Consider the following 57,671-nt stretch of genomic DNA (forward strand, 5'->3'; position numbering starts at 1 on the left):
CATCTACGAATATGTAAAGGATGAAAGTCAGACCAAGACTCTGAAAGCAACGGTGTATCATAAGGTAGCTGGAGAGATCAGAGCGCAAAATGAAATAACCAAAAAAGTCTGGGTTAATAGTACGGATAACATGCTGAGTACGGCAGGAGTGACAGAGAACAGTTATGAGGGATATAAACTGGGCCAGATCACAGTAGCCGGTGCAGTAGTAACCAGCCTGCCAGGAAGCGTAGCCAATGAAACAGAAATCATCTACGAATATGTAAAGGATGAAAGTCAGACCAAGACTCTGAAAGCAACGGTGGATTATCAGGTAAATGGAATTGTTCAGATCTTAGATCAGGTGAACTTGGCAAGAGATATCTGGATTAATGATACAGATAATACTTTAAGCACAAGTAAAGTAATTGAAAATCATTATGAGGGTTATGAACTAGAGAAGATTACAGTTAATGGTGAAGAAGTGGAGGTTCTTCCTGCAACTGTAAATCATGGTGATAAGGTGTTATATATCTATACTGAGAAAGCACCAATAACTATTTCTTATATTGTTGCAGACGGACAGAATTCCATGGGTAGTGTTACCAGAGCTGAAGAATCGGTTAAACCTGTATCTGGAGAGGCAAAAGGTTCAGAGGCTGTTCCTAATGAAGGATATAAGTTTGTTGGTTGGACCAAGGCAGCTTCTGAGGATATAGTATCAACTGATGAATTATATACACCTTCTAGAAATACGAATGGAATTTATGAAAGTACCACATATATTGCTCATTTTGCAATTCGTGGAGATTTGAGTTATGAAGTTAATTATTACTATGATGGTTTAAAGGACAATAGTGTACAAAAGCAAGATGCGGTATTTGATGAAAAAATTCCTTATGTCAGCGAGTCACCTCATATTCATAAAGGCAAAAATTATGTACTGGAATATGTGGATGGAAGCGGAAAAAAGGTAACTATGAATGCAGACCAGAATATCGTGAATGTATACTATGTACTGGATGAAATTGGCGAAGAAGATCCTGAGAAGCCGGATGGAATCCCGGATAAGTATCAGGTGACATTTACCTATGTTGCTAATAGTAACGGAAGCGTAAGTGGAGCTGTGAAAGAAGTTGTAACAAGGCCAATGAAATCTGACGAAACTTATGATATGGAAGCAGCAGTTCATCCAAGGGTCAATGTGTCAGCTAACGCAAATAATAGATATGCATTTGATAACTGGAATGTAAGCGGAAGTACTGAATTGGTATTCCAGAACTCAGACCAGTTAAGAGCAGCTTCTTTTGTACGTGACACTACCTTTGTTGCCAATTTCAAATTCGTTGGCGGTGGATCAACGGGTGGAAGTGGTGGCAACTCCGGAGGAGGAGGTACCTCACCTAATCCAGGCACGCCATTCGTACCGGGAGGCCCTGGCGCATTGGTAACCATAGATCCAGGACAGATCCCATTGGCTAATTTACCAGAAGAAAATGCAGCAGATCAGCTCGTTTTAATTGAAGACGATCAGATCCCGCTGGCAGGACTTCCAAAGACTGGTGACAGAAATGTGATACCAAATCTTGCCGCAATTATATCCGGAGTTTTATTAGCAGCATACGCTATGATTACTGGAAAGAAAAAAGAAGAGAACTAATGATTTGACAAAGAAAGGCTCTGCGGAAATTGTCTCCGCGGGGCATTTCCTTTTGCTCAGGTTTACATTTGAGTCAATGTTACACATATACCTCACAATCATCAATTTTTGGGAAATTATAACGAGATTTTATGGTAAAATAAGGCGAAAATTTGAAATTTATGTGATATAATAGCTAAAAACAAGCTTCTGTCAGAGAAGCCAGAGTCAGGGGGTAATACAGTTGGAACACATCACAATCCACATGTTCCGCAAGTTTGCTATTTATTATCAGGGAAGGGAAATAACCCGTCCGCTTTCCAAGTCACCGAAAAGCATTTCTCTGCTTAAATATTTGATTTTAAACAAGGATACGCCTGTATCCATCAGCAAGCTGATTGAGGTATTTTGGAATGAAGAAAGCGGTTCCAATCCGGAAAGTGCCTTAAAAACCCTGATCAGCCGCACCCGGAAGGTTCTTTCCAAGGAAGATCCCAAGCTGAGAGACTGCATTGTTACAGATAAGGGCACTTATCAGTGGAAACCTCCCATTTCCTGCGAGATTGATGTATTTGCTTTTGAAGAGCTGTGCCAGAGGATTCTGACATACTCCTGCGAGGGGCCGGGGTGCAGAGATCAGTTCGGACAGATTCTTCAGCTGTACAGGGGTAATCTGGAGACATCCTCTTCAGAAGAATGGCTCAGAGGATGGAGCATATATTATCAGGAGATGTATTTGAAGCTGGTATTCCGTTTTATTGATTATCTCAAAGAGGGGAAAGATTATGAAGGGGTTATTAACATCTGCCGGAGCGCCTTAAATATTGATCCTTTTGATGAAACCCTCAATCTGGAGCTGATGTATGCTTTAAAGGAGACCAGGCAGAATAATGCTGCTATGATCCATTACCGTCATGCCACCAATATGTACGATAAGTATTTAGGACTTGGACCTACTGAAAAGATGCTGGAATTCTACACCCTTTTAACCAAGTCTGATGCAGGCATTAAGGACAATATGGATACCATAAAAAGCAACCTGCTGTCCCAAAATCCGGATGACAGGGCCTTTGTCTGCGATTATTACATATTTAAGGATATTTATCAGATCCAGATACGGAATGCAGAGCGCTGGGGTGTGCAGATGTTTCTGGCTATGGCAATGGTGGAACATGTGGAACCGGGAGAGGAGTTTACTCCTTTAGTCCTGGACCATATCATGCAGGATTTGCTCAAAGTTCTTATCTCCAACTTAAGAAAAGGTGACATTATCACCCGTTACAGCCCTTCCCAATTTGCTGTCCTTCTGCAAATGTCTTCCCAACTGGATGGAGATATGGTCACAGAACGCCTAAGGGAGAGGTTCCAGGAGATTAATTCCAATCTCTGTGCCAGGCTGGTTTTCCAGGTTGACCCTGTTATAGAAGAAAGGCTGATGCAGTCTCATTGGGCTTAAATGATTGGAAATAAAACATCAATACAAACACTGGAATAATAGTAAAATAAATTGACAAATTATTCCAAATAAGATAAATTTATAGTATATAAACCAGCTTGTGATCTGATTGTTTCTCATATCCAGGCACCCTTTTAGCCGGAAAAATAACTACTTGAGGTGATTGACATGAATATTCGTACAATTCTGCTGACTGGGGCAGGCCTGCTTTTGCTGGCTTTGGGAGCTATCGGCGTTTTTTTGCCTGTACTGCCTACCACCCCTTTTGTGCTGGCCGGTGTAGGCTGTCTTAGCGGTACGCCCAAGCTTCGGGCCAAGGTCCTGCAAATTTCCTTTTTTCGTGAATATTTTGAAAACTATCAGAACCGGAATGGATTATCTACAAGGATCGTGATAAAAAGTCTGGTCTATCTGTGGGGAATGCTGATTATCTCCATGGTTTTGTCCGGAAAGATCTGGGTGATCTGTCTGCTTCCCGTCATCGGTATTTGCGTGACTTGGCATATTCTGTATATGGCAAAGCCCAGAAAAAAGGAGAAAAAATAGGCTCTGGATAAGATCGTGTGTCTGTACCCGTAAACGGTTTACATATGAAAATATGAAGCCCGCAAATTAAATAAAGAAGGGAGAGTAACGATGGAAGAGTACAAAAAATTGACAAATGAGGTTGGGGCTCCTGTTGCTGATAATGAGAATGCCATTACTGCCGGTCCCCGGGGTCCGGTGGTGATGCAGGATGTATGGATGATGGAAAAGATGGCTCATTTTAACCGTGAAGTCATTCCGGAGCGCCGTATGCATGCCAAAGGCTGGGGAGCCTATGGAAACTTTACTGTTACCGGAGATATTTCACAGTATACCAGGGCAAAGGTGCTACAGCCCGGCAACAAGACGGATGTGTTTGTCCGCTTCTCCACAGTTGCGGGGGAGAGGGGAGCAGCTGACTGTGAACGTGATATCCGCGGATTTGCCTGCAAGTTCTACACCGAGGAAGGAAACTGGGATCTGGTAGGCAACAACACTCCCACATTTTTCATTCGTGACGTACATAACTTCGCTGATTTAAACCGTGCCGTTAAGAGAGATCCCCGGACCGGACGCCGCAGCGCTCAGAATAACTGGGATTTCTGGACCTTGCTGCCTGAGACCTTCCACCAGCGGACCATCGTTATGTCTGACCGTGGAATTCCTGCTTCTTTCCGCCATATGCACGTTTTTGGAGAGCATACATTCAGCTTTTACAATGATAAAAATGAAAGAGTATGGTGTAAATTCCATTTCCATACCCAGCAGGGAATCAAGTGCTTTACAAATGAAGAGGCTGCCAAGATTAATGGAATGGACCGTGAGTATCATGGAAAGGATTTATTTGAGGCTATTGAGAAGGGAGATTACCCCCGCTGGACCATGTATGTGCAGATCATGACTGAGGAACAGGCTAAGAATCATTATGAGAACCCCTTTGACATCACCAAGATCTGGCGCCACAAGGAGTTCCCGCTGATTGAGGTGGGCGTTCTGGAGCTTAACCGCAATCCGGAGAATTATTTTGCAGAAGTGGAGCAGTCAGCCTTTACGCCTGCCCATGTAGTTCCCGGCATCGGATTTTCACCTGACCGCTTCCTTCAGGGAAGGCTCTTTTCCTACGGCGATGCACAGCGCTATCGTCTGGGAGTAAACCACAACCATATCCCCGTAAACCGCGCCCGTGTGGAGGTCAACGAGTATCATCGTGACGGCGCCATGCGTACAGATGGAAACTACGGCGGTGCACCGGCTTATTCTCCTAACAGCTACGGCTACTGGACGGCACAGCCTGAAGTGTCCGAACCTCCCTTAGAGATTGAAGGCGCTATGTGGCGCTATGATCCAAAGGATGATCCAACTGATGACAATTTCCGGGCAGGGGGAGACTTGTGGAGGATTCTGACTGAGGATAAGAAAGAGCTTCTCGTCGGAAACACAGCGGCAGATATTGCTCCGGTTACGGACAACATCAAGTACCGTCATGCAGTACACTGCTATCTGGCAGACCCGGAGTATGGAGAGAGAATTACAGAAGCTATAGGGCTTGATATGGAAAAGGTAAAAGAGCTTTCCAAGCTGGATAACAGAGGATTGATTGAGGCGACTCTTTCCGAGACAATGTAATCAGAGAACAATGAAATAAATTTATGAAAAAAAGGGCCGCAATTCATCAGATCAAATATTCCTGATGAGCTGCGGCCCGCCTTTGTTTCCTAATATCCCACTTACGGGTAAATTTATGATTTACATTTATGCGATTAGGTGATTGATAGATTCCAGTTCATAAAGTGTGAATGGATCAATGTCTATGCATTCACTTGGATTTCTATCTCCGGATATATCCCACGCCAGAGTATCATTTAATATGGTACACGAGTCTTTAAATATTCGGATATCTTGCAATTGCTTAAATATTCCGCCCTGTAAATCTTTTGCTGCATCATATTCCACTATCTTACCATCATCAAAAAACACTTGTACATGGTAGTTGTCTAATGGTATTACCTGAACAACTATGGGGAAATAATCTTGCATATTCACACCTCCTAAATTAATGGATTAATTCTATTCAGTGGCTTTTGGTCCTTTGTGAGTTCCCAGTTTTGCATTAATTCATCCTGATGGATTGTACACCACGCAAGTATTAAACGCAACTGCTTATTGGGTAATGAATAATGTCAACCAATGCCTTATTGCCGTTGTACTCGGCGTGAAAATGTGGCGGCATATGATCGTTATAGTACATGGTTATGCGTATACCATAAAATAACGATATCTCAGGCATTTTATAATCACCGTCCTTTTAGATACTATATCATGAGTGTATAACGATATGCAAGATTGAGTAAAGTAAAGAATATTGGCTAAATCATTTTAACATATGAAGCTTTATAGGCTTCCAAATGATTTTTTTTATCAGGAAGAAGCGAAATAATGTTGTATTTACAACGTAAGTTTTAATGAAAATTGTGTAAAATAAAGATTACAAGAAGTAAAACGATTCCTTTGACCTACAAAGAAAAGGCGGTGAATAATATGAATGAATCAATCAACCATAAAGTGACCCAGCTCACAGATTTGCTGGAAGCCCATATCACGGGAAATCTATCCGTAGAAGAGGCCCAAAAGAAGGTGCAGCAGGAATATACAAAGGTGACGGCAGACGAGCTGGCTTTGGCTGAACAGGAACTGACAAAGAGGGGGATTAAGGATTCCGTTGTTTACGACAATATGGAATCATTTCTGCTCATATTCCAGGATGTGTTAAAGGCTCCTGATCTGCATTTGGCGGACTGGCACCCTATCCGCACCTATCAGAGAGAAAATGAGGCGGTGGAAGGGCTCCTTAAAAAAGCGGAAGGCCTTTCCCGCAGCCGGTTTGTATTAAACCAGTGGGCAGAGATCATAGAAGGTCTGATGCAGTATGAAATCCACCTGTCCCGTAAGCAGAACCAGCTGTACCCGGCTTTTGAACGGCAGGGCTTTGACAGGCCATCTAAAATCATGTGGACTTTGGATGATGCAGTTCGCAGCGCTTTCCGTGAAGCAGCAGGCTTGTTACATGACGGGAAGGAGGAAGCATTTTTATCCCAGTATGACAAGGCTGTAACCTTGCTGAAAGAACTGATCGAAAAGGAAAATGTGGTACTGTTCCCTGCGGCAATGGAAATGATCCGGACCAAAGAGTTTCTTGCCATCAGGCAGGGAGATGACGAAATCGGTTACTGCCTCATCGATCCACCGCCCCAGGCTCCGGTGGCCCCGGAAACGAAAAATACAGACAAGGCTGGGTCCGGGGAAGCCGGATTTATGAAAGACTTGCAGCAATTGCTTCAAAAGCATGGAATGGGTGCTGCATCAGAGGAAATGGATGTGCGCCAGGGAAAGCTGACCCTGGAACAGATTAATCTGATTTTCCGCCATTTGCCCATAGATCTTTCCTATGTGGATGAAAATGAGCTGGTGAGGTTTTACAGCGATACCAAGCACAGGGTATTTCCCCGCAGTCCGGGAGTCATCGGACGGGACGTGAAAAACTGCCATCCCCGTGAAAGCGTTCATACGGTGGAAGAAATCATCAGGGCATTCCGGGAGGGACGCGAGGATGAGGCGGAATTCTGGCTGGAGATCAACGGAAAGTTTATCTACATCTATTATACGGCAGTCCGGGATGATGCGGGTAACTTTAAGGGAGTGCTGGAAATGATGCAGGATGCCACTCATATCCGGAGCCTGGAGGGAAGCCAGCGGCTTCTGACCTGGGATTCTAAGGGCCATGGAAAAGTAAAAGCTGATACCGGTTCTGAAGCTCCTTATGAGAGCTCTCACGGATTTAATCCTGGGACAACCATTGGAGAAGCCATAAAGAGGTATCCGGCTCTCCGCAACTGGCTTCCTACCTTATCTCCTCAGTATAAAAAGCTGACAAATCCTCTTGCTTTTAAGGCAATGGCCAATATCGCAACTTTGGATATGGTGGCACAGAGGGGCGGATTTACTGTCAATGAGTTGATACGGGAACTGGACCAGTGGGCGGATTCTCAGACGGAAGAAGAAAAGTGAAGTTTTAGAAAGATGCTGTAACATTCTGATCATAAAAGATCAGGGGCTGCTGCAAAATGCAAAAGTTCAACAAGATACGGTTCCTGGCTGCTTAGTCAACGTCAATATCCTGTATGAAACATTCATTTTGTAACAGCCCCAATTTTTTATCTGGATTTTCTATGTATTTATGCCTTACTCTTAATAAATACAAAATTATTCTCAGTGGAATGCTTCTCTGAAAAGCTATACCCAAGTTGATTAAAGGACTTTATTTTCTCCGGAACCGTGATACCATGTTCCGCCAGGAAACGCACCATCTGTCCCCTTGCCATCTTGCACAGCGTTCCTTTTTCCACTACCTTCCCTTCCTTCAATTCCCCGAAGGTGCAGGTGAGAAAACGGGTGGTTCCCGGCAAGTAGGGAGTTATTGTCTTGCTGTATTCCTTGGAGGCTAAGTTGAGGATGAAATCAGTTTCTTCCAAAAGCTGCCTGGCCGGTTTATCTCCCCAATAGGTATACAAATCTTTACAGCCGTTTATGGACAGTCTGGCCTGCATTTCCAGCCGGTAGGGAGTCACGCCGTCAAAGGGACGGAGGAGTCCGTAGAATCCGGACAGAATGCGCAGATGGCGGCTGATGAAATCAAAGTGGCCATCCTCAAATACGCCGGGGGCCATGTACTGGTACTGAATGCCCTCGTAAGCCAGAAGGGCGGGAGTTAAGCTGTTATGTAAGTCCATTTCTTTCAGACGGTTTACATTCTGTGAGGTGATGGAATCGTTACATCCCCATAAAGCCTTCAGAGCCTGAGAGTCCATTCCCTGAAGGCGTTGTTTGATTATCTCCGTTTCCGGCAGGAACTGAGGCAGGCTGTCAGCCTCCAGGATGTCGGTGTCTTGGTTCATTTTCTTTGCGGGAGATATGATAATTCTCATGGTATCCTCCTGTTTTTCTGTCAGGCGTAAAAAAGAGCCTGCTGCGGATTGTGACCGTAGACAGGCTTTCAAATCAATACTGTTAAGAATTCTTCATGACAATGGTTTCCATTGCATCAGCCACGTCCTCACAGGCATCGCAGCAATCCTCCAGGCGGTCAAATAATTCGCTCCAGACAGCAACTCTTATGGGATCGCTTTCTTCCTCGTAAAGCTTGCGGACAGCGCTTATATAGATAGAATCGCCTTCTTCTTCCATGGTGTTCACTCCGATAATATTCTGAATCAGAGTGGTGGATTTGTGGAAGTTAGGGAATTCTTCAACTGTCTTTTGCAGCGCCTGGCAGCAGCGGAGAATTACATCGGAAAATGCCAGGGTTTCCGGGCGGATTTCCTTGATGTTATACATGTACATACGGATCAGGATATCGTCGATTTTATCGGTCACATTGTCAAGCTGGTTGGCAATGAGAATGATATCCTCTCTGTCAATGGGAGTTACGAATTCCTTGGACAAACGCTGCATCATTTTGTGCTTTAATTCATCCTCTGCATGCTCGATGTTGTGCATTGCCATTCTCTGGTCAGACAGTGTTTCCGGGTTGTAGCTTTTTAATACTGCCTGCAAATGCTCTGCTGCCTGGCAGGAAAAGCTTACCATGTCAATGAAATCATTGAAATAAGGGTTCTGTTTCTTCTTCATATCGTTTTCGTCCTTTACAAATTCGTTGTTACAGCACTGCTATGAAAAGCTTTGCCATAATAAATCCGATGAAACCGCAGCCCGGGAAGGTCAGCACCCAGGTAAGAATCATCTCGCCAACCACACTCCAGTCTACGCTGCGCAAACGGTGAGCTGCGCCCACGCCCATGATAGCAGTGGTTTTTGTATGTGTGGTAGATACAGGTACGCCGGAAAGAGAGGAAATTAAAAGACAGCCTGCTCCGGCAATGTCAGCAGAAAATCCCTGGTAGGTTTCCAGCTTCACCATATCCATGCCAACGGCTTTGATAATGCGGTAGCCGCCGATGGAGGTGCCAAGTCCCATGGTGACGGAACACAGCAGAATGAGCCAGAAGGGGATTTCAAAGGAAGTGGTGTTGGCTTGTCCTTTGGCAAGAGCCATACCCAGCAAAAACACTCCCATAAATTTCTGTCCGTCCTGGGCGCCGTGCATGAAAGCCATGGCAGCCGCTCCCCCTATCTGAGCCTTTTGGAAAAAAGAGGTGCTTTTTCTCCGGTCTTTTTTGCGGAAAATGGCTTCAATCAGTCTGACTACTGCAAAGCCCATACCAAAGCCGAGGAAAGTGGAAAGCACTAGTCCGTACAGAACCTTGATCCATTCGCCGCCGTTGACGCCGGAAAGTCCGCCGTGCATGGCAATGGCAGCACCCGTAAGTCCGGCAATTAAGGCATGGCTTTCGCTGGTGGGAATGCCAAAGAGCCAGGCAGCCACAGCCCAGAGCACAATAGCCACCATGGCAGCGCACAGAGCAATGAGGGCATCGTGGGCATTGCTTCCAAAGTCAACCATATTGTATATGGTTTGTGCTACCGTTTTGTTGACGGCAGTCATGACTAGAATTCCAAGGAAATTAAAAACCGCAGCCATAAGAATGGCGGGGCGGGGTTTCATGGCCCTTGTGGAAATGGCTGTCGCTATGGCGTTTGGAGCATCTGTCCAGCCGTTTACCAGAACAACTGCCAGGGTCAGAATTACTGTAATCAGCAGAGCCGGATTTTCCATGAGTTGGGATATAAAACTTGTAAAGTCGATCATCCATCGTTCTCCTCTGTATTTTATTGAGTTCGACAAATAGCATTGTGTTCAATGCATATTCTATAGCATTATACATGATTTACAAAACAAATTCAACACTTGACTTTTTTTAAAAATGTTTTGCATTTTGCACTGGTAAAAGCTATACTTAAACTAAGAAAGCAAAGGCGTTTTTCCACAGGGGGAGAATGCCTTTTTATATAGGAAGAAGGAGGATCAATATGCCTATTAACAATCGTGCAAGTACGGGGATTTCCGGTCTGGACCAGGTGATTGACATGCTGCGGCTGGGGGATAACGTGGTCTGGCAGGTGAGCACTTTGTCTGAATATCAAAGAGTTGTAACTCCCTATGTCCGCCAGGCCAGACAGGAAAACAGGCGTCTGATCTATATTCGGTTCGGCAGTCATCTGCCTCTGTTAGAGGAAGAAGAAACGGACCGTTTGTATGTTCTCGATGCGTCGAAAGGATTCGAGGATTTTGCCACAAGGGTGCATCAGATTATTGAGGAGGAGGGAACCCAGGTCTTTTATGTGTTCGACTGTCTCAGCGACTTGCTGGAGCACTGGTATTCTGACTTAATGGTTGGCAATTTCTTCCGCGTTACCTGCCCCCTTCTTTATAAGCTCAATACAGTGGCATATTTTGCCTTGATGCGGGGGACCCACACCTACAACACCATTGCCCGGATCAGGGAGACAACCCAGCTTTTGCTGGATCTATACCGCATTTCAGGAAAGTCCTATATCCATCCCCTAAAGGTGTGGGAACGGTATTCGCCCACCATGTTTTTTCCCCATTTAATCGACGGGGACAGGGCGGTTTCGGTTACGGCCAGTGCTGAGGCAGCCACCTTATTTTCCGGTCAATGGAGGCCCAAGCAGGCCCGGGATTTCTGGGAAAGCACTTTGGACCGGGCAAGAGCCGCTTTAATGGGAGGGCCCAGGGAGCAGGAGCAGATGAAAAACCTGCTCATCAGCCTGATCATGGGAAGGGAAAATGCCATTGCAAAGCTGGCAATCCGGTATTTCACCCTGACAGACCTTTTGTATGTGGCTTCCAGGGAAATCGGAACCGGTTACATTGGCGGAAAGAGCGTGGGATTTCTTCTGGCCCGCCGCATCCTGGAACACGATGCGTTCGATACGCTCCATGAACAGATGGAGCCTCATGATTCCTATTATCTGGGCTCAGATGTTTTTTATACTTATATTGTGCAGAATAAGTGCTGGAATCTCCGCATGAAGCAGAAAACTCCCGAGGGCTATTTCTCCCTGGCCGGGGCTCTTCAGGAAAAGCTGCTCCAGGGGAAATTTCCGGAAAATATACGGGAACAGTTTATGCAGATGCTGGAGTATTTCGGCCAATCGCCTATTATTGTGCGTTCCAGTTCCTTGCAGGAGGACAATTACGGCAACGCCTTTGCGGGAAAATACGAGAGCGTTTTTTGTGCCAACCAGGGCTCCCCTGAGGAGCGGTGCCGGGAATTTGAGCAGGCGGTACGCCGGGTTTATGCCAGCACCATGAATGAAAATGCCCTCCGCTATCGTCTGGACCGGGGGCTGGAGAATAAGGATGAGCAGATGGCTGTTTTGGTACAGAGAGTTTCCGGGGACCACTACGGAGACTTATTCTTCCCTCATGTTGCAGGGGTTGCCAATTCTGTCAACTTATATCTTTGGGAGCAGGGGATGGACCCTTCTGCCGGTATGATGCGGCTGGTGTTCGGTTTAGGCACCCGTGCGGTGGAACGGGTTTCCGGGGATTATGCCAGAATTGTGGCCCTGGACAGACCTGAAAAGAATCCGCCGGTCAATTACGGGGAAGAGGCAAAGTTTTCCCAGCATAAGGCTGATGTGCTGAATTTAAGAGAAAACCGGATGCAGGTGGTTCCTGTCAACCGGATTGCGGCGGGAGATTTAAAAACGGACAAGACCTTGTTTTTCAGCCCGGACCGGGAGCTTATAGGCCGCATGAGGGAGATGGGGCAGACTCTTTCCGCCCCTCCGGTGATCACCGATTTTCCGGGACTCCTTGGAAAAAGCACCTTTCCTCAGATTATGCGCCGGATTTTATCTAAGCTGCAGCAGGCTTATGCCTATCCGGTGGATGTGGAATTTGCTGTTAATTTTACGAAAGACGGGCAGTATAAGATCAATCTTTTGCAGTGCCGTCCCCTTCAGGCAAAAGGCCTTGGCGCGGCAGTGTCCTTATCCTCGCCGAATGATGAACGGATTCTTTTGCAGACATCGGGGAATTTTATGGGCGGGAATATTCATGTTTCCATTGACTATGTGATCTGGGTTAAGCCAAAGGAATACCTGGCTTTGACGGAAAGGGAGAAATACCAGGCCGCCAGAACCATCGGCTGCCTCAACCGGAAGCTGGGCGGGCATCAAGTGCTTCTCATCGGCCCCGGGCGTTGGGGGACTACCACTCCTTCTCTGGGAGTTCCTGTTCATTTTACGGAACTGAGCCGTATGACAGCCATCTGCGAGGTGGCTTACCATGATATGACGCCGGAGCTGTCCTTTGGAAGCCATTTCTTTCAGGACCTGGTGGAATCCGGCATCTTTTATGCGGCTGTCCACGGGGGAAGTGAGGAAGGAGAGTTCCATCCGCAGCGGCTTCCTGCCGGGCAGGAGGAGGGCGAGCTGTGGGAAGGATGTGATTCCACGGTGCGCCAGGCCCTGTATCTGGCAGCTACGCCGGGGCTGTGTCTCCATTCTGACATTGTAAGCCAGTCGGTGCTCTGCTATTTTGAGGATGAGCAGAAAAAATAGACTTGTGGTGATAAATGTGGTATATTATGAAAACAAGAAGACATAAGCTATATTATGTCATATGATGCAGTATTTTACAGAAAAAAAGCGCTTACTGTAACCGCGAGTCAGCAAGAGCTTGGGAAAGTGCGGCAAAAAGAAAAACGGAGAAATCAGGAGGAACATATTAAAATGTTCAGGGAAATGCGTAGAAAAAAGCAGGAATTGGCCCAGGAGGAATGCGTAAAAATTCTGAATAAGGGAACTTCAGGAGTGCTGGCTGTATCAGGAGATGAGGATTACCCTTATGCTGTTCCTCTCAGCTATGTGTATCATGACTTGAAAATTTATTTTCACTGTGCCAAAGAGGGTCACAAGCTGGATGCCATTGAACGAAATGAAAAGGTGTCTTTTTGTGTGATCGATCAGGACCGTGTGATTCCGGAGGAATACACCACATATTTCAGGAGTGTAATCGCCTTTGGGAAGGCCCGTAAAATTGAGGATGAGGAAGAAAAGAGAAAAACTCTTGAAATACTGGCTGTTAAATATTCCCCTGACCAGGAGGGGCTCTCAAAGGAAATCGACGGACAGCTTAAACGGGTCACTATGGTGGAGTTATCCATAGAGCATATGACCGGAAAAGAGGCCATTGAACTGGTGAGAGAGCACGCCCGGGAAAAGTAATACGGGTTTTTTACAGTCAGATACAGAAGGAGAATACAATGGATAAACAGGATTTGAATTATAAGGAGTATGTGGAAATCGCGGAAGGGGTCTATTGGGTGGGCTTTTTTGATGAACGCGCAGGTCTTCACTGCAATCCTTATTTGATTGTTGACGGCGGGGAAGCGGTTCTCATCGACAGCGGAAGCCGGGAAGATTTCAGTACAGTCATGTTAAAGGTCATGCGGACAGGAACGATTCCGGGACAGATCAAACGCCTGATTTACCAGCATTATGATCCGGATTTATGCGGGAACATCCCTCATATAGAAACCCTTATTAACAGCAGGGACTTAAAAATCATTTCCCATTATGAAAATAATATTTTTATCAATTATTATTCCATGCAATCTCCTAAGCTGTGCATTGAACAAATGGGCTTTCACTATGAGTTTGGAAATGGCAGGCGTCTGGAGTTTATCCGGACTCCTCATTCCCACTCTCCGGGCAGCTTTGTTACATACGACACAAAGACGAAAATATTATTCAGCAGCGATATTTTTGGAAGCTATGACCATGACTGGGATTTGTATACCTTGATCGGAAGCCAGTGCATGGATTGTGAGCCTGAGATGATCTGCCCTGTGACACATCGGTTATGCCAGATCAAAGGGATCATGAATTTTCACAAGAGGACTATGCCGTCCAAGAGAGCACTGCGGTATGCGCTGGAACGGATTGAAGAACTGGATATTTCCATGATCGCCCCCCAGCACGGCAGCCTTCTTGACACTCCTGAAGCTCAGAAGGCCGTAATCAAGAGGCTGAAGGAACTGGAAAACGTGGGAATCGACTATTTTCTCAAGGAGGAAAGACCATGAGACGGGCGGATGCCATTATGCTGGGAAGCCAGATCATAGTGGAGGATTCGGGTACAGATGAACACGTCAAGCTTTTGCTTGAAAATTTTGCAAAACAGGTGGATAACCATATTCAGGCTGCACTGGTTTCAGAGATCATGGAGCGGTATGTGGAAGTGTCAAGAGAGCTGGAGGTAAAGAGCCGGGAGCTGGAAAAACGTGATGCAAAGCTGAAGGAATATAACCATCACTTAGAAGACCTGGTCCGGAAAAAGGTGAAGGAGGTGTCTGCTTCCCAGATGGCTACCATTCATGCTCTTGTAAAGCTTTCGGAATCCAGGGATGATGAGACGGGAGAGCATATTGTCAGAACCTCCAGCTACTGCCGGTTTATGGCGGAAAGGCTTTTGGAAATGGGAGTCCATGAGGAGGAAATTGATTCGGGATTTGTTGAGAGCATTGCTCAGGCCAGCCCTCTTCATGATATTGGAAAGGTGGGAATCCCCGATGCCATTCTCTTAAAGCCGGGCAAGCTGACTCCTGAGGAATTTGAGATCATGAAAACCCATACCACAATCGGGTACCAGACTCTTTCCAGCATTGATAAAAAGGATTCCGGCAGTGCCTTTATTAAGGTAGGGATGGAAATTACACTCGGTCATCATGAAAAGTGGGATGGAAGCGGGTATCCAAGAGGCTTGAAAGGGGAGGAGATTCCCATATCAGCCAGAATTATGGCCTTATCGGATGTGTATGATGCCTTGCGGTCAAAGCGGGTGTATAAGGAAGGCTACAGTCATGAAAAGAGCATAGAGATCATCTCTCAGGGCAGAGGCAGTCACTTTGATCCTCTTTTGGTGGATGTCTTTTTGAAGAATAATTGTGATTTCCGGGATATATTTGATGAAACGTAAAAAAACGTGTTTTCTGGTTTGTTCCGGAAAACACGTTTTTTTATGTAAGTGTGATTATAAAATGCCAAGGAATTTCAGGATAATGGTAATGACCATCATGCTGACAATAATAAGGGCCGCATGGCTGCCGTTTGTTTTTTTAAGGACACGGTAAACTACGATTGTGACCAGAAGACTTAAGAATGAAGGCATGATGATATCCAGCATTTCCTGAAGCTTGATGACATTTCCTCCGATTTCACCGGTAACCGTGGAGCTTACGGCGATTTCCAGGGGCGTTTTGACCTTGATTACCGTGGCGATCAAAGAACCCACAACCATCAGTCCCACCACGTTTGCCATGGTTGAGATCCGCTGGATCATGTTGTTTTCTTTGTTGTTATTTAAGAACTCAATCCCCTTTTTGTAGCCGTAGATCACAGCGTAATACCGGCCGATCATGTTGACAATGTTGTATAATATGAACATTAAAACCGGTCCAAGGACGCTTCCGCTGAGGGCTAAGGAGGCTCCGATACTTCCTACAATGGGAACCCAGGTAAACTTTACAAGGCTGTCGCCCAATCCGGCCAGGGGACCCATAAGTCCTGTCTTTAAGGGATTGATGCCTTCTTTTTCATCGGGGCCTGTGGATTCTTCCATGGCGGCTGCCAGTCCTAAGATGGCTGCGTCTCCGTTTACATGGGAGTTGTAGAAAACAGCATGGCGTTTCATGGCTTCGGATAAGTCCTGTTTATCAGGATAAATCTTTTCCAGGGCAGGGGCGATAGCGCGCATGAACCCGACTCCCTGCAAGGTTTCGTAATTTAAGGTGATTCTCATGGTATTTAGGCGCATAAACATGATCCATAAGTCTTTTTTTGTCAATTTCTGTTCCATTATAAATCATATCCCCCTTCCTCTGAGCTTTGAGGTGCTTCGACTGCGGCTGTATTTTTCTGGGTAGCCAGATCGTATAAGTAAGCAATGACAAGAGCGATCAAGGTGATGGGCAGGATTGCCAGACCTAAATAGGAAGCCAGCACAAAACCAAAAATCAGGAACATCCAAAACTCAGCTTTTTTGATCATGGCCATCATCAACAGGGCAATGCCGACAGCGGGAATGATCTTGCCGGAGGTGGCTAATCCGTCAATGATGACCTTTGGAAGAGAATCCACCAGGGACTGAATGGCGCCTGCGCCAAAACGAAGTGCGATAAAGGTGGGGACGGAACGGGCTAAACCTGTCAGGATGGCAGGAGGATATATCAGCCATACAGTACCTTTTACATCGGCGTTTTCAGCCAGACGTGCGGCCCATGCGTTTAAGGAGCAGTTGACCGTCTCAATAAGCACCAGAAGCTGCTGTGCTAAGAGAGCGGTGGGAACTGCCAGTGTGACGGCTGTTGCAACCGTGGTTTCCAAATCAGCTCCGCCCCGGCTTGCGATAGCGAGAGAGGTGCTGATCAAGGTTCCGGTAATGATGTCCGGGGCCATGTAAGCGCCTACGTTTCCGATTCCCATCCACATGATTTCAAGAGTGGCTCCGATTGCCAGACCTGCCTGGACATCTCCCATAATAAATCCGATGATGGTGGCAATTAATAAGGGCCTGCGGAAAAACTTTGTGCTGACATCATCAATACCGATGAAAAATGCCACTATGGTTATTAGAAATGTGGTCATATTACAGTACCTCCCTCATCTTGACTGCGGCATCGCTGGGAACCATCTGAATCTCTACGTCCATGCCGCCTGCAATCAGTTTTTCGAATGTTTTTCTTTCTTCCGGTGTTAAAAAAACAGCTCTTGTCACCTGGGCACGGTCTGCATTTCCCCTCATACCTCCTACGTTCAGCTTTGGAATGGAATAACCTGCATCCACCAGCTTTTCTACATCAAAGGGAGATGCAAACAGCAGCATGGTGTTTCTGGTAATGGGGTTTTTCTGAATAATCTCCAGGAATTTCTCCGGCGCGAAGATGTGGAGCTTGATGTTGCTGGGGGCGCTCATTTTCAGGACGTTTGACTGGATTTTATCCTGCTCCACTGCTGCGTTCAAAATAATGATCTGTTCAATTTTATGGACATTTACCCAGGTGGTAACCACCTGTCCGTGGATCAAACGATCATCGATTCTACAAAATTTCACACTCATCTTCATCTTTCCTTTCTTTGAATAATTCCGTCACGTTGGTAAATCCGTTGTGGTAGGTTTCCTCTAAGGATTTTGCGATTTCTTCCAGACTCCGCTCCCGGTTCATCAAAAGATCAACCAGCAAGGGGAGATTGAGGCCGCTGACCACCAGCACATTTTCCTCAGTCAAAGCCAGGCGTCCGCTGACATTAGAGGGGGTTCCTCCCAGAATGTCTACCAGAATAACAGTTCCTGCGCTGCGGTCCAGACTGTTGAAGATTTCTTCCATCTGCTTAATTGCATCTTCTAAGGTGAAATCCATGGACACGGTCAGAATGCCGCAGTTTTCCTGTTTGCCTACTACCATTTCCGCGCTGTCAAGAGCATACTTTGCAAGCTGTCCATGACTGGCGACGATAAAAGCTACCTGTCCCATCCGGCACTTCCCTCCTCTAAATAAATTTCTTTCATTGCATCAATTCGTTCCTTTGTCAATTCAAAATGTCGGATCATATAATCTTCAACAGAATCATAGAGCTCATAAATGCAGTCCATGCTGGCCTCAATGTATTCTCTTCTGGTTTCGATCATTGCCATGAGATAATCCAGATAATTCTGATTGGAGGTGAGTTCCCGGTACTGCTCATATTTTAACTGGTTCCGGTCTTCTCTTATGATTCCTGTAAGGATATAGTCTTCAATGATCTGCTCTCTTTTCACTCCCAGCAGCAGCAGGATCAGCATGGAACCAAATCCGGTCCGGTCCTTTCCGCCCCGGCAGTGGTGCAGCAGGGGAAGTTTATCAGGGTCTGCGCAGGCGTGGAGGAATTGGCCGTAAGCCTTTTTTGCAATCTCAGCAGTTACCAGATCCCGGTAGCTGAGAATTACCTTTTCCCCTTTTCCGTTTAAGTATTTTTCCTCTACCTCCCCGTTTTCTAAGGAGGTTACCAGCTTGACATTTTCGCTGTGCAGGTCAATGGCATTGGCCGCAGCTTCGGAAAAGCTTGACTGGGGATCGCAGTGAAGGAGATTTTTCACCGTTCCGATCTTTTTGTTGGGATTTATGGTGCATTCGTGGTCAGAGCGGTAATCGACAAGAGTGGTGATTCCTATGCGCTCCAGCATGGTGATATCCTCCGGCACTAATTTTGACAACTGGTCTCCCCGGTAAAGGAGTCCCCATTTGACGAATTTACCATCCTCGGTTTCATATCCTCCCATGTCCCGGACATTGATGGCCTCCTTTAGCTGAAGGACACGTTCTGAAAAGATATTTGTCTGGAAGTTCTCCGCCTTTATCATAAAATAATAGGGACCGTTTTCTGCAGGAAGGGTCAGGTGAAACACTCCGTTCCTGCTTTTTGCAGCAAGCTGGCTGATGGACTTTGCATCGGGCTTGCCGCCTATATATAACTGATAATCTGATGGGGCCACAGCTTCCAGAACAATCCTTAATTCATCACCTTCCCTTCGGACTGAAATGCCTGGAATTGTGTATGGTTGTTCATAAACTTTCACATCAAGCTCCTTTCTTTTGCTTTTAAATTGACTTTGTAACACCATCATATATCATGGTAATTATTTTTTCAATAATAATTTTCGGTAATAATTTTCATAATAAATCATTTTCATAATGAGAGGAGGGGAAGAAGAATGGAAGTTGTTTACAGTACACAAGAATATAGCTGAAAATTATTTTCTGATCTGAAATAATCTACAAAAAAAGTGTAAAAAAAATATTTATTTAGGAAGTATTAAACATAAAGGACTGAGGTTTTGAAGAAATAATAAAAACATCCGAAATCTTCTTGATAAAAGGAGAACCGGATGTTTTTTGGGGATTCATATGTCGTTGATGATCTCTCTGGTAGTCAGGAGAGAGGTACGGAACTGTTCATCCTGAAGCAGATAGGTGGTGATTACGTCAATTAAGTAGATGTTGGAAAACTGCGAATTTGCAAATTTTTCATTGTGGACGAACCTGGTATTGTATACGTGGAAAATCAGATCGCTTAACTTAGAAATGGGATTTTCCGAATAGCTGGTAATGGACACAATGGTGGCTCCCCTGGACTTTGCCTGTTCCAGAGTTTCAATGACGGAGCTGGTGACACCACTGTTTGAAATGGCAATGAAAAGATCCTCCTCTGAGCAAATGCTGGCCTGCATCAGCATCCATAGCGGATCGGAATAGCTCTTTACGGAAAGTCCCATTCTCATCAGACGGATGCCGAAGATTTCGGCGGTGATGCCGGAGCTGCTGGCTCCAATGAGGATAATGTTTCTGGCCGCTTTGATCAGCCTGGCAAATTCTTCGATTTTTTCCGTTTCGATCAGGTGCTGTGTGTTTTTGATCACGTTCTGGTAGTACACGAAGACCTCGTCGGCAATTCCGTTGGATTTTTTGTATTCTACGGGGGCGGACTGGGCGTTGATATGAAATTTCATGTCCGAATAGCTTTTACAGCCTATTTTTTTGACAAAGCGGGTAACTGAGGAATTGGAGGTTCCTATTTTTTGTGACAGCTCGGTGATGTTCATGTTTTGAAGCTGATGGCTGAAACGCAGGATATAGTCTGCTATTTTTTTCTCCTGTTTGGAAAAGCTTAAATAGTCCTTTTGGATATTGTTCAATATATTCATTATTTTACAGCCTTTCTTTTGTTTTTTCGATCAGAGTATGATGTAGATATTATACACATTTTTGAAAGTCATTACAAATTATTCTTGAAGGCAGTAATTATTTTCAGTGGGGGAGAGGGGCTGATTTGATTTTTCGTTCAACTGGAAGAAATAAAAAGAAAACATGGTTGCCAAACGTATGTTCTGGTGGTAAAATGAAATCAGGAAAGCACTCACGACAGGAGTGGAAGCCTCCCGAAGGTGTAATACCGGCTCGCCGGAATACATAGGAAAGGAGGCGGCGCCCATGACAGCATATGAAGTCATTACGATTTTTATCGAGATATTAGCTCTGTTAATATCTTTTGGCAGCTTGATTGTAGCGTTTCTTGCCTTTCTCGATAAGAGAAACAAGAGGAAATAAAAATGCCCACCCTGTCGGCAAACAGGGTGAGCGGTGTCCGTAAGGACATTTAGCACTTAACCTTGGGAGCATCCACTTTTGGAGTGGGTGCTTTCTTTTATATTTCTATTATAACCAATTTTCTTCTCCAATTCAAGTCATTTCTGTAAAATATCCGGCAATCATTATTTCTCAGGCCGGCCAGGGCTGATCCGGTCTTGACAAAGATGGGCGTTGGACGTAAGATGTACACATACCCCTATTGGTATGGAGGTGGAAACATGAAGCAATGTATGGATTCAGAAAATCTGCACCGCAGATTAAAAAAGATTGTGGGTCAGGTGCAGGCCATTGACCGGATGGTCGATGAAGACGTTCCCTGCGAGGATATTCTTTCCCAGATCAATGCCGCTAAATCTGCACTGCACAAGGCAGGACAGGTGGTGCTGGAGGGACATATCAGACACTGTGTGAGGGATGGGATTGAACACGGTGATGCGGACAGGACAATTGAAAATTTCACAAAAGCAGTGGAGCGATTTGCCAATCTTACTTAGTGCCAATGCATGAACAGCCATTTTTTCAATGGCTGTTTTTCTTTATTCTTCTTGACAAACCCATACCCCCTATGGTATCAATGTACATATACCCCTATGGGTATAAAAAGGGAGGTTTCTATGGATAAGATAATAGAAAAAATAGAAAGTTTTATGGAAGCAGGCGGTACAAAAAAGGACATTATTCTCCTGGCAGTTTCCGGGGCTGCGCTGCTGGTCAGCATTTTTGACTTGGTTCCTCTGCCCTTTGATGCAGCCTGGGTGGCTATTGTGCTGTGCGGAATTCCTATTATTCTGGAGGCGGTCATAGGGCTTATTACTGCCTTTGATATTAAGGCCGATGTTCTTGTTTCTTTGGCTCTGATTGCGGCAGTTTGTATTGGAGAGGACTTTGCAGCAGGAGAGGTGGCTTTTATTATGCAGCTTGGGGCCTTGCTTGAAGATTTGACCGTTGCAAAGGCCAGGGCTGGGATTGAAAAGCTGGTACGGCTGACGCCTCAGACGGCAAGGCTTATAAGGGATGGGCAGGAACAGATTATTCCGGCACAGAATGTACAAGTCGGGGATATTCTCCGTGTGCTTCCGGGAGAGACCATTCCGGTGGATGGGATTCTGTTGTCCGGTCAGACCTCTGTAAACCAGGCTGTTATGACAGGAGAGTCCCTTCCCGTAGATAAGGGGGCCGGAGATGAGGTGTCCAGCGGAACTTCCAATCAATTCGGGCATTTGAAATGAAAGCCTCCAGGGTAGGGGAGGACAGTTCTATTCAGCGTATGATTCGGCTTGTTCAGTCGGCAGATGCAGGAAAGGCAAAGATTGTGGGCATCGCAGACCGGTGGGCCACCTGGATCGTGGTGACTGCCCTTACAGTTGCTGCCCTTACATGGCTGATGACAGGGGAAGTAATCCGGGCTGTCACCATTATGGTTGTGTTCTGCCCCTGCGCCTTGGTTCTGGCTACGCCTACGGCAATTATGGCAGCCATAGGAAATGCTACGGGACACGGATTTCTGGTCAGGGAAGGAGATGCCCTGGAAAGGCTGGCTCTTGTTTCTAAAATAGCATTTGATAAAACGGGAACTCTCACCTATGGAAATCCTCAGGTCATAAAGGTGAAAAGCATTTCGCCCCAGTATGGAGAACGGGATTTATACGGACTTATTGCCTCGGCAGAGCTGTTATCAGAGCATCCCTTGGGCAAGGCGGTGGTTCGCTGTTATAAGCAGGAGACCGGAAACTCTGTTTTGCCTGCGGAAGAATTCCAGATGATGCCGGGAGAGGGAGTGTCTGCTGTTATTGACGGAAAAAGACTTCTTGCCGGAAATGAAAAGATGATTTCTGCCAATGAGATGGTGCTTTCCGGGGAGTTGAAGAAAGAGGCGCAGGAGTATTTTTCACAGGGATGTACGGTCATTTATATTGCCGTTGATCAAGATATTGTCGGTTTTGTGGTTCTGTCGGATACGGTCCGGAAGGAAAGCCGGCAGATGATAGAGCAGTTGAAAAAATTAAAGCTGCAGCCGGTTTTGCTGACAGGGGATAACGAAAATGCTGCCAAGTCCATTGCAGGAGAGCTGTACATAGAAGAGGTATACGCAAACTGTCTGCCGGAGGATAAGTTGAAACAGATTGATGCCTTTCAAAAGGGCGGGGAGAAAATCTGCATGATCGGTGATGGGGTCAATGATGCTCCTGCCCTGAAAATGGCTGATGTGGGCATTGCCATGGGCGGGATAGGAAGCGATATTGCGGTAGATGCCGCAGATATTGCCCTTGTGGATGATGAGGTGAAGGAGCTGCCTCATCTGCTGGCCCTTTCCAGGAAGATGATGTCAACCATCAAATACAACATGGTGTTTTCCATGGGGCTGAATTTCCTTGCCATTGCCCTGGCTGTTTCCGGGACGCTGAATCCCGTTGCAGGGGCACTGGTGCACAATGCAGGCTCTGTTGCGGTGATTATTAATTCATCATTATTATTAAAGTGGAGGAAAAAAGTATGATTTTTAACGCAATCGGTATTATTATCGGGGCAATGATTTTGATAGGCGGTATTTATTATCTGATTAAGGAAAAGGAAGATGGGGAATCGAAAAAGATATATTCCATCGTATCGGCAGCAGGGGCTGTTATTGTGATTGGTATGGTATTGAAAATTTTAATTGCAGGCTGATGAATGATAGAGAGAATCGGCGCCCAAAAACTGATTTGAGGATTGGTAAAACTATGGTATACTATCTGGCAGAAGTACGCTGTTATTGTGTACAACATAAGATTATTTAAGAGAGGAAGTACCATATCATGAGCATGGCAGGCGGCAAACGGCCCCAGGCATATTTCAAATATCTTTTATCCCTTTTGTTTTTCGGTTCCAATGGAGTTGTGGCAAGCAGGATTTCCCTTAACAGCTATGAAATCGTCTTTTTCAGAACTTTGCTGGGAAGTTTATTTCTCATTGCAGTGTTCCTGTTTTCTAAAGGTAAAATACAAGGTTTTCAGAATAAAAAGCACCTGATGTTTTTAAGCATTTCGGGCGTGGCTATGGGAGTGAGCTGGATGCTGCTCTTTGAAGCTTATACCAAGATTGGGGTCAGCATGGCAACACTGGTATATTATTGCGGCCCTGTTATTGTAATGGCCCTGTCCCCTCTGATTTTCCATGAACGGCTGGGCATCGGCAGGATTGCAGGATTTGGAGTTGTTTTAGGCGGAATGCTTTTGATCAATGGAGAGGCCCTGCAGCAAAATGAATTTTCCTGGGGCCTCCTTTACGGAATACTTTCCGCAGTCATGTATGCTTTTATGGTTATTTTCAACAAAAAGGCCAAGAGCATCACCGGGCTGGAAAATGCCATGCTCCAGCTGATTGTCAGCTTTGTGACCTTGTCAGTGTTTATGGTGGCTAAGCAGGGATTTCCCATGGCTTCCCTGTCACAGAATTTGCTGCCTGTTTTGTTTTTGGGAATTGTCAATACGGGAATCGGGTGTTATCTCTACTTTTCCTCCATTGAGAAGCTGCCCGCCGGGACCATTGCAATTTTCGGCTATTTAGAGCCATTGTCAGCCGTGGTGTTTGCAGTGGCCTTTTTGCAGGAGAGATTATCGGTTGTTCAGATTCTTGGAGGAATCTTCATCATCGGCGGAGCAGCCGTTGGGGAATTGTCAAGCCTGAAAGGTTCCCGCTGAGATCCTGGTTACTATATAAAGTCCTTGCAGGAAACCAGCAAATCGATTTTTTTCCATTGGGTTTCTTCATCAATGCAGTTGCCTTCTTCCACGGAGGCAAATCCGCATTGGGGAGAAAGTGCGATCTTGTCTCCCACAACAGCCTTCGCTTCTGAATATCTTCTTTTAATGTCTTCCAGACTCTCTAATTCAGGATTCTTGGTAGAAATCAGACCGGCCACAAAGGTGGCGTCACTGCCCTTTAGCACAGTCCAGGGCTCAAAGGAGCCGGAACGCTCATCGTCATATTCCACGAAAAATCCGTCATAGGGAATCTGGCTGATGATGGGTGCTACCGTATCGTAAAAGCCTGAGAAAAGAGGATTTCCCTTAAAGTTGCCCTTGCAGAAATGAGTGGCAATTACCATGTCATCAGGTCTGCCTTCCAATGCCTTAGTGGATACGCGCTGGAACCAATCCAACACTTCATCTTTTTTATATCCCAGAGAAGCCACCTTCTGCAAAAATCTCTCATCAATCATATAAGTCCAGGAAGTATCGTCAATCTGAAGGTATCTGCACCCATGGGCATATAAATCCTTAATTGCGTTCTGATATGCGATGGCAATATCCTCAATCAGCTTCTCCACATCACTTCCATAGTAGGGAACTTCTTTAATACCAAGCTGAAGATAGTTGTCTACCAGAATCATATTGGGTCCGGAAATGCATTTCTTTGCTGTAATGCCGGGGTATTTCTGTGCTTCCCGGTGAAGAAAGTCATAGGCTTCAATCTCCGGGTGGGAGCGGTCCGGATTGTAGGAAATCTTTCCGGTTATGTAGCCCAGCTCAATGTGGTTGAGAACACCGTTGTGCTCTTTGGTTAAATGCTCTGTTGTAAAACCGTCAAATTCCTTGAGCCAGTCTAAGTGCCACCACCTGCGGCGGAATTCCCCGTCAGTCACAAATTTCAAGCCGTGGGCCACTTCTTTTTCAACCAAATCTGAAATTGCTTCATCCTCAATGGTTCTCAATTCTGCCAGTGATATTTCCCCGTTTGCGTATTGAGCTCTTGCTGTCTTTATCTGTGACGGTCTTAAAAAAGAACCGACAATATCGTATTTAATATTTAACATATCTTAATCTCCTTTTATCCGGAATTGTTTTGATCAATGCTTCTGCAGTGAATTATAAATCATCTTATCTGGTATGTGTTAATATATAAAAATTATAGTTTGCAATAACTTAAATCTATTGCCGGATTAGAGGCAGTTATAGATAATTCCTTGACAATCTGCATATGGCCTGATAAACTGATAACTAAAGTACCGATAATTGAGTTATCGGTTGTGCAAGGAGGTGAAATAATACATGTCAAAGCCAGATCGTTCCATTGACCCGCGGATTATGGAGAGTGCAAAAAAGGAGTTTCTCGCCAATGGATTTGAAAAGGCATCCTTAAAAACAATCTGCCAGGAGGCAGGGGTTACGACAGGGGCTCTTTACAAGCGGTATAAGGGGAAAGAAGATTTGTTCTGTGCAGTGGTAGCCGATACGGTTGCAGCGTTGGATGCTTTTGTGGAAATGCGAAGCTCCGCCCAGGCCAGGGACCTCTCCGATGAGGAACTGGTCAGTGCGTGGGATATGGAAGAAAGCATGACGGAATGGTTCCGGTTCCTGTATGAATACCATGAGGGTTTTACCCTGCTTATTTCCTGCGCAGGAGGGACCCGGTATGCAAATTTTCAGCACGACCTGGCAGAGAAAATGACGGCTAAGACCTACGAATATTTTCAGGAAGCCAAAACTCGGGGGCTTGCCCATGGGGATATCTCCCAGGAGGAAATGCACATCCTGCTTTCCGCATTCTGGACGGCTGTCTGCGAACCTTTTATCCACGGATATACGTGGGATCAGATGGAGGCTCACAGTCACCTCATATGCAGCCTGTTTAACTGGAGCCGGGCTTTAGGGTTTGACACACCCGTTATTTAACCTGCGATCAGCAATCCCTTTGTAGAGGGATTTCTGTTTGCCGATGGGTTAGTTTTATCTAACCAAAATCGATTGATAAGAAGGAGGGATTTGTTTTGTTCAAAAAAGTACTGGAATATACCGGTGAGCACCGCAAGACAACTTACTGCGCCGTAGCTGCCATGCTGGCCGGCATGGTAATGCAGGTGCTGCCGTTCTGGTTCATTTACCAGATTATCAGGCCTCTGCTGATGGGGGAAACAGTTACAGCAGAGTATATGATCTGGCGCATTACAGCTATTGCAATCTGCACGGTGCTGTATGCCGTGCTCTATATCTGGGGACTTTCCCTGTCCCATAATTCTGCCTATAACACTTTAAAAAACCTGAGGATTTCCCTGCAGGCAAAGCTGGAGAGCCTGCCTCTGGGCATGATTCAGGAAAAGGGCGTGGGAGCTGTCAAAAAGATGTTCATTGATGACATTGAAAAAATTGAGCTTCCCCTTGCCCATGCTCTTCCGGAGGGAATTGCCAATGTGACCATCCCTGTTCTGGTATTTCTGGGGATGTTTCTGGTGGACTGGAGGATGGCCCTTCTGGCCTTGGCCTCCCTGCCCTTTGGAATAGTCGCTATGATGATGATGTACCAGAGCGGCACCAGCAAAATGGGAGATTATTATGGATCGGCCCGGAAGATGAACAATACCATCGTGGAGTATATCAACGGCATGGAGGTAGTCAAGGTATTTAACCGGGACGGCGAATCCTATCACAGATATGAGCAGGATATTAAAAGCTACCGGGATTTCACCCTGGCCTGGTATAAGGCATGCTGGCCTTGGATGGCCATTTATAACAGCCTGGTACCCTGCGTGGCCCTCTTTGTTCTTCCGGTGGGCTCCTGGTTTGTTATGAAGGGGTATTCCACTCTTCCAAGTCTGGCTCTTGGGCTGTGCATGTCCTTTGGAATCAGCGGCCCTCTTCTCAGGGCGATAAGCTTTCTGCCCACCATGGCACGGATTGACTATACCATATCCAGCCTGGAGCAGATGATGAACGAGCCGCCTCTTATCCAGTCGGCAGAACCATTTTCCGGCAAGGATCATGGAGTGAAGTTTGAGAACGTGCGCTTTGCGTACAAGGAAGCAGAGGTACTTCATGGCGTCACTCTTGAGGTGCCAGAGGGGAGTCTGACCGCACTGGTGGGTGAGTCGGGAAGCGGAAAAAGCACCCTTGCCAGACTGCTGGTTCATTTCTATGATGTAACGGAAGGCTCTGTCAGAATCGGAGGTCAGGACGTGCAAAACATGAGTTTGGAGGCCCTTAACAATCAGATATCCTATGTGGCTCAGGAACAGTTTTTATTCAACATAAGTCTTCTGGAGAACATACGCCTGGGCAGACCGGAGGCAACGGATGAAGAGGTGCTGGAAGCTGCCAAAAAGGCACAGTGCGGTGAATTCTTAGACCGGCTGGAAAACGGCATTCATACCATGGCAGGGGACGGAGGCAAGCAGCTTTCCGGAGGAGAGCGGCAGCGGATATCTTTAGCCAGGGCCATTTTGAAAAATGCGCCTATTGTAGTTTTAGATGAGGCCACAGCATTTATGGACCCGGAGAATGAGGAAAAGATGAACGAAGCCATCGCACAGGTCATTGCGGGAAAGACCGTTATCGTCATCGCCCACAGGCTTCACTCCATTATAAATGCCGACCAGATCTGTGTGCTGGAGGCGGGAAATCTGGCAGCAGCCGGAACCCATGAAAAGCTGCTCACAAGCTGCCCGGCTTATCAGAGACTTTGGCAGGCAGCCGAAGGCAGCGCGCAGTGGAAGGTCAGCACCGAGAAAGGGGGTAGTACCTTATGACAGCGTTAATGAAACGCATCTTTATCGCTTCCGGGAAGTACAAAGGAAGGATTGCTGTAGCTTTTGTGTTCTCCTTTTTAAAAGGAATTTTGAAAAATGCACCCATTGGCCTTGCATTTTTTGTACTTTCCGCTTTTTATCACGGAACAGAAACTCCAGAGATGTCCCTGCGCATTGGAATTACCCTGGTCGTTATTCTTCTGATTCAAATGCTGTTTCACAACATTTCAGACAGGCTTCAGTCAGCGGCAGGCTTTCTCCTCTTTGCCGATAAGCGGATGGAGCTGGGGGCCCATCTGCGTAAAATGCCCATGGGCTATTTCACGGAGGGAAACATAGGAAAGATCAGTTCCGTGCTCTCTACGGATATGGTGTTCATTGAAGAAAACGGCATGAGTGTGCTGGCTGATATGATGAGCTACATCTTTTCCCAGGGCATTTTGCTGGCTTTTGTATTCTACTTTGACATATGGCTGGGGCTTGCGGGGCTTGCCGTGCTTTTTCTAATTCTGCTGGTGGCAAGGGGGCTGAAAAAGGAAGCCCTTGAAGATTCGGTGATCCGCCAGGAACAGCTTGAAAATCTGACGGAGGCGGTTTTGGACTTTACAGAGGGAATCGGCATTATCAAGACCTACAACCTGCTGGGGGAGAAGTCTCAGGCCCTTGCTGACAGCTTTCGGGAGACCTGCCGCACCAGTCTGGAGTTTGAGGAAAATCATACCCCATGGCAGAGAGGGCTGAATCTGGTTTATGGCTTTGGTGTGGTTGTAGTAACGGCCCTTTCTGTATTTTTGTATTTTCAGGGAAAGCTGGATGTGCCTTATCTGGTGGGAATTATGCTCTTTGTATTCGACTTGTTCGGCCCGTTAAAGGCTCTGTACGGACAAAGCGCACGGCTTACGGTGATGGATAGCTGCATGGACCGCATTGAAGCGGTGTTTGCGGAGCAGGAGCTTTTGGATATTGGCAGGGAGGATATTCCGGAGCACAGTGATGCTCCCGAGGTACAGTTTGAACATGTCAGCTTTGCTTACGGTGAAAAAGATGTGCTCCGCGACATCACCTTTGATTTGGAAAAGAACCGGATGCTGGCCTTGGTGGGACCGTCAGGCGGAGGAAAATCCACCATTGCAAGTCTTCTGGCCCGGTTCTGGGATGTGAAGTCCGGGCGGATTCTGGTGCGGGGAAAGGATGTGAGAAATGTTCCTCTCAGCCAGTTGATGGATCATATTAGTATGGTGTTTCAGCGGGTATATTTGTTTCAGGATACCATTTACAACAATATCAGCATGGGAAGGCCGGGAGCCAGCCGGGAGGAAGTGATGGAAGCAGCCAGGAAGGCCCGGTGCTATGATTTTATTATGGCTCTGCCTGAAGGTTTTGACACTGTGGTGGGAGAGGGCGGCGCAAGCCTTTCCGGAGGGGAACAGCAGCGGATTTCCATTGCCCGGTGTATTTTAAAGGATGCTCCCATTGTTATTTTGGATGAAGCGACAGCCAGTGTGGATGCGGATAATGAAAGCTATATCCAGCAGGCCATCAGTGAGCTTTGCAAGGGAAAAACTCTTTTAGTCATTGCCCACCGTCTGAACACCATCCGTCATGCAGACAAGATACTGGTCATTGCGGGAGGAGAAATTGAAGAAGAGGGAACCCATGAGGATTTGATGGAGAAGGGCGGTATTTATAGGAAGTTTGTAACTGCCAGAGAAAATAGCCGTGGGTGGAGCAGAGTGACTGACCGTCCGTTTATCCCACTCCTTTAGCCAGCCGCATCAGCACCTGTTGTCTGGACACATAGACTGGCATATGGTACAATAATAAGCATTTAGAATCACACAATTTAAATAATATTTCTCATACTGCCAGCAAAAAAATACGGTTTCTCACAGAAGGGTTACCGTATTTTTTTACTGGTCACCATGAGTACACCCATGAAAGGAGATCATCTGATGCGCTGGCTCACAAATATTAAAATGGAAACAGGATATGATTTCAGCAAAGAAAGTAATGTCCGTACCAAAACAGAATACGCTGCAATCGGAATGGAAGACGGAGTGATCCGTGCTATTGAAAAAAATGCTGTCCCAAAGGAAGGGGAAACGGTCATTGACGGACGGGGATATCTGCTTCTCCCTGCATTTGCGGACAACCATATCCACCTGGATAAAGGCCATTACGGCGGCCCCTGGCAGGCAGTTGTTCCCGTAGCAAACGGAGTGCAGGATCGAATCCGGGAGGAAGAAGGCTTCCTGTTGAATTTCCTGGAACATACTCCTGAAAAGGCTCAGGCGCTCATCGATTTGGTGGCAGGCAATGGAGCCACCTTCTTAAAAGTGCAGGTCAATGTGGACCCGGTTGCAGGCTTGAAAAATTTGGAGTGTGTTTACGATGTGCTGAAAAACAACTCTCACCGTCTGGAATATGAAATCGTGGTATTTCCTCAGCATGGCACTTTGGCGACAGAGGCAAAGGGATGGCTCACGGAGGCCATGAAACATCCGGCAGTAACCGCCATCGGCGGTCTGGACCCGGCAACTATTGACGGTGATATTGAGGCTTCCTTAAAAACGATTTTTGATCTGGCGGCGGCTTACGAAAAGCATATTGATATCCACCTCCATGACGGCGGAACACTGGGGATGTTTGAAATGCACCGCATTGTGGACTATACGGAAAAATATCAAATGGAGGGTAAAGTGCAGATCAGCCATGGTTTTTGTCTGGCCGACCACTCCGAAGAAGATATCATACGGATTGCCCAGCGTCTGTCCAAGGCCGGGATTGCCATTAACAGTGCGGTTCCTCTTGACGGAGCCCCCAATCTTCCCCTTTTGCGCAGGAATGGTGTCACGGTCCATGTGGTAAATGACAATATCAACGATCACTGGAGCCCTTTTGGAACCGGAGATTTGCTTCAGCGGGCAAGCCGTGCTGCGGAAAAATTTGATCAGGTGGACGAGCGCTCTCTGGCACAATGTCTGTCCATGGTCACCAGGGGAGTGGCTCCCTTATCCAGAGAAGGAGAATTACTGTGGCCAAAACCAGGCGATCCTGCGGATTTCGTGCTGGTTCCCGCAGAATCAGCAGCCCACGCAGTAGCCAGGGTTCCCCAGGAACGCATTGTTATATTTAAGGGAGAGGTTGTTTCTCAAAAGTGAGAGCCTGCTTCTGAAAGCAAATAAAGACCTTTGCCTTTGAAATTGGATGATATGATTCACATGAGAGAAGGGAGGTGAGGTAATGGCCGATTTGCGAAGAAAACTGGCTCTGCAGAAAGATCCCTATGATTTGCAAAAAAGCAGCAGCTTATTTTTAGAAGCAGTCAAAAATGACGTTATATTTCATGAGAAAAACTGCCCTGAATATGCCCGGATGTTGAAAGCAGTTGATTTTTCAGTAGATGAAATTGACTCAGAAGACAAGCTTTATAAGATACCGGTAATTCCAACTCTTTACTATAAACGCAATTACCTCTCCTCCATGCCGGAAGAGAAGCTGGCGGTTAAAGCCACATCTTCCGGTACAAAAGGACTGCAGAGCAGAGTTGGATTTGATAGAAAGACAATTTTTTATGGTGTTTTAATGATGATAAGGTATTTTTCTTATCATCAATTAATATCACCTCTTCCCACAAATTACATTGTTCTTGGATATGAACCCAGCAGGCATACCCAGATGGGCGCAACCAAAACAGCTTACGGGGCTACGAAATTTGCGCCTGCACTTCACCGGGAATATGCCCTGAAGGACACCGGGACAGAATACCGGTTAAATATCGAAGGAATTAAAAAAGCATTGATAAAATATGCCAAAAGCGGGCTGCCGGTGCGGTTTGTGGGCTTCCCCTCTTATATGTTTTTCCTGATCAAAACTCTTAAGGAAAACCATATCTCTTTAAAATTGAACTCTCATTCCAAGATTCTTCTGGGAGGCGGGTGGAAACAGTTTTCCGATGAAGAAATTGACCGAAACCTCTTTTTCCAGTTAATTCAGGACACTTTGGGGATTGAAAAACACAGTTGTTTTGAGTTTTACAGCGCGGTGGAACACCCCATTCCCTATGTAAAATGCAGAAATGGACATTTTCATGTTCCCATTTACAGCAGAGCCATTATCAGGGATGTAAAAACACTGGAACCTGTTCCTATGGGATGCTTAGGGCTGCTGAGCTTTATATCCCCAATGGTATCCAGTATGCCGCTCACAAGCGTAGTTACAGACGATATTGCCGTATTGTATGATGGGAACGGCTGCGGATGCGGAATAAATACCCCTTATTTTGAATTAAAGGGCAGGGCAAGCGTGAGTCAGATCAAAACCTGTACGGCAGACGCATGGGAGCTGGCCCAAGGAGGCGGGGTATGAATTTAATTTCAGGAAAATTGATGAATAATAAAGAGAGCCGGGCAGAGCTTCAACGGCTGAAATCTTTGATACTTGAAACCCGGGAAAAAGTCCCTCTTCCAGTCAATGCGGTGATCCGTGCATGTGATGTTCTCTCCCAAAGCCTTAGCGAGCAGGAGCATTTGCATTTGCTGCTTGATCTTGGTATGCCTGAACATAAGGCGAGAAAAGAGCTGCAGACCGTTAAGCAGATGATATCGAAAGAATACTTAGAAAACCGAATGAAACTAGAATTCGGTCAGTCTTTGGGCCGTTTTTCTCCATACGGCGAAACTATATCAGTGCGGCAGGAATGGATGCCCCTTGGCGTATTGCTTCATATAGCTGCGGGAAATGTTGACGCTCTGCCTGTTTTCAGCGTCATTGAGGGATTGTTAACAGGCAATATTAATATTTTAAAGCTGCCAGGAAATAACGATGGAATATCTATTCTCATCTTACAAGAGCTGATGAAGATCGAGCCTCTTATTGTCCCGTATGTCTTTGTATTTGATTATCCCTCCCACGATATGGAAGCTATGAAGAAGTTGATGAGCCCGGCAGATGGGATTGTTGTATGGGGCGGTGATGCTGCGGTTTCTGCGGTAAGAAGGACGGCAAATCCGGATACCCGTATTATTGAATGGGGCCATAAAATCAGTTTTGCGTATGTATCAGGGAGTATTTCTGATTCTGATTTGGAAGGAATTGCTTACAATATCTGTGATACCAGCCAACTGCTTTGCAGTTCATGCCAGGGAATATTCCTTGATACAGAGGATTTTGACCAGGTTCTGAAGTTTGCCGGTCGTTTTGTCAGAATCCTTGAGCGTATGGCGGGTGAACTTCCCGATGATAACCCGTATTTAACGGCGCAGAAAACCCTTGAATTATATACGGAGAGGCTGGAATCTGCAAAATCCCGGAAGCAGGTTTTTTATGGAAACAATTGCAGTATAACAGCATATAACGATATGTCTGTCATGCCGTCATATATGTATAGAAACTGCTGGGTGAGGCCTCTTCCCCGCAAAAAGCTTCTGGCTGTGCTTTGTGAATACAAAAACCATCTTCAAACAGCCGCCCTTGTCTGTGAGGAATGTGATAAAGCCGCTCTTGAAACCATACTGGCAAAGACTGGGGTGATGCGTATTACAAACGGAGCAAGGATGTCTGAAGGTTATTGCGGAATGCCTCATGATGGTGAACTTTCTCTCAGGAGATATATGAAGCTCATGTCTTATGAGTATTAAAATTACCGGCGGCTATTTTGAGGTATTATCGTTTTAATATAAGGTACTGATTATTCAATATAATTAAGCAGGAGGGAAATAAAAATGGTGCATCTCGTATATTGTGATAATACGGGCAAAAAAGGGGAACATGTATTAGATAAAATATTAGATGGAACGAAAACAATGGTTGTAAGAGGTGCGGCTGGCCGCAAAATACCTCACAGCCGGGTGTTTGAAGGCGAAACCGTTTATTTTATGGAAAAAGGAACGTCTCTTATTTCTGCTTTTGCCTCTGTAACATCTGTTCAAAGCCATGTGAAGCTGACGGAAGATGAGATTGTGAAAACATTAAATGACAACCAGGACAAGCTGAACTTAACCGAAAAGCAGAAGGAACGCTGGCATAAGAAGTGCCTATGTCTGGTTGAATTTGACGGTGTTCAGAAAATCGAACCGCCCCTTGCCTTTGATCATCAGGGCAACATGGACGATTGGCTGATTATTGATAAGATTGAAGATGTGGTCGTTGGTACAAGCATACCTTATAACTATGAAAAGTCCAGATTTTAGTACTTTATCATCTGATTGACCGGGCAGTTTTGAACCGCAGAATATTTTACGGGGGATTAGAAATGGATATATTAATAAGAGAAGAGCAGGAAAAGGATTATAGAGACGTTGAAGAAGTGACGAGAGAAGCATTTTGGAATTATCACAGTCCGGGATGCAATGAGCACTATCTTGTGCATGTCATGAGAAAGTCACCGGAATTTGTGAAAGAATTGGCTTATGTTGCGGTTGATGGAGATAAAATCGTTGGAAATATTATGTATACGGAAACTTATATTCTTGGTGATGATAATAAAAAATATCCTGTATTATGCTTTGGTCCTGTTTCAGTCTTACCCCAATACCAAGGCAGGGGGATCGGTTCAAAGCTCATTGAACATACGAAAATAGCAGCTAAGGATTTAGGATATAAAGCCATTTTGATTTTAGGTGATCCGGAGTTTTATAAGAGAGTAGGATTTGTCAGTGCAGAAACCTATTTGATAGGAACGTCGTGGGACACCTACGCGGAGCCTTTGCTTGCTTGTGAGTTGGACGCAGGTGCTCTTGCTGAGTGTAAAGGAAGATTCTTTGAGGGTGAAATATATGAAATAGATAAGGAAAAGGCCGAGGAGTTTGATAAAAAATTTACTCCAAAAGAAAAAGTGTCAGGACTTCCCTCACAGGAAAGGTTTTTAGAGCTTGTTTCTATGAATAAACCCAGATTGTGATAACCAGGAAGACGATGGGATTTGATCCAAAAGGACCAGATTCAGCAGCCTGGCGATAATTTCCAATTTGCAAAGCATATAAATTTTTAAGAAGGAGGCCGAAGAATAAATATGAAGACCAGAACCTATCTTGCAATCGATTTAAAGTCCTTTTATGCTTCGGTCGAGTGCATGGAACGAAAACTTGATCCAATGACCACCAACCTTGTTGTTGCTGATGCAAGCCGTACTGAAAAAACGATCTGTCTCGCCGTTTCCCCCTCCCTCAAAGCATACGGTATTCCCGGCAGGCCCAGACTGTTTGAGGTTGTGCAGAAGGTCAGGGAAGCAAATGCGGCGCGGCTGCGAAAAGCACCGGGACGAGCTTTTTTGGGCGCCTCCATTCATGATGCGGAATTAAAGTCCTTACCGGAGATATCGCTGGATTATATAATTGCTCCTCCAAGAATGGCGCATTATATAGAATACAGTACATGGATTTACAACATCTACTTGAAATACGTTGCGCCCGAAGACATCCATGTCTATTCCATCGACGAAGTGTTCATTGATGCCACCGAGTATCTGAGCATTTACAATCTTTCGGCCCGTGAACTGGCTACGAAAATGATTCTTGATGTCCTGAAAACCACTGGCATTACAGCATCAGCCGGAATTGGCACAAACCTATACCTATGTAAGGTTGCCATGGATATTCAGGCAAAGCATGTTCCGAAAGATCAAAACGGCGTACAGATTGCTGAACTGGATGAAATGAGTTATCGCCGGTTGCTGTGGGCGCACCGGCCTCTGACAGACTTTTGGCGTGTTGGCAGAGGATATGCTAAAAAGCTGGAAGCACATGGCCTTTTGACCATGGGAGATATTGCAAGATGCTCCCTTGGTAAGCCTGCCGATTTTTACAATGAGGATTTACTGTATAAGATGTTCGGCATCAATGCAGAGCTGTTGATCGATCATGCATGGGGGTGGGAGCCGTGTACCATTGCTGATATTAAAGCGTATAAGCCAAGCACAAACTGCATTGGATCGGGACAGGTGCTGCAATGTGCCTATACCTTTGACAAAGCGAAGCTGATTGTACGGGAAATGACTGATCTTCTGGTGCTGGATCTGGTGGATAAAAGGCTTGTGACCGACCAGCTTGTTTTGACGGTCGGATATGACATTGAAAATCTGACAAACCCGAAGATAAAGAAATTGTATCGCGGGCCAATTACCATAGACCACTACGGACGTTCCGTTCCTAAATCTGCCCATGGTACGGCCAATCTTGGCAGGCAGACCTCCTCAACCAAACTGATTATGGAAGCTGTTACAGAGCTTTTTGAGCGCATCGTTGACAAAAATCTCCTGGTCAGGAGAGTCAACATCTCGGCCAATCATATTGTTGATGAAGAAACCATTTATAAGAAAGACAGCTTTGAACAGCTTGATCTATTTACGGATTACGCGGCTTTGCAGGCGAAAAAAGAGGCTGAAGACGCCCAGCTTGAACGAGAAAAAAGTATGCAAAAAGCAATGCTGGAGATAAAAAAGAAATACGGAAAGAATGCCATCCTAAAGGGTATGAATCTGGAGGAAGGCGCTACCACATTAGACAGAAATAAACAGATTGGAGGGCATAAGGAATGACAAAAAGCTATGACGATATCATCCATCTGCCGCACCATGTCTCAGTGACCCGTCCTCAGATGGCAGCCATTGACCGGGCAGCTCAGTTTTCCCCTTTCGCTGCGCTGACCGGCTATGATGCCGCTGTAAAAGAAACCGCAAGACTGACAGATGAGAGAGTAGAACTGGACGAATACATGAAAGATGCTTTGAGCAATAAGCTGCAAATCACAGCAGACAGGCTCAAAGAGCATCCTGAAATTGCAATCACCTATTTTCAGCCGGATGAGAAGAAGGAAGGCGGCTCCTACATTACTTCTATGGGTGCGGTTAAAAAGATAGATAAATATGAGCGGGTTGTGGTTATGACTGATGGCACAATGATCCCCATTGATGAAATTATCAGCATAGAGGGAGAGATATTTGAAACCAAAGTGCCCCATTCCTGTGATGAATAATGGACAAATATATCCTGAGCGGACAATATGGCATTGCATCACAATGAGAGCGGATGGATAGCAATTTAATGATAAAGTAAAATCAAAATAATTGTACCGGATGTCCAATTGCTTCGACGAATTTTAACAAATTATCAAAAGTGATAAATACAGTAGCAGTATTATCATTGGGATGAATTCCCATGGCGTCACCTTTTCTGAGTTTCTTGTCCAAATAAAATTCTACATGATTAGCCGTATCGTTTAATAAACCGAAAGGACTGACAGCCCCTTTTGCCAGGCCTAAATGGGTTTGAAGGCGTTCCTCTGAAGCAAAAGACAGTTTTGTACAATTTAGGACTGTTTCCAACTGTTTTAAATTTACCTCATGTTCTGCATCGGCAACAACAAGGAAATGGCGTTTTCCCTTTGCATCCCGCAAGAACAGATTTTTTGCTATCCTTGATTTGGGAGGAAAATCTAACATCTGCATTTCCTCAATGGTAAAGACAGCAGCATGCTCCACTGCTTGAAAAGGAATGTTCATATCAGTCAATTTATCGTAGACCAATTTCTTCTTATCCATATTTTTCTTACCTCTTTCCTATAATCTGATTTATTGTTTTTCCTAATACATTAGTATATAATAAAAAAGGTATTAAGTAAAATGACGTTTTTTGAATTATAAGTTGAGAACTTCTCACATATAGGAGACTGTATTATGGATTTAAAAAAATATAAAGTATTTCTGGCATCAGTTGATCTAGGAAGTTTTACGAAAGCCTCCATACAGCTTGATTACACCCCCTCGGGTATTACACATATGATGAATGCATTGGAGGATGAATTGGGATTTCAAATCCTGACGAGAGGAAAAAATGGTGTTCAACTAACTGAAAATGGAGCCCGTCTTGTACCAATTCTGCGGGAGCTGCTGCGTCTAGAAGAGGATTTTTCTCAAACTGTTTCTGAAATTAATGGATTAAATGCAGGAACTATCCGCATTGGAAGCTATTCCAGTATTGCGGTGCATTGGTTACCGGGGATTATAAAAAGTTTTCAGTGTGATTATCCAAACATCAATATTAAATTAATGGAAGGAATCCGGCAGGAAGTGGTTGCATGGCTGGATGAACGAAAAATAGATTTAGGACTTATGAGCTATAATCCGGAAATGAAATTTGATTGGATTCCCTTGAAAGATGATCCCATGCTGGCTGTACTTCCGCTGGATCATCCTTTGGCAAAAGAAAAAGCATACCCGATTAAAAATTGTGAATCAGAGGATTTTATTATGCCTGCCTGCGGTTACGATTATGATGTGGTAGAATTATTCCATAATGAGAAGATTTCGCCCAAAATACGTTATGAAACATTTGAAAATTACGCCGCACTCTCCATGATTGAATGCGGTCTTGGGATGAGCGTGATGAATGAACTCATTACGAAAGGGCGTATATGCAATGTTGCCAAGCTGCCTTTGCAGCCAAGGAGGCATATTTCTCTTGGCATTGCAGTTCCCAATACAGAGAAACTTTCCCCGGCAGCGAAGAAGTTTATTACTTACTGTGAAAAAGCATTTTAACTTTTAAGGCGTGTGCTTTATCCTTGAAAATCATGTCAAAACGTGGTATTGTTAGTTAGCCAAGGCTAACAATTGTCTGCTCTTGATGCAGGAGAAGGCGAATCAAACAGCGCCATGTAAACGGATTGAAAGGAGTATGCAATATGAAAATTGACGTAAATAAACTGGCGGAGCATTTTGCGCGCACTTCTTTTCAGGTTGAAACAGTATACCGCTGTGTGCGTGAGCCTGGGATGTATTACAATGCCTATTCCAAGCCGTTTCCAGGCTTTGTATTTCCTTTGAGCGGCAAGGCGGAGTTTATTTTTAACGGAACCCCCTATATTCTTGCACCGGGAAACATCGTTCATGGCGGTGCTCATATGCAGTTGAACAGCCGTGTCCTTGGAAATACAAGATGGGAGTATCTGTTAATTCTTTATAATATTACCGTACCTGAGCCCAAAGGGTTTAACCTGTCAAAAGAGCATTTCGAGCTTGCTGTTGGTCAAAGCCTCCGGTTAACTCAATTGCTCAACCGTTTACGCCATATCTCCAGCCAGCCCGGAGGTGTTGCAATGTTTCAGACAGAAACATTATTCCGTGAAATTCTAGAGGAAGTATTCGTTTGCATGCGCAATCAGACCAATGGCGATGCGCAGAAATTATTTGAACAGGTGTCCGCATATATTCATGAACGATACATGGAGGCACTTACCGTTCCAATCCTGGCGGAAGAAAACGGTGTAAATAGAAACAGGCTTGCTTACGTATTTCATAAATATGCAGGCATGGGGCCGGGAGATTATTTACTTCAATACCGTTTAAACCGGGCAAAAGAGCTTTTGCTTTCCAGTAAAGCCCCATTGCATGAGGTGGCCCAGGCTGCCGGGTTTAACGATCCTTTTCATTTCAGCAAGGCATTTAAAAAGCAGTTGGGAATTTCTCCCAGCGAATTCCGAAGTAAATTCATAAATAACACATACTAGTTTCATAAATAACACATTCCCCTATGGTGGCTGGCTTGTTATACTAACTAATGCAGAGTTAGATGATACTAACTACTATCGCATTGGAGGAATGAATGATGAAGAAATTAATGGGGCTGGTTCTATCAGCCGTGCTGCTGACAGGAGCGCTGGCGGGCTGTACTGGAACGTCAGCTGGAAATAGCGTTACAAGTACCCCGGAGACCAATCCGGCAGCTACGGAAACAACCACACCTGAGGCAAGCAGCGGTACGGAGGCGGCATGGCCGAGAACGTATGTAGATGAGCTTAAACGGGAGATTGTTCTCGAAAAGAAACCGGAAAAGGCTGCTCTTCTGTTTTTCCGTAATTTCGAGCATATGTTTTTGCTTGAAGAAGGGCCGGCGGCGGCCACTGAAGTAAATATGCTGGATGAATGGGCTTCTTTGACACCCTATAAAGAGAAATACGACATTGCTGATATAGGTTCCATGAGAGGTCCGAATATCGAAAAGCTTCTTGAAACGGAACCGGATCTCATTATTATGTTTTCAGGTTTATATGAAACATACGGTGAAGAACTTGAGAAAATCGCCCCGGTTATTACCGTTGCTGCAAATGAAAATAACTGGAAAGGCGCTTTGCGGGGATACGGTGAAATATTCGGAAAAGAAGAGAAAGCCGAATCTGAGATATCCCGGATTGAGACCTTGATTGCGGACTCCAAAGAGCAGTTGGCAGACTACAGTGATAAGACCTTTGGTGTGATTATGCTGGGAGACAAGCAGTTTTGGGCGTTTACTACACAGTTTGTTTTCAATGAAGAAAATGGCCTTGGACTGAATCCTCCGGAGAATTATGTAGATATGGGGACAAAGGGTGAAGAGATTACTTTAGAAGCTCTGGCCGGCATGAATCCTGATTACATATTTGTTGCGGATATAAACGGTTCTTCCACTACTTTGGAAAAATACTTAAAAGACTTGGAGAGCAACTCGGTATGGAATTCCCTTGACGCAGTCAAAAACGGGAATATGTATGCGCTGGATAGTTCTATTGCAGCCGGAGGCCCTCTGGGAATCGAATTAGGTGTGAGAACCATCATGGAAAATATTTTAAACTGATAACAGTATTTTATGCCGGATGCAGATGCGGATGGTGTCTTTGTTTATTCTTGTAAAGTCTATAGAATTATGGTATTATTACAAAGTTAGAGATGGCTAACCTTATTGGCCTCAATGCCAAAGGATTGCTGCAAAACAAAGTCACATAACCATAACACTATGGGAACCAAAGGGTGAAATTATGGAAACCGATATCAATCAGATCATAGATTATTATGCGAAGGCAAGCACCGCATTTGCAGGCATGTTTTTTGAATATGGAGAGTTTAACAACAGCAGTATTGATAGAAGAACCAACCCTTTTTGCGGGGGATTGGTGATTCCGCTTATGGGAAATGTTTGTTTTACCTTAGATGGTACGGAATACAGGATTCAGCCAGGTGTGGTGATACATGCCGGTCCCAATATGAGAGTGAGCATAAAGGGATCAGACCATAAACCGTGGAATCTGGCCGTTATCCACTATACCATCCCTGAAAACGAGATAAACCGTTTACCGCTTTTTCAAAATCACTTTTCTTTCCCGATAGGCGAAAACGTGAAAATCCCGGATTTGATTCAACAGCTTTTGCTGAGCCAATCCACGCCTGGAGCTTTTGCGTTATTCAAAACAAAGTTATTGTTTACAAATCTTTTAGGTGAGTTTTTTGATTCGGCAAAAAGGCAGTGCGCCGACAGCGGCAGTAAACTGGCAGAACAGGTTATGGAGTATATCCGGCAAAATCATGCGGAGCCAATTACCATTTCCCAGACAGCGTCTCGTTTTGGCCTGGACAGACGCAGGCTTGCCGCATTGTTTGAACGCCATGTGGGTATGACACCCAGCAATTATTTAATCGAATGCAGGATTCTCAAGGCAAAAGAACTGCTGTGTACTTCTTCCTGCCCCATTAAGCAGGTAGCCGAATGCGTGGGCTATTCTGACAGTCTCTATTTCAGCAAAGCCTTTAAAAAGCTGTCCGGCATATCCCTGTCGGAATTTCGGGACCTCATGGCCCGCGGTGCAGACCAAATACAAGGATAAGAACATAAAACTGCGGACAAAATTCCATGCCATTCAGGTCATTATTCCATTTCAATAGGATTTTGGTTTTGTTATACTAAGTCAAGTTAAACAAAACTAACCATTGTTGTGTTGGAGGAATGAATGATGAAAAAATTTATGGAACTATCCCTTTTGCTGTTGGTTTCAGCAAGCCTGCTTACAGGCTGTGCAGGAACACCTGCCCGGAATAACGAGACACCCACCTCTGCGGCTGCGGAAACATCTGCACCGGAACCAAGCGGTGAAATGGAAGCGGCATGGCCCCGGACATATGTAGATGCTCTCGGCAATGAAGTAGTGATTGAAAGCAAGCCAGAAAAAGTTGTTTCGGCTTTCCATGCAATGTTTCCTGATTATTTTTATACGTTTGGTGTATCGCCATTGGCAGTGGCTGCCGCAGAAAGCAGGTTTCATCACTTGTCAGCCTTTGAGGAGTTTCTGGCAGTAAATAAGCCGGAGGATATTGGCCCGGCCAACTCGCTGAATTTTGAAAAAATACTCTCTCTTGCCCCTGATCTGATTATTATGACAAAGCTCCAGGAAGAGGTTTACCCCCAGCTTTCTCAAATCGCTCCTGCAATTGTTATGGATCATACACAGATAAATGCTGATTGGAAATACGGCGTTAACGAGTTTGCAAAGATTTTCGGGGAAGAAGATAAGGTTGATGAAATTATCAGCGGAGTCGAGAAAACTATTGCCGAGGGGGCTGAAAGCTTAAGTCAATTCCGGGATAAAAACGAAACGGTAATATTTCTTGCCGTGACGGGCAAGCAGTTATTTCCTTATCCCGTAACCCAGCTTCAAGCAGTATACAACGGCGTAAATGAAGGCGGTCTTGGCTTGACGGCGCCGAAAGCCTATACAGAGCTGACTGACTATTCCCAGCCCCTTTCCCTGGAAACTGTTGCGGCTGACTATAAACCGGATCACTTATTTATCATCGCCGATAATGTTGACGGAGATGCAGCGGAATACATAACCCAATTGGAAGAGAATGGGGTGTGGAAGAATATGGATGCCGTAAAAAATAATCATGTTTATAAGATTGACCGCTCAATATTTGGTTTCAATGCTCCTATAGGCACAAAGTTTGGAGTAACATTCGTAGTTGACAGCCTGACCAGGTAGCAAATGCTGACCGGCATGAAAATCTGCTGGATTCCGGTCATGTATGGTATATATGGCAATGAAAGTAAAACCAGGTGCAGCCGGGAATGTGGGCCTGTGCCTGGTTTCTTATTGCCGGAATCGCTTTATTATCTATAAGAGGAGGAATGAAACAGGATATGATGAAGAACCTGAAACGTTTCCTGCGGTATTACCGTCCCTACAAAGGTTTGTTTTTTCTGGACTTATTCTGCGCAGTGACGGCAGCTCTGCTGGGACTGCTGTTCCCGTTTACCGTAAGCCGTATTGTGGACAAGCTTTTGCCTACGGGAGACTGGATTCTGATTTTGTCTGCCTGCGGGGCACTTACGGGAGTCTACCTCGTCAACACTGTCCTCAAATATATTGTAGGTTATTGGGGGGAGAGGCTGGGACTATACATTGAAACCGACCTGCGCACCGAACTTTATACCCATTTGCAGAAGCTCTCTTTCCGTTTTTTCGATAACAACAAGACGGGACAGCTTGCCTCCCGCATCTCCAACGATCTGCTGGATGTAGGAAACATGGCCCATTACGGTCCGGAGCATTTCCTGATTGCGGTTTTTACTCTGATTGGGTCCATGTTCCTCATGTTCCGGGCCAACTGGCAGCTTGCCCTTTTAATGAGTGCTTTTGTCATGGTGCTGCTTACGGTCAACATTTACTTTATGAAGAAACTGGTAGCGGCCAGAAGACGGTTGTTTGGTGCCATTGGCGGCTTTATGTCCCGGCTGGAGGATGGAATCGGCGGCATCCGGGTGGTGCAGGCTTTTGCAAATGAGCATTATCAGCAAAAGCTGTTCCTGAAAGACAATGAAAAATTCTGTGAAGCGAAAATAGAAGGCTTTAAGAATGCTGCAAAGAATGAAGCCGTAACCTATATTTTTCTCAACCTGCTGCCTGTAGCTGCTCTGCTGGGCGGAAGCTGGTTTACCTTAAACGGCGGCATGAGCCGGGGCCAGATGTTCAGCTTTATCCTGCTGGCTAACGTTATGGTTATGCCCATTCAAATGCTGGCAGCTTTTTCCGTACGGTTCCCCAACGGAATGGCGGGATTTCAGAACTTTGCTGAAATCATGGACACCGAGCCGGAGATCAAGGATGCTCCGGATGCGATGGAGGTATACTCCCTGCGGGGTGATATTGATTACGAAGATGTCACCTTTGGCTATGATGAAAACCGCCATGTGCTGAAGAATGTCAGCCTGTCGGTCAAGGCCGGAGAAACGGTTGCTTTTGTAGGAACCTCCGGTGCAGGGAAAACCACCCTATGCAGTTTGCTTCCCCGGTTCTACGAAGCGGATGCCGGGTGTATCAGCATCGACGGGATGGATATTAAAAAAATGACGCTCCAGTCCCTGCGCCGGCAGATTGGTGTGGTGCAGCAGGAAGTATTTTTGTTTGGGGGTACCATTGGGGAAAATATTCAGTTCGGTAAGCTGGATGCTACTGAACCGGAGATATGGGAGGCGGCGAGGCGTGCCCAGCTTGATGACTTTATTCGGGAACAGCCAAACGGGCTGGATACCATCATTGGGGAGCGGGGCGTAAAGCTTTCCGGGGGACAAAAGCAGCGTATGAGCATTGCCCGGATGTTCCTCAAAAACCCGCCCATCCTCATTCTCGATGAAGCGACTTCTTCCCTGGACACAGAAACTGAAGCGGCAATACAGAAATCCCTGGCCGAGCTTTCCAAAGGGCGTACAACCCTTATTATTGCTCACCGGCTGGCAACCATCCGAAAGGCCGACCGCATTATTGTACTGACAGGAGAGGGAATAGCGGAAGAGGGCAGTCATGAGGAGCTGCTGCAGTCAGGCGGGATATACCGCCGTTTACATATGGCGCAGGCTGGAGCGTAGACAGCAAGGAGGCAATAGACCAACATGAAAACACGAAACGAACCGGAAGCAAAGGTTCAGGATATAAAAGAAAAGACGAAAGGCCGCGCTTGGGCGGCGTGGCTCATTATCGTCATAGGCAGCGGAGCATTGGTTCTGCTCATGGCATTTTCCATCACCAAAGGCTCAGCGGGAATTCCGCTTCAGACGGTGTGGGACGCCTTGTTTCACTTTGACGGGTCAAGTACTCATCACCTTATTGTGATTGATTTGCGTCTGCCCCGGGTCATTGCCAGTGCCCTTGTAGGTGCGGCGTTTGCCGTGTCCGGGGCCATTATGCAGGGGACGACACGTAACCCCATGGCGGATTCCGGACTTTTAGGCATCAATGCCGGAGCTGGATTTGCTCTGGCCATCTGCTTTGCTTTCTTCCCGGGGCTTGGGTATATGAACATGATCCTGTTTTCCTTTTTAGGTGCGGCATTGGGGGCAGGGCTGGTAAACGGCATTGCATCTATGGGCCGGGGCGGGGCTGCCCCCATGCGCCTTGTGCTGGCTGGGGCAGCGGTCAGTGCGCTGCTGGCAGCACTCAGTCAAGGAATCGCCCTGTACTTTCATGTGGCACAGAACATCATGTTCTGGACTACCGGCGGTGTAGCAGGTTCCAACTGGGAGCAGATTAAAATTATGTCACCCTGGATCATCGCTGCCTTGCTGGGAGCATTTGCTTTATCCCGTTCCATATCCTTGCTCAGCTTAGGAGAAGATGTGGCCAAGGGGCTGGGCCTGAACACCGCCGTCATCAATACCCTCTGCTCTTTCATTGTGCTGATTTTGGCTGGAGCTGCGGTGTCCGTTATAGGAGCAGTGGGATTTGTGGGCCTTATGATTCCCCATTTGGCCCGGTACCTTGTGGGTGTAGATTACCGCTGGATCCTCCCGTCCTCGGCTGTATTAGGCGCTTTGCTCATGGTAGGAGCAGACCTGGGGGCCAGGATGCTCAACCCGCCCTTTGAAACGCCCATCGGCGTACTGACTGCCCTTGTGGGTGTACCTTTCTTCCTGTATCTGTCCCGTAAGCAAAGGAGGGCGTTGTAATGACGGAACTGCAAAAGAAAAATGAAGCATACAGACGAAAAGTTGCTGTTCGTAACACGGCTGTCGTTATTGGATGCGGAGTGCTGCTCATAATATCCTTCATCATCAGCATGAATACCGGATATACGAAGCTCTCCCCGCTGGATACCCTGCGCACATTATTCGGAGGCGGTACGGATAAGGAAAATCTGATATTGTTCGATTTCCGGCTGCCCCGCATCGTAGTATCCATTCTTGTAGGTGCAGGACTGGCCTTGTCCGGCTGCATCATTCAGGGCATTTCCAGGAATGCGCTGGCTGACCCCGGACTTTTAGGCATTAATGCCGGAGCCGGGCTGATGGTTATCCTGTATGTGATGTTCTTCGGAACCCAATCCTTCCTCTCGGTTTTTACCTTGCCTTTTCTGGCCCTTGCAGGCGCAGGAGTAACTGCGGTACTGATTTATGGGCTGACATTTAAAAAAGGTGAGGGAATTGCACCCATGCGCCTGATATTAACCGGCGTTGCAGTACAATCAGGAATTTCCGCACTGACTACCTTACTGGTGGTCAGGCTGGACGAAACCCAGTTCGACTTTGTAGCTACATGGCAGGCGGGCAGCATTTGGGGCAGCAACTGGAAGTTTGTGCTGGCCTTGCTGCCCTGGCTCCTTTTATTGATTCCCTATGTGCTGTATAAAGCCCGTATCCTGGATGTGCTGAATCTGGGCGATCAAGTGGCGTACAGCCTGGGCGCTTCTGTAGAAAAAGAGCGGCGAAGGCTTCTTGCTGCTTCCGTTGCCCTGGCAGCCTGCTGCGTGGCGGTCAGCGGCAGCATTAGTTTTGTGGGGTTAATTGCACCCCATCTGGCAAGACGGCTGGTGGGGCCAAAGCATGCGGTTCTTCTGCCGGTCTGTACCCTGACGGGGGCGGTGCTGGTATCCGCTGCGGATACCATTGCACGGGTAATCGTGCAGCCCGCCGAAATTCCCACCGGCATTATGGTAGCGATTATCGGTGCACCCTATTTCCTGTATCTTCTGGCAAAGAACAGGCAGTAATGAAAGGATGAGAATTATGAACAGCATTGCAACAGAGAATTTAGCTGTCGCCTACGATGAAAAACTTGTGGTAGACAATTTAGATATGCAGATTCCCCGGGGGAAAATAACATCCATTATCGGGCCCAACGGCTGCGGAAAGTCTACAGTATTAAAAGCAGTGGGCCGCATCCTTAAGCCCAAGAATGGCATCGTGTACTTAAATGGAGATGATATTCACCGGCTGACAACAAAAGAAGTAGCGCAGAAGATGGCGATTCTGCCCCAATCTCCCCAGGCCCCTGCTGGCCTGACCGTAGGAGAATTGGTGGCCTACGGACGTTTTCCCCATCAGCATGGATTTGGCAAACTTAAACCTGAGGATAAGGAAATCATCCAGTGGGCTTTGAAGGTTACCAGGCTAACGGAACTGGAAACTATGGCAGTGGACAACCTCTCTGGTGGACAACGGCAGCGGGTGTGGATTGCTATGGCCCTTGCCCAGCAGACTGATTTGATTTTATTGGACGAACCCACCACTTACCTGGATCTTGCCTATCAGCTTGAGGTGTTAGAACTTCTTCACCGCCTGAACCGGGATCAAGGCTGCACGATTATTATGGTGCTCCACGATTTAAATCTTGCTGCCCGTTTTTCCGATTACATGATTGCTATTCGCTGCGGGAATATCATCAAACATGGCACTCCGGAAGAAGTAATGATTCCTCAGGTGCTGAAAGAAACATTTCACATTGATGCCCAGATTGTGAAGGAACCACGCACAGGACGCCCAACCTGTGTATCTTATGACCTTATTCCCGAAATGCGAAAAAATGGAGATAATTTTGAGGAGGCATGTTAATGAAAAAAATAGCGATTTACGGTAAGGGAGGCATTGGAAAATCCACCACCGTATCAAATGTATCAGCAGCAATGGCGACAATGGGATTGACCGTCATGCAGATTGGATGTGATCCCAAAGCAGACTCTACCCGCAATCTGACAGGTGGTAAAAACATCACTACAGTGCTGGATACCCTGCGGGAAAACGGTGACGCAGAGCTTACGGATTTAGTGGTCAAAAGCACAACAGGCGTATTATGCGTGGAATCAGGCGGGCCTGTTCCGGGTGTGGGATGTGCAGGACGGGGAATTATCACTGCCTTTGAAAAGCTGGAGGAACTGGATGCTTATGAGGTATATAAGCCTGATGTGATTCTGTATGATGTTCTGGGTGACGTAGTATGCGGCGGCTTCGCCATGCCAATCCGAGGCGGGTACGCCGATGAGGTGTGCATTGTGACCTCCGGAGAAATGATGTCCCTTTACGCTGCCTCAAATATATCTCACGCTGTCAAAAGCTTTGGCAAGCGGGGATACGCTTCCCTTCGGGGGCTGATTCTCAATGCCAAGAACTTTGAGGGAGAAAATGAGCTGGTGGATAAGGCGGCTGCAGAGATCGAAACAGATATTATCTACCGTCTGCCCAGAGATCCGCTGGTGCAGCAGGCGGAAGCAGAGGGAAAAACCGTTGTGGAGGCGTTCCCGGATTCTGATATGGCAAACTATTACAAGGAGCTGGCAAAGCTGCTGCTGGAAGGAAGTGAGGGGATATGAAGGAACTGCAGCATTTAAAAAAGTTATCCGGGGTGAAATCAAACACAGGAATCAAGTTTTTGTCCCCTGCTGTTTCCCCTGGATGTCACTGTCCCATGCGCATGGCGGCCCTGACGGCAAAAGATATTGGGGGACTTTCGTCTTTGCTGGTAGGCATGCCTGAATGTACGACTCACGTGAGACTGTTCAATCCCAAACCGGAAGGAAAACATGGGGAGCTGCACTGGCTGTATGTGCTGGATCAGCATGAAGTAGTATTTGGCTGCCGCAACGGGTTAATAGATGCCCTTAGGAAAATGGATAAAGCCGGAGCAAAGGCCATTCTGCTGATTGCTACCTGTATTCCCGAGCTGATCGGAGAGGATATTGAAGGAATTATCCAGGAGGTCCAGCCAGAGCTTTCCGCACCTGTTACCCATGTAATGCTGGGACAGTTCAAGAATTTCAGCTATCCTCCCGGTTATTGGAAGACCATGGAGGCACTGGGGTCACTGATGAGGGAACAGAAGAATAATCCTCTGCAGATCAATGTATTGGGACGCAATCCAAAGGAAAAGCATATTCCCCTGCCGCCTCTGTTTGCAAAACTGGAGCGTAAGGGGCTGTCCCTTCGTTACCTTGCACCGGGGGCCGCCTTTGAGGATTTCCAAAGTGCGCCTGATGCTGCCATTAATCTGGTGGTTTCCCCTTATACTCAGCCCTTGGCTGTCAGGATGGAGCGGGAATTCGGCGTGCCCTTTGTTTCTTTGCATACACTTTTTTCTGTTGAGTCTATTGACAGGGCTTATAAGGAAATTGCAGAGCAGTTTGGTTTTACCTGGAAGGATGAATTTGATGAGGAACGGGAAAAAGCCCTTTCTTTGGAGAAAAAGGCGGCTGATGAGCTAAAAGGACTGCGTTACATTGCTTCTTTAAGAGCTGGAATGCCTCTTGTTCTGGCTGGTTATCTGGCGGGCTTTGGCATGGAACCGTTACTGTTGCATATGGATGAATTTTATCCTGAGGATAAGGGACACGCAAAGGCTCTTCTCGCGCTGGGACATATACCTTATATCTGCCGGATGGTGAATCTTCCTGCGGAATATTCCATTCTTGAAAGTCTGGCTCCTGACATCTGCTTCGGGTATCTGCCGCCCGGGGGGAAAACCATTCCCAATATGGAGAACATGCATCATTTATACGGAAAAATAGGTTATGGGCTGACCATAGAGTTTTTGGAACAGACTCTGGCGGTATTGGATAAAGATAAAATATCCGGGAAAGGAGGAAATAACTATGGGACTGCATCGATTTAAGCCGCTTCCCTCCGGACGTATGGGGATTTTGTGGACCCTTTCTTCCATTCGGGACGCGGCAATGGTGGAATTCGGATGTATGGGACATATGATGTACAGCGGCGTGACCCTGGAGAACACTGGCGTAAGAGGTGCTTGTAAAAGGTATTCTACTCACATAGATGAAACGGATATCGCCTTAGGCAGTACAGATAAGCTGGCTGACACCATTGCTCATGTGATGGAGCGTGATAATCCCCGGGTGATTTTCCTTCTTCCCTCCTCTATCCCTGAGGTAATCGGAACAGATCTCCAGGCAGAGGCAAAAGCACTGCAGCAGGAGTATCCGAATACTCATTTTTTGTCTTTTGGATACGGCGGATTTGAAGTAACTCAGCATAGGGGCATACAGGAGGCCCTTCTAAGGCTGGTACAGACACTACCCAGGGATACGGATAAAAAACCTCAGTCTACTTTTAATATTATCGGCTCCTGCGCCGACTTGTTCCGGTTTCAGGCCGATGCCAGTGAAATTCTCCGCATTATGGAGGGTGTTTTTGGTATGAAGCCTCTATGCATACTGACTTCGGATACTTCCGTGCAGGATATTGAGAATATGGGAGGTGCCCATATTAACCTGGTTCTTCGGCGTGAAGGAGAACCTGCTGCTAAACATTTGCAAGAGCGGTTCGGTACTCCCTATCTGCAGGGGCGTCCTTATGGAATTGATGGGACGGCACGTTGGATTGAAGAAGTGGCTGAAATCTTGAAAGTTCCTGTGGACCGTGATTTTTTGGACAGCCAGCTTAGAGAAGGGAAACGGCTGCTTTCGGACATGAGACCTTTAATACGGCATCTTGGAGAAGAGCATCCTGAGAAAATCCGGCTGTCTATTGGTGCTCATGCTGATGTGGTAAGAGGGATCCGTAATTTTGGATGCGGAGAACTGTCCTTGCCTCAGGGAACATACTGGTGTGACAGCCCGGATATGGCCGGCGATGATATTCCGTATTTTACAGAAGATCAGTGGATGGAGGCAATTCAATCCCAAAAGAAGGGTCTTTTGATGGCAAGCGGTGAAGCACTGGCATGGGCGGACCGAAACATGTCGCTGCAAATTACTAACCCTGATATAAGGCGGAGGCTGAACCCATATGTTCCTCCATTTGTGGGCTTTCGCGGTGCACTTCATTTGATGGACCTATGGATCAATGCTGCGCTTGAGCAGGAGGATGACGAAGATTAAGCCGGCTTGGTTTAGGTATTTCTTTCGTAATTAAAACCTTTCCCCAATTTGTTAATTGTATAGTATAATAAAACTACCATAAAAATCAACTTTTACTTTATAGGAGGGCAGTGTGGGAAAAAAAAGACGATTAGAAGAACAGGAACGATTGGAACAACAGAAAAAGAAACGGCAAAAGCAAATCATTATCGGTGCATTGCTTTCCGTATGTACGATTGCCGTGATAGTTGTTTTGTCTAATCTTTCAAAGCCAGTGCCGGCCAGCATAATAAGTTCGGCCCCTGATTCAAATGGGGATCTGCGTGTGGCTGTAGACAGTTTGAAAAAAGGCATGAATTATATAGAATTTGGCAGTAACGAAGAGCTCATTTTCTTTAAAGATAATGATGGCGCAATAAAAACAGCGTTTGATACGTGTGAAGAATGTTATGCCAGAGGCAATGTACGTTTTACTTTGAGTGAGGACATTCTGACTTGCAGTGTATGCGGCACCACACAATCAATTTCTATTTTAGGAACAGAGAGCTGGGGTGGATGTAAGCCCTTATCCATTACATCTGATATGCGCAATGATACCGATGCAGAAGTTGTTATCCCTGCTGCGGTATTGTCCTACTCCAATGATATGTTTTCTCAATGGGACACATCTGATTTCAGCATTTCCCTTGCCGGCTACGGAGCCAGTGAAGAGGGTGCCAGCGAATAAACCGCTTATAGTGAAAGGAGCCGCTGCCATACTTATGGCAACAGCTCCTTTCATGGTTTTTACTGAATCGTTTTCATAGCTCTCATAGCATTTAAAATAGCAATAACCGTCACTCCCACATCTCCAAAAACAGCCTCCCACATGGTTGCCATACCTCCGGCAGCAAGAATCAGAACGATGATCTTGACACCCATTGCAAAAATAATATTTTGCCAGACAATTGCCCGTGTCTTGCGTGCCACTCGGATAGCGGAAACAATCTTGGAAGGTTCGTCGGTCATCAGAACCACATCAGCCGCTTCAATGGCTGCATCAGAACCCAACGCACCCATGGCAATGCCGATGTCAGCCCTTGCCAGAACCGGAGCATCATTAATTCCGTCACCCACAAAAACCAGCTTGCCTTTGCCCTTTCTGTTTTTGTCCAGATATTCCAATTGTTCAACTTTTTGATGGGGAAGCAGCTCCGTATATACAGAATCCAGCCCGATTTCTTCGGCTATGGCTTCGCCCACGGCCTTGCTGTCACCTGTCAGCATAGCGGTCTGGTTCACGCCAAGTTTCTTCAAATCAGCAATGGCCGTCTTGCTGTCGGGCTTTAATTCATCAGAAATGACGATATGTCCGGCAAACTGCCCGTCAACAGCCAGATATACAATGCTGCCCAATGCATTTGCAGGCGTCCAGGTAATATGCTCAGAATCCATTAACTTGCCGTTTCCGGCCAGTACGGTCTTACCGTCAATTTTCACCTTGATTCCTAAACCGGGAATTTCCTCCTGGTCTGTCAGCCTTTGTGAATCAATCTCCTGACCGTATTCCTTTTGAATTGATAAGGCAATGGGGTGATTGGAGAAGCTTTCGGCATGGGCCGCATAAGACAACAGTTCCTGATTCCCCCAATTGTTTGCTCCAACAATAGAAGTCACCTTGAAAATTCCCTTGGTCAATGTTCCTGTTTTGTCAAAAACAATGGTATCCACATTGTTTAACGCCTCTAAATAGTTGCTTCCCTTAACCAGAATTCCATTCTTTGAAGCTCCGCCAATTCCCCCAAAAAAGCTGAGAGGAATGGAGATTACCAGCGCACAAGGACAGGATACAACCAGGAAAGCCAGTGCCCGGTAAATCCAGTCGCTGAAAATGGCTCCCGGAATCACAAGGGGCGGAATTACTGCAAGTGCAAGGGCGGCAAAGGTAACAATAGGAGTATAATATCTGGCAAACTTTGTAATGAAGTTCTCCGTAGGTGCCTTTTTGCTGCTGGCATTCTGGACAAGATCCAGGATCCTGGAAATTGTGGATTCCCCAAATTCCTTGGAAACCTCAATGGTCAAAACACCGTTTTTATTGATGGAGCCGGACAACACTTCATTTCCCGGTTCAACGTCCCGGGGCAGAGACTCTCCGGTGAGAGCAGAAGTATCCAAAGCTGAAACACCTTCTATAATACGGCCATCCAGCGGTATCTTTTCTCCGGGCTTTACAACGATAAAGTCCCCGATGCCTACCTCCTCCGGCGTAACCTTACGAATTTCATTACCCACTTTTAAGTTTGCAAAGTCGGGCCGAATATCCATGAGAGCGGAAATGGATTTACGGGAACGGTTGACAGCCAGACGCTGAAATGCTTCTCCAACCTGATAAAAGAGCATGACCGCTACGCCCTCCGGGTATTCCCCGATGGCAAAAGCACCGATGGTCGCAACACTCATCAAAAAGTTTTCGTCAAACACCTGCCCTTTGGATATGTTTTTCAGTGCCCGTAAAACAACTTCTCCGCCTACTAAAAGATAGCTGATGAGAAATACAATAAAACCAATGGGCTGTTCAAAATCAAATAGAGTGCCGGTGATGAATAATGCGGCTCCTGCACCAAGACTGAAGCGGTGAACCCATTTTCTTATATCGGCGGATTTGTCCGATTCAACAGGCTTTTTATTGGTATAGGAAATCTCAATGGCCGGTTCAATGTCCCTGGCAATTTGGGATGCCTGGCGCACGATGGAAGGAAGATTTCTGCTGTCCGATGCCTCAATGGTCAGCTTCTGGGAAACAAAATCCAGAGTTGCCGTTTTGACACCACCAATGCGGTTAACCTGAGCTTCAATTTTCTGAGCACAGTCGCCGCAGCATAATCCCAATAAAAATAAGACCTTCTGACCAGGCTGTATTGTTTCTTTTTCAATCATTACAACCTGGGAATCGTGCCGTTTTACAATTGCATCAGCCTGAGCGGCCAAACTGTTTACGGCATCACCGGCTGTAATCTCCATGGTCAGAGTCTTTGACATAAAATCGACGGCAGCAGAAGAAACACCGCTCAGCTTATTCACATCCCTTTCGATTTTAGCTGCACAATTGCCGCAGCATAGCCCTTCTAACAAGTATTCTTTTTTTATAGCTGTATCCATAACCGGTCACCGTCACTTTCTTTTAAGCCTCTTTTACTGCAATGTCTTCATCATGCGATACGGCGATACGGGTAATTTCTTTGATCAATGTTTCTGCGTCTGTATCAAATTCAACGGACAGGATAGCGGTATCAGCGTTAACCTCCGCATGTTTGATACCGTCTAACAGGCGTATATCATTTTGAATTTTAGCTGCACAGTTTCCGCAGCACAGTCCTTCCAGAACAAATTGTTTCTTTATAGTAGCCATAGTAATTATCTCCCTTTAATATATGATTGTACAACTATTCAACTAATTTGCGAAAAAAATAATCAGAGCCCTAAAATTGAAAAAATAACAGACTGCATAAGTAAATCCCTCCTTTTTGTCATTAAAATAAAACCAGTATATGTTACTTGTGGGAGTTGCAAAATGATTTTTTCATACAAGGTATTGGTGCCATCCAAATGAATAGATGCCTCATCTTGTTGAATTTTTACATTTTGCAACACCCTTATTTCTCACAGACATGAATAAGTCCTTGATCAAAAATACACTTAACATGTTCGTCTGCAAGAGAATAGTAAACAACACGGCCGTCTTTCCGGTATTTCACCAGCTTGGATTGCTTTAAAATCCTTAACTGATGGGAAATGGAAGATTTGGTCGCGCCTAAAAGAACGGCGATATCACAGACACACATCTCAGCCCGAAACAATGCACAGAGTATTTTTACCCGTGTTGAGTCACTGAATACCTTGAATATATCAGCTAAATCAAGGAGGGTATCCTCATCCGGCATATGCTCACGGACATCATTTACAACCTCTTCATGGATTGTACTGCAATCACACCTGTCAATATCGGGTTCATATGTTCCCATAAAATCACCTCGCATAAGTTGAATAGTTGTATTGTCTTTCAACTATTATATTCTACTGTTTTTATTGTGTCAATAAGATTTAAAAAAATTATAGCTGACTTCTGATTTCAATACCAGGGGATGGAACGTAATGAAACGTATGGAATGCTGAAATTCCGCTGAATGGACCATCACTTTTTTCCCATAACCCGCGTGGCATTTAAGACGGCCAGCAATGTAACGCCCACATCGGCAAATACAGCTTCCCACATACTTGCAACGCCTGCAGCGCCAAGGAGCAGGAATATCCCTTTTACCCCAAGTGAAAATACAATGTTCTGCCATACAATGCGTTTTGTAAATCTGGCAACATCAATGGCCTCAGCCAGCTTGGAGGGTTCATCGGTCATGAGAACTACATCTGCAGCTTCAATAGCAGCATCAGAGCCGAGGCCGCCCATGGCAATACCCACATCCGCCCGGGCCAGTACAGGTGCGTCATTGATGCCGTCACCCACAAAAGCCAGCTTTCCTTTCCCGCGTTTCTGTCCTTCCAGCAGTTCCAGTTTTTCAACCTTGCCCTCCGGCAGCAGGCCGCCGTAAACTTCGTCAAGTGCAAGCTCTTTTGCAATAGCACCGGCAATCTCAGGGGTATCCCCAGTGAGCATAACTGTTTTGCGCACCCCCCGGGCTTTCAGAGCAGCAATGGCATCCCGGCTGTCTTTTTTCACTTCATCGGAGATAACGATGCAGCCTGCGTAAACATGATCAAGCGCAACATAGACCTTTGTACCGGTTTCAGCCGATTCTGCAAAAGGAACGCCTTTTAGTCTCATCAGCTTATCATTGCCGGCAAGAACAACCTTATCATCGGCGCTTACGCTGATTCCATGTCCTGAAATCTCGTTATAGTCCGTAAGGGTGGTTTTATCAACGTCCTTTCCGTATTCCGTCATAATGGAAAGGGCAATGGGATGGTTAGAAAAAGCTTCGGCCTTTGCTGCAAGCTCTAAAAGCTGTTCTTTGGTGAATTCATCGGCGGGAAGCAGTTGTGTCACCTTAAATACACCTTTGGTCAGGGTTCCGGTTTTATCAAATACAACCACATCCAGATTGCCAAGGGCTTCAAGATAATTGCTTCCTTTGACCAGCACACCCCGTTTGGATGCACCGCCGATGCCTCCAAAGAAACCGAGAGGAATCGATACAACCAATGCGCAGGGGCAGGAGATTACAAGGAAAATCAGTCCCCGGTTGATCCAGTCTGCCCACATACCGCCAAAGAACAGGGGAGGGATGACAGCAATGAGTACCGCCAGGGCAACGACAACAGGTGTATAGTAGCGGGAGAAAGTGGTCATGAAATTTTCAGTGGGTGCTTTATTGCTGGACGCATGTTCAACAAGGTCAATAATTTTTGCCACGGTGGACTGTCCGAAGCTCTTTGTGACCTCGATGGTCAGTAAGCCGTTCTGGTTGATGCAACCGGATAATACTTCATCAGAGACCTTGGCCTTGCGGGGAACGGACTCTCCGGTGAGGGCTTTTGTATCAAGCATGGCTTCACCTTCAATCACCACACCGTCAAGGGGGATTTTCTCGCCGGGCTTTACCACGATAATATCACCGATTTCAACAGCATCAGGAGATACCTTGATGATTTCGCCATTTCGTTTCACGTTGGCAAAGTCAGGACGGATATCCATCAGATCGGTAATGGATTTTTTAGAGCGCCGCACGGCAAGCCCCTGAAAATATTCGCCGATTTGGAAGAACAGCATAACTCCCACCGCTTCGGCAGCGTCACCAATGATAAACGCACCAATGGTGGCGATGGTCATCAGAAAGTTTTCATCGAAAATCTGGCCGCGTGTGATATTTTTCAGCGCCTGCAGAACCACACTGCTGCCGAGAATGATATAGCCAACGATGAAAATACCAAGCAAAACAGATTCATTGATGGTAAAGGCATTTTCCAGAACCATACCTAAAACAAATATAGCCGCACCAATCAGGAGCATAATTAGCTGTTTTTTTCCATCGCCGTGGTCATGGGTATGGCCGTGATCGTGGTTATGACTATGGCCATGATCGTGTTCGTGGTTATGATTGTGTCCGTCATGACCGCTGTGTTTTTTTGCGTTTTCTGCCATAATATTATTTGATTCCGATTCCTTTCGCACGTATTCTTTCTTCATGATATATTCCTCCCTTGAGATTATAATTAAGTAATTATTCAACTATTTCCAACATCAGATAACAAAAGTGTTATCTTTCTTCATTATGATATCTTATGAATAGTTGATCATGTATTCAACTATTATTAGTATATGCTCCTTTTCTCTGTTTGTCAATGGATATTTTTAATTTAGCCTTTTGCTCCCAAAGCCGCCAAATAAAATAAAAATTTATAAATGGACTTCTTTAATAGTCATATAATCCCCACATTTCTGTGATAAATTGTAACGGAAATGTAATATATGAGACAATCATACAAGGGGATAAAATCATGGGAAAGAGTAGATTCATTCAAAGAAA

General features: G+C 45.9%; 55 protein-coding genes and 2 pseudogenes (1 of these 57 only partly in view). 38 read left to right on the forward strand and 19 right to left on the reverse strand.

What is annotated here, in order from left to right; translation table 11 throughout:
- From V7M78_RS10430 to V7M78_RS10445, 4 genes are all read left to right on the forward strand, one after another.
- The coding region (locus V7M78_RS10430) for a doubled motif LPXTG anchor domain-containing protein (RefSeq protein WP_333649179.1) at positions 1-1,639 on the forward strand (1,639 nt) is incomplete at its 5' end.
- Positions 1,640-1,862: 223 nt separating this feature from the next.
- The gene (locus tag V7M78_RS10435; protein ID WP_333649181.1) at positions 1,863-3,074 is read left to right on the forward strand and encodes an AfsR/SARP family transcriptional regulator; all 1,212 of its coding nucleotides are present in this window, start codon (positions 1,863-1,865) and stop codon (positions 3,072-3,074) included.
- Between the two features lie 168 nt (positions 3,075-3,242).
- A complete protein-coding gene (locus tag V7M78_RS10440; RefSeq protein ID WP_333649183.1) occupies positions 3,243-3,620 on the forward strand; it encodes a YbaN family protein in 378 nt (125 codons plus the stop codon).
- A gap of 90 nt (positions 3,621-3,710) precedes the next feature.
- Positions 3,711-5,225 (forward strand): catalase, encoded by a 1,515-nt coding sequence (locus V7M78_RS10445; protein ID WP_333649185.1) that lies wholly within the window; start codon positions 3,711-3,713, stop codon positions 5,223-5,225.
- A 126-nt stretch (positions 5,226-5,351) separates the two neighbouring features.
- Here the strand turns inward: V7M78_RS10445 and V7M78_RS10450 are convergent, their stop codons facing one another.
- The 3 genes from V7M78_RS10450 to V7M78_RS21630 are packed head-to-tail and all read right to left on the reverse strand — an operon-like array spanning position 5,352 to position 5,886.
- Positions 5,352-5,636, reverse strand: a complete 285-nt coding sequence (locus V7M78_RS10450; protein ID WP_333649187.1) for a DUF2442 domain-containing protein — start codon at positions 5,634-5,636, stop codon at positions 5,352-5,354.
- 11 nt (positions 5,637-5,647) lie between these two features.
- Positions 5,648-5,755 (reverse strand): DUF4160 domain-containing protein, encoded by a 108-nt coding sequence (locus V7M78_RS21625; RefSeq protein WP_442914642.1) that lies wholly within the window; start codon positions 5,753-5,755, stop codon positions 5,648-5,650.
- Positions 5,746-5,886, reverse strand: a complete 141-nt coding sequence (locus V7M78_RS21630) for a DUF4160 domain-containing protein (protein WP_442914643.1) — start codon at positions 5,884-5,886, stop codon at positions 5,746-5,748. Before V7M78_RS21630 ends, V7M78_RS21625 begins: the two co-directional genes overlap by 10 nt.
- A 251-nt stretch (positions 5,887-6,137) precedes the next feature.
- Between V7M78_RS21630 and V7M78_RS10460 the strand changes: the two genes are divergently transcribed.
- Positions 6,138-7,664: a PAS domain-containing protein gene (locus V7M78_RS10460; RefSeq protein ID WP_333649189.1), complete on the forward strand. Its 1,527-nt coding sequence runs from the start codon at positions 6,138-6,140 to the stop codon at positions 7,662-7,664.
- Between the two features lie 167 nt (positions 7,665-7,831).
- On the opposite strand, the gene yaaA is transcribed toward V7M78_RS10460, so the two are convergent.
- The 3 genes from yaaA to V7M78_RS10475 form a co-directional block, all read right to left on the reverse strand.
- Positions 7,832-8,581 carry a peroxide stress protein YaaA gene (gene yaaA / locus V7M78_RS10465; protein WP_333649191.1) on the reverse strand — a complete coding sequence of 250 codons (750 nt, stop codon included), beginning with the start codon at positions 8,579-8,581 and terminating at the stop codon, positions 7,832-7,834.
- Between the two features lie 82 nt (positions 8,582-8,663).
- Positions 8,664-9,284: a DUF47 domain-containing protein gene (locus V7M78_RS10470; RefSeq protein WP_333649193.1), complete on the reverse strand. Its 621-nt coding sequence runs from the start codon at positions 9,282-9,284 to the stop codon at positions 8,664-8,666.
- Positions 9,285-9,312: 28 nt separating this feature from the next.
- Entirely contained in the window at positions 9,313-10,362 is a 1,050-nt protein-coding gene (locus V7M78_RS10475; RefSeq protein WP_333649195.1) for an inorganic phosphate transporter, read from the reverse strand.
- Between the two features lie 221 nt (positions 10,363-10,583).
- Here V7M78_RS10475 and V7M78_RS10480 point away from each other — a divergent pair, with 221 nt between their 5' ends.
- The 4 genes from V7M78_RS10480 to V7M78_RS10495 all read left to right on the forward strand — a co-directional run bounded on the left by V7M78_RS10480 (position 10,584) and on the right by V7M78_RS10495 (position 15,564).
- On the forward strand, positions 10,584-13,145 hold the full coding sequence (locus V7M78_RS10480) for a PEP/pyruvate-binding domain-containing protein (protein ID WP_333649197.1): 2,562 nt from the start codon (positions 10,584-10,586) through the stop codon (positions 13,143-13,145).
- Positions 13,146-13,316: 171 nt separating this feature from the next.
- The gene (locus V7M78_RS10485; protein WP_333649199.1) at positions 13,317-13,811 is read left to right on the forward strand and encodes a pyridoxamine 5'-phosphate oxidase family protein; all 495 of its coding nucleotides are present in this window, start codon (positions 13,317-13,319) and stop codon (positions 13,809-13,811) included.
- A 38-nt stretch (positions 13,812-13,849) separates the two neighbouring features.
- Complete coding sequence (locus V7M78_RS10490; protein WP_333649201.1) at positions 13,850-14,671, forward strand: MBL fold metallo-hydrolase; 822 nt, start codon at positions 13,850-13,852, stop codon at positions 14,669-14,671.
- Complete coding sequence (locus V7M78_RS10495; RefSeq protein ID WP_333649203.1) at positions 14,668-15,564, forward strand: HD-GYP domain-containing protein; 897 nt, start codon at positions 14,668-14,670, stop codon at positions 15,562-15,564. The genes V7M78_RS10490 and V7M78_RS10495 overlap by 4 nt, the downstream gene beginning before the upstream one ends.
- A gap of 54 nt (positions 15,565-15,618) precedes the next feature.
- Here V7M78_RS10495 and V7M78_RS10500 read toward each other — a convergent pair whose 3' ends face one another.
- From V7M78_RS10500 to V7M78_RS10525, 6 genes are all read right to left on the reverse strand, one after another.
- Positions 15,619-16,443 carry a PTS system mannose/fructose/sorbose family transporter subunit IID gene (locus tag V7M78_RS10500; protein ID WP_333649205.1) on the reverse strand — a complete coding sequence of 275 codons (825 nt, stop codon included), beginning with the start codon at positions 16,441-16,443 and terminating at the stop codon, positions 15,619-15,621.
- Positions 16,443-17,231, reverse strand: a complete 789-nt coding sequence (locus tag V7M78_RS10505; RefSeq protein ID WP_333649207.1) for a PTS mannose/fructose/sorbose/N-acetylgalactosamine transporter subunit IIC — start codon at positions 17,229-17,231, stop codon at positions 16,443-16,445. The genes V7M78_RS10500 and V7M78_RS10505 overlap by 1 nt, the downstream gene beginning before the upstream one ends.
- Before the next feature lies 1 nt (position 17,232).
- Positions 17,233-17,703 (reverse strand): PTS system mannose/fructose/N-acetylgalactosamine-transporter subunit IIB, encoded by a 471-nt coding sequence (locus V7M78_RS10510; RefSeq protein ID WP_333649209.1) that lies wholly within the window; start codon positions 17,701-17,703, stop codon positions 17,233-17,235.
- Positions 17,684-18,118 carry a PTS sugar transporter subunit IIA gene (locus V7M78_RS10515; RefSeq protein WP_333649211.1) on the reverse strand — a complete coding sequence of 145 codons (435 nt, stop codon included), beginning with the start codon at positions 18,116-18,118 and terminating at the stop codon, positions 17,684-17,686. Before V7M78_RS10515 ends, V7M78_RS10510 begins: the two co-directional genes overlap by 20 nt.
- Positions 18,106-19,200, reverse strand: coding sequence for a tyrosine-protein phosphatase (locus V7M78_RS10520; RefSeq protein ID WP_333649213.1), 1,095 nt, complete (start codon positions 19,198-19,200; stop codon positions 18,106-18,108). Before V7M78_RS10520 ends, V7M78_RS10515 begins: the two co-directional genes overlap by 13 nt.
- 324 nt (positions 19,201-19,524) lie before the next feature.
- Complete coding sequence (locus V7M78_RS10525) at positions 19,525-20,325, reverse strand: MurR/RpiR family transcriptional regulator (protein ID WP_333649215.1); 801 nt, start codon at positions 20,323-20,325, stop codon at positions 19,525-19,527.
- Between the two features lie 286 nt (positions 20,326-20,611).
- Between V7M78_RS10525 and V7M78_RS10530 the strand changes: the two genes are divergently transcribed.
- From V7M78_RS10530 to V7M78_RS10550, 5 genes and pseudogenes are all read left to right on the forward strand, one after another.
- Complete coding sequence (locus V7M78_RS10530; RefSeq protein WP_333649217.1) at positions 20,612-20,728, forward strand: putative holin-like toxin; 117 nt, start codon at positions 20,612-20,614, stop codon at positions 20,726-20,728.
- A gap of 260 nt (positions 20,729-20,988) precedes the next feature.
- Complete coding sequence (locus V7M78_RS10535) at positions 20,989-21,264, forward strand: metal-sensing transcriptional repressor (protein ID WP_333649219.1); 276 nt, start codon at positions 20,989-20,991, stop codon at positions 21,262-21,264.
- Between the two features lie 468 nt (positions 21,265-21,732).
- Positions 21,733-23,264, forward strand: a pseudogene (locus tag V7M78_RS10540) (P-type ATPase); the annotation flags it as partial.
- Complete coding sequence (locus V7M78_RS10545) at positions 23,264-23,437, forward strand: hypothetical protein (protein WP_333649221.1); 174 nt, start codon at positions 23,264-23,266, stop codon at positions 23,435-23,437. The pseudogene V7M78_RS10540 and the gene V7M78_RS10545, both read left to right, overlap by 1 nt.
- A gap of 128 nt (positions 23,438-23,565) precedes the next feature.
- Entirely contained in the window at positions 23,566-24,450 is an 885-nt protein-coding gene (locus V7M78_RS10550) for a DMT family transporter (RefSeq protein WP_333649223.1), read from the forward strand.
- Between the two features lie 11 nt (positions 24,451-24,461).
- Here the strand turns inward: V7M78_RS10550 and V7M78_RS10555 are convergent, their stop codons facing one another.
- The gene (locus V7M78_RS10555) at positions 24,462-25,565 is read right to left on the reverse strand and encodes a 5-methyltetrahydropteroyltriglutamate--homocysteine S-methyltransferase (protein WP_333649225.1); all 1,104 of its coding nucleotides are present in this window, start codon (positions 25,563-25,565) and stop codon (positions 24,462-24,464) included.
- 235 nt (positions 25,566-25,800) lie between these two features.
- Here V7M78_RS10555 and V7M78_RS10560 point away from each other — a divergent pair, with 235 nt between their 5' ends.
- The 10 genes from V7M78_RS10560 (at position 25,801) to V7M78_RS10605 (ending at position 37,244) form a co-directional block, all read left to right on the forward strand.
- A complete protein-coding gene (locus V7M78_RS10560; protein ID WP_333649227.1) occupies positions 25,801-26,424 on the forward strand; it encodes a TetR/AcrR family transcriptional regulator in 624 nt (207 codons plus the stop codon).
- Positions 26,425-26,519: 95 nt separating this feature from the next.
- Complete coding sequence (locus V7M78_RS10565) at positions 26,520-28,271, forward strand: ABC transporter ATP-binding protein (RefSeq protein ID WP_333649229.1); 1,752 nt, start codon at positions 26,520-26,522, stop codon at positions 28,269-28,271.
- On the forward strand, positions 28,268-30,037 hold the full coding sequence (locus tag V7M78_RS10570) for an ABC transporter ATP-binding protein (protein ID WP_333649231.1): 1,770 nt from the start codon (positions 28,268-28,270) through the stop codon (positions 30,035-30,037). The genes V7M78_RS10565 and V7M78_RS10570 overlap by 4 nt, the downstream gene beginning before the upstream one ends.
- Before the next feature lie 186 nt (positions 30,038-30,223).
- Positions 30,224-31,432, forward strand: a complete 1,209-nt coding sequence (locus V7M78_RS10575; RefSeq protein WP_333649233.1) for an amidohydrolase — start codon at positions 30,224-30,226, stop codon at positions 31,430-31,432.
- Positions 31,433-31,514: 82 nt separating this feature from the next.
- Complete coding sequence (locus V7M78_RS10580) at positions 31,515-32,639, forward strand: LuxE/PaaK family acyltransferase (protein WP_333649235.1); 1,125 nt, start codon at positions 31,515-31,517, stop codon at positions 32,637-32,639.
- Positions 32,636-33,910 (forward strand): acyl-CoA reductase, encoded by a 1,275-nt coding sequence (locus tag V7M78_RS10585; protein ID WP_333649237.1) that lies wholly within the window; start codon positions 32,636-32,638, stop codon positions 33,908-33,910. Before V7M78_RS10580 ends, V7M78_RS10585 begins: the two co-directional genes overlap by 4 nt.
- An 84-nt stretch (positions 33,911-33,994) precedes the next feature.
- Positions 33,995-34,462 (forward strand): hypothetical protein, encoded by a 468-nt coding sequence (locus tag V7M78_RS10590; RefSeq protein ID WP_333649239.1) that lies wholly within the window; start codon positions 33,995-33,997, stop codon positions 34,460-34,462.
- A gap of 62 nt (positions 34,463-34,524) precedes the next feature.
- Positions 34,525-35,172, forward strand: coding sequence for a GNAT family N-acetyltransferase (locus V7M78_RS10595; RefSeq protein ID WP_333649241.1), 648 nt, complete (start codon positions 34,525-34,527; stop codon positions 35,170-35,172).
- A gap of 111 nt (positions 35,173-35,283) precedes the next feature.
- On the forward strand, positions 35,284-36,807 hold the full coding sequence (locus V7M78_RS10600; protein ID WP_333649243.1) for a Y-family DNA polymerase: 1,524 nt from the start codon (positions 35,284-35,286) through the stop codon (positions 36,805-36,807).
- The gene (locus tag V7M78_RS10605; protein ID WP_333649245.1) at positions 36,804-37,244 is read left to right on the forward strand and encodes a hypothetical protein; all 441 of its coding nucleotides are present in this window, start codon (positions 36,804-36,806) and stop codon (positions 37,242-37,244) included. Before V7M78_RS10600 ends, V7M78_RS10605 begins: the two co-directional genes overlap by 4 nt.
- Positions 37,245-37,326: 82 nt before the next feature.
- On the opposite strand, the gene V7M78_RS10610 is transcribed toward V7M78_RS10605, so the two are convergent.
- Positions 37,327-37,809, reverse strand: a complete 483-nt coding sequence (locus V7M78_RS10610) for a prolyl-tRNA synthetase associated domain-containing protein (protein ID WP_333649247.1) — start codon at positions 37,807-37,809, stop codon at positions 37,327-37,329.
- A gap of 135 nt (positions 37,810-37,944) precedes the next feature.
- On the opposite strand from V7M78_RS10610, the gene V7M78_RS10615 reads away from it, so the two are divergent.
- The 13 genes from V7M78_RS10615 to V7M78_RS10675 all read left to right on the forward strand — a co-directional run bounded on the left by V7M78_RS10615 (position 37,945) and on the right by V7M78_RS10675 (position 51,877).
- The gene (locus V7M78_RS10615; protein ID WP_333649249.1) at positions 37,945-38,808 is read left to right on the forward strand and encodes a LysR family transcriptional regulator; all 864 of its coding nucleotides are present in this window, start codon (positions 37,945-37,947) and stop codon (positions 38,806-38,808) included.
- Between the two features lie 143 nt (positions 38,809-38,951).
- Positions 38,952-39,776: an AraC family transcriptional regulator gene (locus V7M78_RS10620; RefSeq protein WP_333649251.1), complete on the forward strand. Its 825-nt coding sequence runs from the start codon at positions 38,952-38,954 to the stop codon at positions 39,774-39,776.
- A 95-nt stretch (positions 39,777-39,871) separates the two neighbouring features.
- Positions 39,872-40,879 carry an ABC transporter substrate-binding protein gene (locus V7M78_RS10625; RefSeq protein ID WP_333649253.1) on the forward strand — a complete coding sequence of 336 codons (1,008 nt, stop codon included), beginning with the start codon at positions 39,872-39,874 and terminating at the stop codon, positions 40,877-40,879.
- A 181-nt stretch (positions 40,880-41,060) separates the two neighbouring features.
- A complete protein-coding gene (locus tag V7M78_RS10630; RefSeq protein ID WP_333649255.1) occupies positions 41,061-41,903 on the forward strand; it encodes a helix-turn-helix transcriptional regulator in 843 nt (280 codons plus the stop codon).
- 123 nt (positions 41,904-42,026) lie between these two features.
- On the forward strand, positions 42,027-43,055 hold the full coding sequence (locus V7M78_RS10635; protein ID WP_333649257.1) for an ABC transporter substrate-binding protein: 1,029 nt from the start codon (positions 42,027-42,029) through the stop codon (positions 43,053-43,055).
- A gap of 146 nt (positions 43,056-43,201) precedes the next feature.
- Positions 43,202-44,938, forward strand: a complete 1,737-nt coding sequence (locus tag V7M78_RS10640) for an ABC transporter ATP-binding protein (RefSeq protein WP_333649259.1) — start codon at positions 43,202-43,204, stop codon at positions 44,936-44,938.
- 24 nt (positions 44,939-44,962) lie between these two features.
- Positions 44,963-46,015, forward strand: coding sequence for a FecCD family ABC transporter permease (locus V7M78_RS10645; protein WP_333649261.1), 1,053 nt, complete (start codon positions 44,963-44,965; stop codon positions 46,013-46,015).
- Entirely contained in the window at positions 46,015-47,055 is a 1,041-nt protein-coding gene (locus tag V7M78_RS10650) for a FecCD family ABC transporter permease (protein WP_333649263.1), read from the forward strand. Before V7M78_RS10645 ends, V7M78_RS10650 begins: the two co-directional genes overlap by 1 nt.
- Before the next feature lie 16 nt (positions 47,056-47,071).
- Positions 47,072-47,896: an ABC transporter ATP-binding protein gene (locus tag V7M78_RS10655; protein WP_333649265.1), complete on the forward strand. Its 825-nt coding sequence runs from the start codon at positions 47,072-47,074 to the stop codon at positions 47,894-47,896.
- Entirely contained in the window at positions 47,896-48,651 is a 756-nt protein-coding gene (locus tag V7M78_RS10660) for a nitrogenase iron protein NifH (RefSeq protein WP_333649267.1), read from the forward strand. The genes V7M78_RS10655 and V7M78_RS10660 overlap by 1 nt, the downstream gene beginning before the upstream one ends.
- A complete protein-coding gene (locus V7M78_RS10665; RefSeq protein WP_333649269.1) occupies positions 48,648-49,946 on the forward strand; it encodes a nitrogenase component 1 in 1,299 nt (432 codons plus the stop codon). The genes V7M78_RS10660 and V7M78_RS10665 overlap by 4 nt, the downstream gene beginning before the upstream one ends.
- Positions 49,927-51,171: a nitrogenase component 1 gene (locus V7M78_RS10670; protein ID WP_333649271.1), complete on the forward strand. Its 1,245-nt coding sequence runs from the start codon at positions 49,927-49,929 to the stop codon at positions 51,169-51,171. The genes V7M78_RS10665 and V7M78_RS10670 overlap by 20 nt, the downstream gene beginning before the upstream one ends.
- A gap of 112 nt (positions 51,172-51,283) precedes the next feature.
- Positions 51,284-51,877, forward strand: a complete 594-nt coding sequence (locus V7M78_RS10675) for a Fe-S-containing protein (protein ID WP_333649273.1) — start codon at positions 51,284-51,286, stop codon at positions 51,875-51,877.
- A 59-nt stretch (positions 51,878-51,936) separates the two neighbouring features.
- Here the strand turns inward: V7M78_RS10675 and V7M78_RS10680 are convergent, their stop codons facing one another.
- The 5 genes and pseudogenes from V7M78_RS10680 to V7M78_RS10695 form a co-directional block, all read right to left on the reverse strand.
- Positions 51,937-54,069 (reverse strand): heavy metal translocating P-type ATPase, encoded by a 2,133-nt coding sequence (locus tag V7M78_RS10680; protein ID WP_442914644.1) that lies wholly within the window; start codon positions 54,067-54,069, stop codon positions 51,937-51,939.
- 84 nt (positions 54,070-54,153) lie between these two features.
- A pseudogene (locus V7M78_RS21635) lies at positions 54,154-54,291 on the reverse strand (cation transporter); the annotation flags it as partial.
- Between the two features lie 22 nt (positions 54,292-54,313).
- Positions 54,314-54,541 carry a heavy-metal-associated domain-containing protein gene (locus V7M78_RS10685; RefSeq protein ID WP_333649277.1) on the reverse strand — a complete coding sequence of 76 codons (228 nt, stop codon included), beginning with the start codon at positions 54,539-54,541 and terminating at the stop codon, positions 54,314-54,316.
- 244 nt (positions 54,542-54,785) lie between these two features.
- A complete protein-coding gene (locus V7M78_RS10690) occupies positions 54,786-55,154 on the reverse strand; it encodes an ArsR/SmtB family transcription factor (RefSeq protein WP_333649279.1) in 369 nt (122 codons plus the stop codon).
- Positions 55,155-55,324: 170 nt separating this feature from the next.
- Positions 55,325-57,154: a heavy metal translocating P-type ATPase gene (locus tag V7M78_RS10695; protein WP_442914645.1), complete on the reverse strand. Its 1,830-nt coding sequence runs from the start codon at positions 57,152-57,154 to the stop codon at positions 55,325-55,327.
- Between the two features lie 488 nt (positions 57,155-57,642).
- On the opposite strand from V7M78_RS10695, the gene V7M78_RS10700 reads away from it, so the two are divergent.
- On the forward strand, positions 57,643-57,671 hold the 5' end (the start) of the coding sequence (locus tag V7M78_RS10700; RefSeq protein WP_333649281.1) for a C40 family peptidase. Its footprint extends 586 nt past the window's final position; 29 of the gene's 615 nt are visible here — the first part of the coding sequence; it begins with the start codon at positions 57,643-57,645; the stop codon falls past the right edge of the window.

The organism is Lacrimispora sp. (assembly GCF_036758025.1).
Lineage (GTDB): Bacteria > Bacillota > Clostridia > Lachnospirales > Lachnospiraceae > Lacrimispora.

Coding starts and splice junctions, on each gene's coding strand:
- V7M78_RS10440 (WP_333649183.1), top strand. CDS start 3,243: ATGAATATTCGTACAATTCTGCTGACTGGGGCAGGCCTGCTTTTGCTG.
- V7M78_RS10445 (WP_333649185.1), top strand. CDS start 3,711: ATGGAAGAGTACAAAAAATTGACAAATGAGGTTGGGGCTCCTGTTGCT.
- V7M78_RS10450 (WP_333649187.1), bottom strand. CDS start 5,636: ATGCAAGATTATTTCCCCATAGTTGTTCAGGTAATACCATTAGACAAC.
- V7M78_RS21630 (WP_442914643.1), bottom strand. CDS start 5,886: ATGCCTGAGATATCGTTATTTTATGGTATACGCATAACCATGTACTAT.
- V7M78_RS10460 (WP_333649189.1), top strand. CDS start 6,138: ATGAATGAATCAATCAACCATAAAGTGACCCAGCTCACAGATTTGCTG.
- yaaA (WP_333649191.1), bottom strand. CDS start 8,581: ATGAGAATTATCATATCTCCCGCAAAGAAAATGAACCAAGACACCGAC.
- V7M78_RS10470 (WP_333649193.1), bottom strand. CDS start 9,284: ATGAAGAAGAAACAGAACCCTTATTTCAATGATTTCATTGACATGGTA.
- V7M78_RS10475 (WP_333649195.1), bottom strand. CDS start 10,362: ATGATCGACTTTACAAGTTTTATATCCCAACTCATGGAAAATCCGGCT.
- V7M78_RS10480 (WP_333649197.1), top strand. CDS start 10,584: ATGCCTATTAACAATCGTGCAAGTACGGGGATTTCCGGTCTGGACCAG.
- V7M78_RS10485 (WP_333649199.1), top strand. CDS start 13,317: ATGTTCAGGGAAATGCGTAGAAAAAAGCAGGAATTGGCCCAGGAGGAA.
- V7M78_RS10490 (WP_333649201.1), top strand. CDS start 13,850: ATGGATAAACAGGATTTGAATTATAAGGAGTATGTGGAAATCGCGGAA.
- V7M78_RS10495 (WP_333649203.1), top strand. CDS start 14,668: ATGAGACGGGCGGATGCCATTATGCTGGGAAGCCAGATCATAGTGGAG.
- V7M78_RS10500 (WP_333649205.1), bottom strand. CDS start 16,443: ATGGAACAGAAATTGACAAAAAAAGACTTATGGATCATGTTTATGCGC.
- V7M78_RS10505 (WP_333649207.1), bottom strand. CDS start 17,231: ATGACCACATTTCTAATAACCATAGTGGCATTTTTCATCGGTATTGAT.
- V7M78_RS10510 (WP_333649209.1), bottom strand. CDS start 17,703: ATGAGTGTGAAATTTTGTAGAATCGATGATCGTTTGATCCACGGACAG.
- V7M78_RS10515 (WP_333649211.1), bottom strand. CDS start 18,118: ATGGGACAGGTAGCTTTTATCGTCGCCAGTCATGGACAGCTTGCAAAG.
- V7M78_RS10525 (WP_333649215.1), bottom strand. CDS start 20,325: ATGAATATATTGAACAATATCCAAAAGGACTATTTAAGCTTTTCCAAA.
- V7M78_RS10530 (WP_333649217.1), top strand. CDS start 20,612: ATGACAGCATATGAAGTCATTACGATTTTTATCGAGATATTAGCTCTG.
- V7M78_RS10535 (WP_333649219.1), top strand. CDS start 20,989: ATGAAGCAATGTATGGATTCAGAAAATCTGCACCGCAGATTAAAAAAG.
- V7M78_RS10545 (WP_333649221.1), top strand. CDS start 23,264: ATGATTTTTAACGCAATCGGTATTATTATCGGGGCAATGATTTTGATA.
- V7M78_RS10550 (WP_333649223.1), top strand. CDS start 23,566: ATGAGCATGGCAGGCGGCAAACGGCCCCAGGCATATTTCAAATATCTT.
- V7M78_RS10555 (WP_333649225.1), bottom strand. CDS start 25,565: ATGTTAAATATTAAATACGATATTGTCGGTTCTTTTTTAAGACCGTCA.
- V7M78_RS10560 (WP_333649227.1), top strand. CDS start 25,801: ATGTCAAAGCCAGATCGTTCCATTGACCCGCGGATTATGGAGAGTGCA.
- V7M78_RS10570 (WP_333649231.1), top strand. CDS start 28,268: ATGACAGCGTTAATGAAACGCATCTTTATCGCTTCCGGGAAGTACAAA.
- V7M78_RS10575 (WP_333649233.1), top strand. CDS start 30,224: ATGCGCTGGCTCACAAATATTAAAATGGAAACAGGATATGATTTCAGC.
- V7M78_RS10580 (WP_333649235.1), top strand. CDS start 31,515: ATGGCCGATTTGCGAAGAAAACTGGCTCTGCAGAAAGATCCCTATGAT.
- V7M78_RS10585 (WP_333649237.1), top strand. CDS start 32,636: ATGAATTTAATTTCAGGAAAATTGATGAATAATAAAGAGAGCCGGGCA.
- V7M78_RS10590 (WP_333649239.1), top strand. CDS start 33,995: ATGGTGCATCTCGTATATTGTGATAATACGGGCAAAAAAGGGGAACAT.
- V7M78_RS10595 (WP_333649241.1), top strand. CDS start 34,525: ATGGATATATTAATAAGAGAAGAGCAGGAAAAGGATTATAGAGACGTT.
- V7M78_RS10600 (WP_333649243.1), top strand. CDS start 35,284: ATGAAGACCAGAACCTATCTTGCAATCGATTTAAAGTCCTTTTATGCT.
- V7M78_RS10605 (WP_333649245.1), top strand. CDS start 36,804: ATGACAAAAAGCTATGACGATATCATCCATCTGCCGCACCATGTCTCA.
- V7M78_RS10610 (WP_333649247.1), bottom strand. CDS start 37,809: ATGGATAAGAAGAAATTGGTCTACGATAAATTGACTGATATGAACATT.
- V7M78_RS10615 (WP_333649249.1), top strand. CDS start 37,945: ATGGATTTAAAAAAATATAAAGTATTTCTGGCATCAGTTGATCTAGGA.
- V7M78_RS10620 (WP_333649251.1), top strand. CDS start 38,952: ATGAAAATTGACGTAAATAAACTGGCGGAGCATTTTGCGCGCACTTCT.
- V7M78_RS10625 (WP_333649253.1), top strand. CDS start 39,872: ATGATGAAGAAATTAATGGGGCTGGTTCTATCAGCCGTGCTGCTGACA.
- V7M78_RS10630 (WP_333649255.1), top strand. CDS start 41,061: ATGGAAACCGATATCAATCAGATCATAGATTATTATGCGAAGGCAAGC.
- V7M78_RS10635 (WP_333649257.1), top strand. CDS start 42,027: ATGATGAAAAAATTTATGGAACTATCCCTTTTGCTGTTGGTTTCAGCA.
- V7M78_RS10640 (WP_333649259.1), top strand. CDS start 43,202: ATGAAACAGGATATGATGAAGAACCTGAAACGTTTCCTGCGGTATTAC.
- V7M78_RS10645 (WP_333649261.1), top strand. CDS start 44,963: ATGAAAACACGAAACGAACCGGAAGCAAAGGTTCAGGATATAAAAGAA.
- V7M78_RS10650 (WP_333649263.1), top strand. CDS start 46,015: ATGACGGAACTGCAAAAGAAAAATGAAGCATACAGACGAAAAGTTGCT.
- V7M78_RS10655 (WP_333649265.1), top strand. CDS start 47,072: ATGAACAGCATTGCAACAGAGAATTTAGCTGTCGCCTACGATGAAAAA.
- V7M78_RS10660 (WP_333649267.1), top strand. CDS start 47,896: ATGAAAAAAATAGCGATTTACGGTAAGGGAGGCATTGGAAAATCCACC.
- V7M78_RS10665 (WP_333649269.1), top strand. CDS start 48,648: ATGAAGGAACTGCAGCATTTAAAAAAGTTATCCGGGGTGAAATCAAAC.
- V7M78_RS10670 (WP_333649271.1), top strand. CDS start 49,927: ATGGGACTGCATCGATTTAAGCCGCTTCCCTCCGGACGTATGGGGATT.
- V7M78_RS10680 (WP_442914644.1), bottom strand. CDS start 54,069: ATGATTGAAAAAGAAACAATACAGCCTGGTCAGAAGGTCTTATTTTTA.
- V7M78_RS10685 (WP_333649277.1), bottom strand. CDS start 54,541: ATGGCTACTATAAAGAAACAATTTGTTCTGGAAGGACTGTGCTGCGGA.
- V7M78_RS10690 (WP_333649279.1), bottom strand. CDS start 55,154: ATGGGAACATATGAACCCGATATTGACAGGTGTGATTGCAGTACAATC.
- V7M78_RS10695 (WP_442914645.1), bottom strand. CDS start 57,154: ATGCTCCTGATTGGTGCGGCTATATTTGTTTTAGGTATGGTTCTGGAA.